At 67.9% G+C, this 57,671-nt stretch carries 45 protein-coding genes (1 of these 45 running past the window's edge); 21 read left to right on the plus strand and 24 right to left on the minus strand.

Going from position 1 to position 57,671, the window contains the following annotated elements; translation table 11 throughout:
* Window positions 1-205: 205 nt before the first annotated feature.
* From BRO63_RS17315 to BRO63_RS17325, 3 genes are all read right to left on the minus strand, one after another.
* Window positions 206-1,525: a DUF445 domain-containing protein gene (locus tag BRO63_RS17315; protein WP_088140963.1), complete on the minus strand. Its 1,320-nt coding sequence runs from the start codon at window positions 1,523-1,525 to the stop codon at window positions 206-208.
* A gap of 52 nt (window positions 1,526-1,577) precedes the next feature.
* A complete protein-coding gene (locus BRO63_RS17320) occupies window positions 1,578-2,966 on the minus strand; it encodes a GntP family permease (protein ID WP_088140964.1) in 1,389 nt (462 codons plus the stop codon).
* 137 nt (window positions 2,967-3,103) lie between these two features.
* Window positions 3,104-4,033 (minus strand): LysR family transcriptional regulator, encoded by a 930-nt coding sequence (locus BRO63_RS17325; protein ID WP_088140965.1) that lies wholly within the window; start codon window positions 4,031-4,033, stop codon window positions 3,104-3,106.
* Window positions 4,034-4,237: 204 nt separating this feature from the next.
* On the opposite strand from BRO63_RS17325, the gene BRO63_RS17330 reads away from it, so the two are divergent.
* From BRO63_RS17330 to BRO63_RS17355, 6 genes are read left to right on the plus strand one after another with little or no spacing between them, the layout of a single operon-like run.
* A complete protein-coding gene (locus BRO63_RS17330; RefSeq protein ID WP_088140966.1) occupies window positions 4,238-6,358 on the plus strand; it encodes a 3-hydroxyacyl-CoA dehydrogenase NAD-binding domain-containing protein in 2,121 nt (706 codons plus the stop codon).
* 25 nt (window positions 6,359-6,383) lie between these two features.
* Window positions 6,384-7,565: an acetyl-CoA C-acyltransferase gene (locus BRO63_RS17335; RefSeq protein ID WP_088140967.1), complete on the plus strand. Its 1,182-nt coding sequence runs from the start codon at window positions 6,384-6,386 to the stop codon at window positions 7,563-7,565.
* 9 nt (window positions 7,566-7,574) lie between these two features.
* Window positions 7,575-8,771, plus strand: coding sequence for an acyl-CoA dehydrogenase family protein (locus tag BRO63_RS17340; protein ID WP_088140968.1), 1,197 nt, complete (start codon window positions 7,575-7,577; stop codon window positions 8,769-8,771).
* 9 nt (window positions 8,772-8,780) lie between these two features.
* Window positions 8,781-9,914, plus strand: a complete 1,134-nt coding sequence (locus BRO63_RS17345; protein ID WP_088140969.1) for an acyl-CoA dehydrogenase family protein — start codon at window positions 8,781-8,783, stop codon at window positions 9,912-9,914.
* Between the two features lie 15 nt (window positions 9,915-9,929).
* A complete protein-coding gene (locus BRO63_RS17350) occupies window positions 9,930-11,861 on the plus strand; it encodes an acyl-CoA synthetase (RefSeq protein WP_088140970.1) in 1,932 nt (643 codons plus the stop codon).
* A gap of 42 nt (window positions 11,862-11,903) precedes the next feature.
* Window positions 11,904-12,890 carry a tripartite tricarboxylate transporter substrate binding protein gene (locus BRO63_RS17355; protein ID WP_088140971.1) on the plus strand — a complete coding sequence of 329 codons (987 nt, stop codon included), beginning with the start codon at window positions 11,904-11,906 and terminating at the stop codon, window positions 12,888-12,890.
* Window positions 12,891-12,959: 69 nt separating this feature from the next.
* On the opposite strand, the gene BRO63_RS17360 is transcribed toward BRO63_RS17355, so the two are convergent.
* Window positions 12,960-13,961 (minus strand): ABC transporter substrate-binding protein, encoded by a 1,002-nt coding sequence (locus BRO63_RS17360; protein ID WP_088140972.1) that lies wholly within the window; start codon window positions 13,959-13,961, stop codon window positions 12,960-12,962.
* Window positions 13,962-14,164: 203 nt separating this feature from the next.
* Window positions 14,165-14,779, minus strand: a complete 615-nt coding sequence (locus BRO63_RS17365) for an ABC transporter ATP-binding protein (protein ID WP_088140973.1) — start codon at window positions 14,777-14,779, stop codon at window positions 14,165-14,167.
* 311 nt (window positions 14,780-15,090) lie between these two features.
* Between BRO63_RS17365 and BRO63_RS17370 the strand changes: the two genes are divergently transcribed.
* Window positions 15,091-22,671 (plus strand): autotransporter-associated beta strand repeat-containing protein, encoded by a 7,581-nt coding sequence (locus BRO63_RS17370; protein WP_088140974.1) that lies wholly within the window; start codon window positions 15,091-15,093, stop codon window positions 22,669-22,671.
* A gap of 129 nt (window positions 22,672-22,800) precedes the next feature.
* Here the strand turns inward: BRO63_RS17370 and BRO63_RS17375 are convergent, their stop codons facing one another.
* The gene (locus BRO63_RS17375; protein ID WP_088140975.1) at window positions 22,801-23,397 is read right to left on the minus strand and encodes a short chain dehydrogenase; all 597 of its coding nucleotides are present in this window, start codon (window positions 23,395-23,397) and stop codon (window positions 22,801-22,803) included.
* A 133-nt stretch (window positions 23,398-23,530) separates the two neighbouring features.
* Between BRO63_RS17375 and BRO63_RS17380 the strand changes: the two genes are divergently transcribed.
* Window positions 23,531-24,421 (plus strand): LysR family transcriptional regulator, encoded by an 891-nt coding sequence (locus BRO63_RS17380; RefSeq protein ID WP_088140976.1) that lies wholly within the window; start codon window positions 23,531-23,533, stop codon window positions 24,419-24,421.
* 12 nt (window positions 24,422-24,433) lie between these two features.
* Here BRO63_RS17380 and gcvA read toward each other — a convergent pair whose 3' ends face one another.
* Entirely contained in the window at window positions 24,434-25,384 is a 951-nt protein-coding gene (gene gcvA / locus BRO63_RS17385) for a transcriptional regulator GcvA (protein ID WP_088140977.1), read from the minus strand.
* Complete coding sequence (locus BRO63_RS34220) at window positions 25,381-25,536, minus strand: hypothetical protein (protein WP_179215135.1); 156 nt, start codon at window positions 25,534-25,536, stop codon at window positions 25,381-25,383. Before BRO63_RS34220 ends, gcvA begins: the two co-directional genes overlap by 4 nt.
* On the opposite strand from BRO63_RS34220, the gene BRO63_RS17390 reads away from it, so the two are divergent.
* The 6 genes from BRO63_RS17390 to BRO63_RS17415 all read left to right on the plus strand — a co-directional run bounded on the left by BRO63_RS17390 (window position 25,535) and on the right by BRO63_RS17415 (window position 31,497).
* On the plus strand, window positions 25,535-26,209 hold the full coding sequence (locus tag BRO63_RS17390; protein ID WP_088140978.1) for a cupin domain-containing protein: 675 nt from the start codon (window positions 25,535-25,537) through the stop codon (window positions 26,207-26,209). The genes BRO63_RS34220 and BRO63_RS17390 overlap by 2 nt on opposite strands.
* Window positions 26,206-27,318: a flavin monoamine oxidase family protein gene (locus BRO63_RS17395; protein WP_088140979.1), complete on the plus strand. Its 1,113-nt coding sequence runs from the start codon at window positions 26,206-26,208 to the stop codon at window positions 27,316-27,318. Before BRO63_RS17390 ends, BRO63_RS17395 begins: the two co-directional genes overlap by 4 nt.
* Window positions 27,318-28,385: an alcohol dehydrogenase catalytic domain-containing protein gene (locus tag BRO63_RS17400; RefSeq protein ID WP_444978604.1), complete on the plus strand. Its 1,068-nt coding sequence runs from the start codon at window positions 27,318-27,320 to the stop codon at window positions 28,383-28,385. Before BRO63_RS17395 ends, BRO63_RS17400 begins: the two co-directional genes overlap by 1 nt.
* 25 nt (window positions 28,386-28,410) lie before the next feature.
* Window positions 28,411-29,634 (plus strand): MFS transporter, encoded by a 1,224-nt coding sequence (locus BRO63_RS17405; protein WP_088140981.1) that lies wholly within the window; start codon window positions 28,411-28,413, stop codon window positions 29,632-29,634.
* 57 nt (window positions 29,635-29,691) lie between these two features.
* The gene (locus tag BRO63_RS17410; protein WP_088141109.1) at window positions 29,692-30,720 is read left to right on the plus strand and encodes a MerR family transcriptional regulator; all 1,029 of its coding nucleotides are present in this window, start codon (window positions 29,692-29,694) and stop codon (window positions 30,718-30,720) included.
* Between the two features lie 90 nt (window positions 30,721-30,810).
* Window positions 30,811-31,497, plus strand: a complete 687-nt coding sequence (locus tag BRO63_RS17415) for a GntR family transcriptional regulator (RefSeq protein ID WP_088140982.1) — start codon at window positions 30,811-30,813, stop codon at window positions 31,495-31,497.
* A 17-nt stretch (window positions 31,498-31,514) separates the two neighbouring features.
* Here BRO63_RS17415 and BRO63_RS17420 read toward each other — a convergent pair whose 3' ends face one another.
* Window positions 31,515-32,399: a LysR family transcriptional regulator gene (locus tag BRO63_RS17420; RefSeq protein WP_088140983.1), complete on the minus strand. Its 885-nt coding sequence runs from the start codon at window positions 32,397-32,399 to the stop codon at window positions 31,515-31,517.
* A gap of 153 nt (window positions 32,400-32,552) precedes the next feature.
* On the opposite strand from BRO63_RS17420, the gene BRO63_RS17425 reads away from it, so the two are divergent.
* Window positions 32,553-34,064, plus strand: coding sequence for an MFS transporter (locus BRO63_RS17425; protein ID WP_088140984.1), 1,512 nt, complete (start codon window positions 32,553-32,555; stop codon window positions 34,062-34,064).
* Between the two features lie 26 nt (window positions 34,065-34,090).
* On the opposite strand, the gene BRO63_RS17430 is transcribed toward BRO63_RS17425, so the two are convergent.
* Complete coding sequence (locus BRO63_RS17430; protein ID WP_088140985.1) at window positions 34,091-35,374, minus strand: cystathionine gamma-synthase family protein; 1,284 nt, start codon at window positions 35,372-35,374, stop codon at window positions 34,091-34,093.
* Window positions 35,375-35,563: 189 nt separating this feature from the next.
* Between BRO63_RS17430 and BRO63_RS17435 the strand changes: the two genes are divergently transcribed.
* Window positions 35,564-36,043: an Lrp/AsnC family transcriptional regulator gene (locus tag BRO63_RS17435; protein ID WP_088141110.1), complete on the plus strand. Its 480-nt coding sequence runs from the start codon at window positions 35,564-35,566 to the stop codon at window positions 36,041-36,043.
* A 16-nt stretch (window positions 36,044-36,059) separates the two neighbouring features.
* Here BRO63_RS17435 and BRO63_RS17440 read toward each other — a convergent pair whose 3' ends face one another.
* The 8 genes from BRO63_RS17440 to BRO63_RS17475 all read right to left on the minus strand — a co-directional run bounded on the left by BRO63_RS17440 (window position 36,060) and on the right by BRO63_RS17475 (window position 46,157).
* Window positions 36,060-37,073 (minus strand): response regulator, encoded by a 1,014-nt coding sequence (locus BRO63_RS17440; RefSeq protein ID WP_088140986.1) that lies wholly within the window; start codon window positions 37,071-37,073, stop codon window positions 36,060-36,062.
* A gap of 34 nt (window positions 37,074-37,107) precedes the next feature.
* Entirely contained in the window at window positions 37,108-38,118 is a 1,011-nt protein-coding gene (locus tag BRO63_RS17445; protein WP_088140987.1) for a chemotaxis response regulator protein-glutamate methylesterase, read from the minus strand.
* Complete coding sequence (locus tag BRO63_RS17450) at window positions 38,115-40,364, minus strand: hybrid sensor histidine kinase/response regulator (RefSeq protein WP_088140988.1); 2,250 nt, start codon at window positions 40,362-40,364, stop codon at window positions 38,115-38,117. The genes BRO63_RS17445 and BRO63_RS17450 overlap by 4 nt, the downstream gene beginning before the upstream one ends.
* On the minus strand, window positions 40,361-41,014 hold the full coding sequence (locus tag BRO63_RS17455; protein ID WP_088140989.1) for a chemotaxis protein CheW: 654 nt from the start codon (window positions 41,012-41,014) through the stop codon (window positions 40,361-40,363). The genes BRO63_RS17450 and BRO63_RS17455 overlap by 4 nt, the downstream gene beginning before the upstream one ends.
* A gap of 4 nt (window positions 41,015-41,018) precedes the next feature.
* On the minus strand, window positions 41,019-42,281 hold the full coding sequence (locus tag BRO63_RS17460) for a CheR family methyltransferase (RefSeq protein ID WP_088140990.1): 1,263 nt from the start codon (window positions 42,279-42,281) through the stop codon (window positions 41,019-41,021).
* Window positions 42,278-42,808, minus strand: coding sequence for a chemotaxis protein CheW (locus BRO63_RS17465; protein WP_088140991.1), 531 nt, complete (start codon window positions 42,806-42,808; stop codon window positions 42,278-42,280). The genes BRO63_RS17460 and BRO63_RS17465 overlap by 4 nt, the downstream gene beginning before the upstream one ends.
* On the minus strand, window positions 42,808-44,427 hold the full coding sequence (locus BRO63_RS17470; protein ID WP_088140992.1) for a methyl-accepting chemotaxis protein: 1,620 nt from the start codon (window positions 44,425-44,427) through the stop codon (window positions 42,808-42,810). Before BRO63_RS17470 ends, BRO63_RS17465 begins: the two co-directional genes overlap by 1 nt.
* A 248-nt stretch (window positions 44,428-44,675) precedes the next feature.
* Window positions 44,676-46,157: an amidase gene (locus tag BRO63_RS17475; protein WP_088140993.1), complete on the minus strand. Its 1,482-nt coding sequence runs from the start codon at window positions 46,155-46,157 to the stop codon at window positions 44,676-44,678.
* Between the two features lie 219 nt (window positions 46,158-46,376).
* Between BRO63_RS17475 and BRO63_RS17480 the strand changes: the two genes are divergently transcribed.
* On the plus strand, window positions 46,377-46,784 hold the full coding sequence (locus tag BRO63_RS17480; RefSeq protein WP_088140994.1) for a group III truncated hemoglobin: 408 nt from the start codon (window positions 46,377-46,379) through the stop codon (window positions 46,782-46,784).
* On the opposite strand, the gene BRO63_RS17485 is transcribed toward BRO63_RS17480, so the two are convergent.
* The 6 genes from BRO63_RS17485 to BRO63_RS17510 all read right to left on the minus strand — a co-directional run bounded on the left by BRO63_RS17485 (window position 46,785) and on the right by BRO63_RS17510 (window position 55,356).
* Complete coding sequence (locus BRO63_RS17485) at window positions 46,785-49,055, minus strand: ATP-dependent DNA helicase (protein ID WP_088140995.1); 2,271 nt, start codon at window positions 49,053-49,055, stop codon at window positions 46,785-46,787.
* Window positions 49,052-50,695, minus strand: a complete 1,644-nt coding sequence (locus BRO63_RS17490) for a VRR-NUC domain-containing protein (RefSeq protein ID WP_088140996.1) — start codon at window positions 50,693-50,695, stop codon at window positions 49,052-49,054. The genes BRO63_RS17485 and BRO63_RS17490 overlap by 4 nt, the downstream gene beginning before the upstream one ends.
* A 69-nt stretch (window positions 50,696-50,764) precedes the next feature.
* Complete coding sequence (locus BRO63_RS17495) at window positions 50,765-51,277, minus strand: AAA family ATPase (protein WP_088140997.1); 513 nt, start codon at window positions 51,275-51,277, stop codon at window positions 50,765-50,767.
* Between the two features lie 260 nt (window positions 51,278-51,537).
* Window positions 51,538-52,851 (minus strand): cytochrome c, encoded by a 1,314-nt coding sequence (locus BRO63_RS17500; protein ID WP_088140998.1) that lies wholly within the window; start codon window positions 52,849-52,851, stop codon window positions 51,538-51,540.
* A 12-nt stretch (window positions 52,852-52,863) separates the two neighbouring features.
* The gene (locus tag BRO63_RS17505; protein WP_088140999.1) at window positions 52,864-54,639 is read right to left on the minus strand and encodes a GMC family oxidoreductase; all 1,776 of its coding nucleotides are present in this window, start codon (window positions 54,637-54,639) and stop codon (window positions 52,864-52,866) included.
* Between the two features lie 3 nt (window positions 54,640-54,642).
* The gene (locus tag BRO63_RS17510) at window positions 54,643-55,356 is read right to left on the minus strand and encodes a gluconate 2-dehydrogenase subunit 3 family protein (RefSeq protein WP_088141000.1); all 714 of its coding nucleotides are present in this window, start codon (window positions 55,354-55,356) and stop codon (window positions 54,643-54,645) included.
* A gap of 279 nt (window positions 55,357-55,635) precedes the next feature.
* On the opposite strand from BRO63_RS17510, the gene BRO63_RS17515 reads away from it, so the two are divergent.
* From BRO63_RS17515 to BRO63_RS17530, 4 genes are all read left to right on the plus strand, one after another.
* Window positions 55,636-56,202, plus strand: a complete 567-nt coding sequence (locus BRO63_RS17515; RefSeq protein ID WP_088141001.1) for a hypothetical protein — start codon at window positions 55,636-55,638, stop codon at window positions 56,200-56,202.
* Window positions 56,203-56,371: 169 nt separating this feature from the next.
* Entirely contained in the window at window positions 56,372-56,968 is a 597-nt protein-coding gene (locus BRO63_RS17520) for a hypothetical protein (protein WP_088141002.1), read from the plus strand.
* Window positions 56,965-57,546: a hypothetical protein gene (locus BRO63_RS17525; protein ID WP_088141003.1), complete on the plus strand. Its 582-nt coding sequence runs from the start codon at window positions 56,965-56,967 to the stop codon at window positions 57,544-57,546. The genes BRO63_RS17520 and BRO63_RS17525 overlap by 4 nt, the downstream gene beginning before the upstream one ends.
* Window positions 57,543-57,671 carry the 5' end (the start) of a hypothetical protein gene (locus BRO63_RS17530; RefSeq protein ID WP_088141004.1) on the plus strand. Its footprint extends 438 nt past the window's final position, so 129 of the gene's 567 nt are visible here — the first part of the coding sequence; the start codon lies at window positions 57,543-57,545; the stop codon falls past the right edge of the window. The genes BRO63_RS17525 and BRO63_RS17530 overlap by 4 nt, the downstream gene beginning before the upstream one ends.

The following is a 57,671-nucleotide window of genomic DNA, read 5'->3' on the forward strand; positions in this document are numbered from 1 at the left end:
GTGGCGAGCAACCTCGATGCGCCCGACGGAATCCGAAGGCAGCCGCCGTAGGCGGCCACGAGGATGAGGCAGGGGCAGTCCGGAGCGAAGGCTCCGGACCGCAATCGTGGGCGCTCGCCACCCAGCCGTCCGCGCCGACGGGCGGCCTACGAAGCACTGGAAACAACAGCCAGATCCTCAGCAGCCATCCGACACGGCAATCGCATCACTCTCGAACAAGCAACACCACCGCATGCAGCACCACCCCTATCAACCCGCCCACCAAGGTGCCATTGAACCGGATGTACTGCAGATCCTTCCCCACGCTCAGTTCAAGCTCATCCACCAGATGCCGCTCATCCCAATTCTTCACCGTGCGCGAAATATGCTCCGTGACCCCGCTACGCAAGCGCCCCGTCAACCTCCGCGCCCCGCCCAGCACGTGACTGTTGATCGCCTCCCGCAACCCCGGATCCTCTCCCAGCTTGCGCCCCAAGGCCAGCAAGGCGCTCTCCAGATGCCGCGCCAGCGCCGAATCCTCCGATGACAGATCCCGCCGCAACGCCGCATGGATATCGTCCCACAGCCCCTGCACATACTCCTGCACCTTTGGATGATCGATCGCCCGCTGCTTCAGCGCCTCCACCTGCGCCGACAAGGCCGGATCATCCTTCAGCCGTTGGATGTAATCCTGCACCCAGGCCTCATAGTCCCGCCGCACCGGATGCCCCGGCTCGGACAGCACGTCCCGCAGTTCCTCCACCAGCGCCCGCGCCAGCCGGTCCGCCAGGTTGTCCGCAATCCCGTCCACCGACTTGACCACGTCCACCGCCGCGATGATGCGCGGCCATTCCTTCTTCGCGAACTTCACCAGCAGGCTCGAGGCCCGCGCCTTCACGTCCTCGTCGCCCAGATAGCCGCCCAGCCGCTCCAGCGCCGCGTCCAGCAGCTCCTGATGGCGCCCGTCACGCGTCAACAAGCCCAGCACCTCGCCCGCCGTATCCGCCGCATCCCAGCGCCGCAGATTCTTCACCACGAACTCCTGGATCACGCCGCGCACCGCCCGGTCGTCCAGCAGGTCCAGCGTCTGCAAGGCCACATTGCGCGCACCCTCGCTCAAGGCCCGCGCCTGCCGCGGACGCGCCAGCCAGCGGCTCAGGCGCGCCGCAGGATCGAACACCCGCAGCTTCTCCATCAGCGTGTCCGGGTCCAGAAAATGGTCGCGCACGAACACCGCCAGGTTGTCCCCGATGCGGTCCTTGTTGCTGGGAATGATGGCCGTGTGCGGGATCGGCAGCCCCATCGGCCGGCGGAACAGCGCCACCACCGCGAACCAGTCGGCCAGCGCGCCCACCGTGGCCGCCTCGCAGAACGCCCGCACCCAAGCCCACGCGCCCTGCCCGCCCATGACGTGGCTGGTGATGAAACCGCAGACCATCGCCACCAGCAGCGCCAGCGCGGCGATCTTCATGCGCCGCAATTGCGCGCGGCGCGCTTCGGAAGCCAGCGCGGAATGCGTGGCGGCGGAACGGGGCATCTCTGTCATGGGGTCTCCGGAAACGACAGACCCAGCATAACAATTGCGGCCCGCAGGCGCGTCAGCCCAGCGGCGGCAGCAGATTGAACAGCAGCACCATGACCAGCCCCACCACCGACACGATGGACTGCACCACCGAAATCGTCTTGGTCGCTTCGCCCATGGTCATGCCGAAGGACTCCTTCACCATCCAGAAGCCCGCGTGATTGGCGTAGTTGAAGAACAGCGAACCGCAACCGATCGCCAGCGCCAGCAGCGGCAGGTTCAGGCTGGGGTCGGCGCCCGCCAGCGGCGCCAGCAGGCCCGCCGCGCCCACGATGCCGACCGTGGCCGACCCGGTGGACACCGACAGCAGCATGGCGATCAGCCAGCCCAGCACCAGAGGCGGCAAGGAGAACTGATGCGTCAGTTGAACGATGGCATCGCCCACCTTGGCGCTGGTCAGCACCTGCTGGAACGCGCCGCCGCCCGCGATGATCAGCATGATCCCGGCGATGGGCTTGAGGCTCTTGCCCATGGCGTCGCGCAGTTTTTCCGCATCGCCGCCGCGCATCAGCACCAGGGTGAAGGCGGCGAACAGCACGCCCAGCAGCATCGCGACCATCGGGTCGCCCAGGAACGCCGCCACGTGCATGGCGCGGGAATTCTTGGGCAGCAGCATCTCCGCGCCCGCGTGCACCAGCATCAGCAAGGCAGGCAGCAAGGCCGCCAGCACCCCCAGGCCCACGCCGGGCGCGTTGCGGCCGTCGGCCTTCTGGCGCGTCGTGGTGAACTGTTCCAGCAGCGCCTCGTCCGGACGCGTCGTCATGCGCGGCGAGATGAAGGCGCCATACAAGGGGCCACCGAAGATCATGGCCGGCAGCGCCGCGATGAAGCCGTAGATCATGGTCGGCCCCACCGTGGTCTTGAGCGTGGCGATCGCCGTCAGCGGGCCCGGGTGCGGCGGCACCATGCCGTGCATCGCCGCCAGTGCCGATATCACCGGCACGCCCACGTACACATAGGCCGAGCCCTTGAAGCGCTGCTGGCTTTCCAGCTTGCGCGCCACGCTGAAGATCAGCGGCAGCATCACCACCAGGCCGACTTCGAAGAACATCGGTATGCCGATGACGAAGGCCACCAGGGTCATGGCCCAGGGAATCATGCGAGGCGAGGCATGGGCCAGGATGGCATTGGCCAGGCGTTCAGTGGTGCCCGAATCCGCCAGGATCTTGCCCAGCATCGCGCCCAGCGCGATCACCACGCCCACCGCGCCCAGCGTCTTGCCGGCGCCATTGCTCAGGTTCTTGACGATGGCCACGGGCTCCATGCCGGTGGCGAACCCCACGCCGATAGAGACAATCAGTAGCGCCAGCAGCGGATGCATGCGGATGCGCGACACGATCAGCGCAACCAGCACCAGCACGCTAGCCAGCGCGGTAAGAAGCAATTGGACGTCGGAAGAGGACATGGACGGGCCTGAAGAAATTTGGGCGCGGCCCTGCGGCCGTTTGCCGTAAAGAACAGGAATTTTATGCCTGCCAAGCTGAACGCCCAGTCAGGAAAACGGCGTCGCCCGGCCCTCTACACCCAAGCGGGCCGGGCCCGCTAGCCCGCCGCCTCCAGCAATCCCGGCCTGCCTTCGTGCGCGGCCTGGGCGCGCTCCAGAATGAATTCGATGATCATCGCGATCGCGCGCGGATGGTGGCGGTTGGGCATGTACAGCATGTACATGCCGCGCCCGAAGATGCTCAAGCGCCACTGCGGCAGCGCGGCCACCAGGTCGCCGCGCGCAATGTCGTCGTGCACCACGTAGTCCGGCACCACGCCCACGCCCAGCCCCGCCAGGGTCGCATCGCGCAGGAACGCGTAGTTACGCGAGATCACCGTCGGCTCCAGCACCACGTGCTGCCGCGGCTGGCCGCCGTAGTAAGCCGACAGCCGCAAGGGCCGGCCGATGACCGCCGCACTGATGATGGGCGTGCGCGCGAGTTCTTCCGGATGCTGCGGCAGGCCCCGGGCGGCGGCATAGGCCCGCGAGGCGCAGGCCACGTAGCGGACCTGGCCCAGCTCGCGCGCCACCAGGTTCTGCGGCGGCTCGGACATGATGCGCACCGCGATGTCGACCTCGTCGCGCAGCAGGTCGTCCACGCTGTTCTCGAACAACACGTCCAGCACGATGTCCGGATAGGTCCGCTTGAATTCCAGCAGCCAGGGCGTCATCACGAACTGCCCGTAGCCGCTGGGCACGCTCAGCCTGACCTTGCCCTGCGGCGTCTTGCCCAGGGTCTCGACGGATTCACGCGCCGCCGCGAGTTCGTCCTGGATGCTGCGGCCGTGGTGATACAGCTTCAGTCCGATTTCTGTTGGCTCCACGTGCCTCGTGGTGCGGCGCACCAGCTGCATGCCCACCGAGCGTTCCAGTTGATTCAGGTGGTAGCTGACATTGGCGCGCGTCATCTTCAAGCGGCGCGCGGCCTCGCTGAGATTGCCCGCGTCCAGGATTTCCACCAGCAATGTCAGGGATTTGGTGTCCATTCCGGGCCTCCTCGCCGCATCAATTCATCTCTGCATTGTCAAATTTTTTTGACTTCAATGTCAATTATCGATGCCATTGTCAAGACTTCTTTACTGCGAAAGAATGAGGCCATAAAAGACGGGCCATTCCTGGTCCGCCAGGCCGAGTCCTAGCGGCCGCCCCAAGCGGCGTCGCAGCGGCAGGCCTCATCGGAGACACTGTCCATGACAGACAGCGCAAGCACCGGCGCGGCCAGCGCGCGCCGCTATGACGACATTCTCGTCGTCACCATCGACCATCCCCCCGTCAATGCCCTGAGCGCCGCCGTGCGCGGCGATCTGGCCGCGGCCGTGCGCGACGCCCAGGCCGACCCGCAGGTACGCGCCATCCTGCTGATGGGCGCGGGCAAGAACTTCATCGCCGGCGCCGACATCCGCGAATTCGGCAAGCCGCCGCAGCCGCCCATCCTGCCCGAGGTCTGCAACCTGATCGAAGCCAGCGCGAAGCCAATCGTGGCCGTGCTGCATGGCGCGGCGCTGGGCGGCGGACTGGAAGTGGCGCTGGCCGCGCATTACCGCGTCGCATTGGCGGGCACCAAGCTCGGCCTGCCCGAAGTGAACCTGGGCTTGCTGCCCGGCGCCGGCGGCACCCAGCGCGCCCCGCGCCTGATGGGCGCGCAGGCCGCGCTGGACCTGATGCTGACCGGCAAGCACCTCTCCGCCGGCGCCGCCCTGGAAGCCGGATTGGTGGACGCGCTATCCAGCGAAACCGATCCCCTGGACGCGGGCCTGGCCTACACCCGGCAATTGCTGGCGATCGGCGCCGGCCCTCGCCGCACCCGCGACGCCGGCGCGCTCGCCGACCGGGCCGCCGCGCTGGCCCAGGTCGAGGCAGCGGCCGAGCGCGTGGCCCGGACCACCCGCGGCCTGTACTCGCCCGGCAAGATCGTCGAAGCCGTGCGCGCCGCCATCGAGCAGCCCTTCGAGGACGGCCTGCGCACCGAACGCGCGCTGTTCCTGCAATGCCTGGACAGTCCGCAGCGCGCGGGCCTGGTGCATGCCTTCTTCGCCGAGCGCGACACGGCCAAGATGCCGGGCCAGCAGCCCGCCCGGCCGCGGCGCCTGGAACGCATCGGCATCGTCGGCGGCGGCACCATGGGCGCGGGCATCGCCGTGTCGGCGCTGGACGCCGGCTTTCCCGTGACCATGGTCGAACAGGACGAAGCCGCCCTCGAACGGGGCCGCGGCCGCGTCGCGCAGGTCTACGAGCTGCTGGTCAAGAAAGGCCGGATCAGCGCCGACGAGCGCGATGCCCGCATGGGGCGCTACACCGGTTCGACCCGCTACGAGGCGCTCGCCGACGCCGATCTCATCATCGAGGCCGTGTTCGAAGACATGACGGTCAAGCAGGCCGTGTTCGCGCAGCTGGACCGCGTGGCCAAGCCCGGCGCGGTGCTGGCCACCAATACCTCGTATCTGGACGTCAACCTCATCGCCGCCGCCACGCGCGGCCCCGCCGACGTGCTGGGCCTGCACTTCTTTTCGCCCGCCAACATCATGAAGCTGCTGGAAGTCGTGGTGGGCGAGCACACCGCGCCCGACACCGTGGCCACCGGCTTCGAGCTGGCGCGGCGCCTGCGCAAGATCCCGGTGCGCGCCGGCGTGTGCGATGGCTTCATCGGCAACCGCATCCTGGCCGTGCACCGCCAAGCGGCGGACATGATGATGGAAGACGGCGCTACGCCCTACGAGATCGACGCCGCCGTGCGCGCCTTCGGCTATCCCATGGGTCCCTACCAGATGGCGGACCTGGCCGGCGGCGACATAGGCTGGGCCACGCGCAAGCGCCGCGCGCCCACGCGCGACCCCGCGCTGCGCTATGTGCAGATTCCCGACCGGCTGTGCGAACGCGGCTGGTTCGGCCAGAAGACGGGCCGCGGCTTCTACCTGTACCCCGACGGCGCGCGCCAAGGCGAACAAGACCCCGAAGTCCTGGCCATCATCGACGCCGAACGCACGCGCGCCGGCGTCACGCCGCGCGCCTATACGCAAGAGGACATCCAGCGCCGCTACCTGGCCGCCATGATCAACGAAGCCGCCAACGTGCTGCACCAGGGCATCGCGCAGCGCCCGTCCGACATCGACGTGGTGTTCCTGTCCGGCTACGGCTTTCCGCGTTATCGCGGCGGTCCCATGCACTACGCCGACAGTGTGGGGCTGGACCGCGTGCTGGCCGATATCCGCGGCTACGCCCAGGAAGACCCCGCCTTCTGGAAGCCTTCGCCGCTGCTCGTGCAACTGGCCGAATCCGGCCGCAATTTCGCCAGCCTGAACCAGGCCGCCTGACCCGGACACCTTACAGGAATACGCCATGCGCGAAGCCGTCATCGTCTCCACCGCCCGCACCCCCATCACCAAGGCGGGGCGCGGCGAATTCAACCTCATCGCCGGCCCCACGCTGGCCGCGCACGCGGTGCGCGCCGCCGTCGACCGGGCCGGCATCGACCCCGCCCTGATCGAAGACGCCTTCATCGGCTGCGGCTACCCGGAAGGCGCCACCGGCCGCAACATAGGGCGCCAGGCCGTGATCCGCGCCGGCTTGCCGGTCAGCGTGGGCGGCGCCACCGTCAACCGCTATTGCGCCTCCGGCCTGCAGGCCATCGCCTCGGCCGCCAGCCGCATCGTCATGGACGGCGCCCCCGCCATGATCGCGGGCGGCGTCGAACTGGTATCGCAGATCCGCACCCGCGACGACGGCGTGAGCGGCATGGATCCGTGGATCGTGGCCAATAAGCCCGAGCTCTACCTGCCCATGATCGAAACCGCCGACATCGTCGCGGCCCGCTACGGCATCAGCCGCGAAGCCCAGGACCATTTCGCCGCGCAAAGCCAGGCGCGCACCGAAGCCGCGCAGGCCGCGGGACGGTATCTGGAAGAGATCATCCCCGTCACTACCACCATGTCCGTCACCGACCGCGCCACCGGCGCCGTCAGCGAACGCGAAGTGACCGTGGACCGCGACACCTGCAACCGCCCCGGCACCACCTACGACGCCCTGGCCTCGCTGGCCCCGGTGCGCGGCGCAGGCCAGTTCGTCACGGCAGGCAACGCCTCGCAACTGTCGGACGGCGCCGCCGCCTGCGTGCTGATGGAAGCCGCAGAAGCCCAACGCGCCGGCATCCAGCCGCTGGGCGCGTTCCGCGGGCTGGCGATCGCCGGCTGCGAACCCGACGAGATGGGAATAGGCCCGGTCTACGCCGTGCCCAAGCTGCTGGCGCGCCACGGTCTGAAGGTGCAGGACATCGACCTGTGGGAACTGAACGAGGCCTTTGCCTCGCAAGCCCTGTACTGCCAGCAAAAGCTCGGCATCCCGATGGACCGCCTGAACGTGGACGGCGGCGCCATCGCCCTGGGCCACCCCTTCGGCGTCACCGGCGCGCGCCTGGCCGGCCACGTGCTGATCGAGGGCCGCCGCCGCGGCGCCCGCTATGCCGTCGTCACCATGTGCGTGGGCGGCGGCATGGGCGCGGCCGGCCTGTTTGAAATCTACTGAGGATCCCCCATGGACCTGGAATTCACCTCCGAAGAAAACGCCTTCCGCGATAAAGTGCGGGCCTTTCTCGCCGGCAACCTGCCCGGGCGCCTGTCCGCCAAGGTCGCGCAGGGCAAGCTGCTGTCGCGCGCCGACATGGTCGAATGGCACGCCATCCTCAACCGCCAAGGCTGGCTCGCCAGCCACTGGCCGATGGAGTACGGCGGCACCGGCTGGAGCGCCGTGCAGAAGTACATCTTCGAAAACGAATGCGCGCTGGCCGCCGCGCCGCGCATCGTGCCCTTCGGCCTGAGCATGCTGGGCCCGGTGCTGATCAAGTACGGCAGCGAGGCGCAGCGGCGCCACTGGCTGCCGCGCATCCTGGACGGTTCCGACTGGTGGTGCCAGGGCTATTCCGAACCCGGCGCGGGCTCGGACCTGGCTTCCGTCAAGACCACCGCGGTGCGCGACGGCGACAGCTACGTCGTCAATGGCCAGAAGACCTGGACTACGCTGGGCCAGTACGCCAACATGATCTTCTGCCTGGTGCGCACCTCTCAGGCAGGCCGGCGCCAGGAAGGCATCAGCTTCCTGCTGATCGACATGGCAAGTCCCGGCGTGGAAGTGCGCCCCATCATCACGCTGGACGGCGAGCACGAAGTCAACGAGGTGTTCTTCTCCGACGTGCGGGTGCCTGCCGCCAACCTGGTGGGCGAGGAAAACCGGGGCTGGACCTGCGCCAAGTACCTGCTGACCTACGAACGCACCAACATCGCCGGAGTCGGCCAATCCACGGCAGCGCTGGAACGCCTGAAGACGGTGGCCGCAAGCCAACGCAAGAACGGACGTCCGCTATCCGAGGACCCGGACTTCGCCGCCCGGCTGGCGCGCGTCGAGATCGAACTGGCCAATATGCGCACCACCAATCTGCGCGTGGTCGCGGCGGTGGCCGGCGGCGGCGCGCCCGGCGCCGAAAGCTCGATGCTGAAGATACGCGGCACCCAGATCCGCCAGGAGATCAGCGCGCTGAACCGCCGCGCCATGGGGCCTTACGCCCGCCCCTTCGTGCCCGAGGCGCTGCACGACGGCTACGACGCGCCGCCCCTCGGCCCGCAAGGCGCCGAGAGTGCCGCCGCGCAGTACTTCAACAACCGCAAGCTGTCGATCTTCGGCGGCTCCAATGAAATCCAGAAGAACATCATCTCCAAGATGATCCTCGGACTGTAAGGGCCGGCCATGAATTTTGAACACACCGAAGACCGGCGCATGCTCTCCGACATGCTGCGCCGCTTTGTCGCCGAACAGAGCGACTTCGCCACCCGCGACCGCAACGCCCGCTCGGAGCGGGGCTACAGCCTGGAGCTGTGGCAGCGCTACGCCGAACTCGGCGCCATCGGCGCGCTGTTTGCCGAAGCGGATGGCGGACTGGGCGGCAGCGGCTTCGACATTTCCGTCGTGTTCGAGGCGCTGGGCCGAGGCCTGGCCGTCGAACCGCTGCTGGACGCGCTCATGGTCGGCAGCGCCATCGCCGCCGCCGGCACGCCGGCCCAACGCGAAGCCCTCGCAGGCCTGATCGCGGGCAGCATCACCGCCGCGCTGGCCCACGCCGAGCCCGGCTCCGGCTATGAACTGGCGCATGTCGAAACCCGGGCCGAACGCAACGCGGACGGCTGGGTGCTCAACGGCGCCAAGGCCGTGGTCACGGCCGGCGAACACGCTGACCTGTTCCTGATCCCGGCCCGCAGCGCGGGCGGCCCGGACGACGAGGCCGGCATCAGCCTGTTCCTGGTCAGCGCCGGCACGCCCGGCCTGAAGGTGCGCGGCTATGGCCTGATCGACGGCGGCCGCGCGGCAGAGCTCGTGCTCGACGGCGTGCAGCTTGCTCCAGAGGCCCTGCTGGGCGAGGCCGGCGCAGGCTACCCGCTGCTGGAACGCGCCGCCGGCCGCGGCATCTTGGCGCTGTGCGCCGAAGCGGTGGGCGCGATGGACTGCGCCCGCGACGCCACCCTGGAATACCTGCGCACGCGCCGCCAGTTCGGCGCCCCCATTGGCAGCTTCCAGGCGCTGCAGCATCGCATGGCGGACGTGCTGCTGGAGATCGAACAGGCGCGCTCTGCCGTGATCAACGCCGCGGCCGCCCTGGACCACTCGGACCGCGCCACCCGCGAACGCACGCTGTCCGCCGCCAAGTACACCATCGGCCGCATCGGCACCCTGGTGGCCGAGGAAAGCATCCAGCTGCACGGCGGCATCGGCATGACCTGGGAACTGCCGCTGGCGCATTACGCCAAGCGCCTGGTCATGATCGACCACCAGCTGGGCGACGAAGACCATCACCTGCGGCGCTACATCGCGCTGGGGCAGGCCTGAGCGGAAGACCATGCCATGACCCAGGTCCATGCCGCCCCGCCCCTCTCGCCGCCTTTCGCCGCCCCGTTCCCCGTGCGCAGCGCGGCGGACGTGCAGCGGCTGCAAGCCCGGCCGCTGACCGAAACGCTCACGGTGCGCAGCACCTACGAGATCTTCCGCAACTCGGCCGCGGCCTTCGGCGACAAGACCGCGCTGACCTTTCTGCGCAGCGCCGACCCCGGCGACACGCCGGTGCGCTGGAGCTACCGCGAACTGCTGGCCGGCATCCACCAGACCGCCAATCTGCTGCATGAACTGGGCGTCGGGCCGCAGGACGCGGTGGCCGTGCTGCTGCCCGGCTGCCTGGAGTACCACCTGGCGCTATGGGGCGGCGAGGCCGCCGGCGTCGTGCAGCCGCTGAACCCCTTGCTGACCGACGACAAGCTGGCGTCGCTCATGACCACGGCGCGCGCCAAGGTGCTGATCGCCTATGGCTCCGACGTGGAATGCGGCTCCTGGTCCAAGGCGCTACGGCTGCTCGAACGCGTGCCCACGCTGCATACCCTGCTGCGCGTGGCGCCGCTGGACGAGCCGCTGGCGGCCCGCCCGGCCTTGCCCGACCAAGCGCTGGACTTCAACGCGGCGCGCGCGGCGCAGCCGGCCGACCGCCTGCTCAGCGGCCGCGACATCCAGGGCGGCGACGTGGCCGCGTACTTCCACACCGGCGGCACCACGGGCGCGCCCAAGCTCGCCATCCACACGCATGCCAACCAGGTCTTCAGCGCCTGGGCCGCGGTGCAACTGCAGAACGCGGGCCCGGACGACGTGGTCATCAACGGCTATCCGCTGTTCCATGTGGCAGGCGTGCTGCCGGCGTCGCTGGCCGCCCTGTCGGCGGGGGTGGAAACCGTCATCCCCACCACCCTGCTGCTGCGCAACCGCGACGTGCTGCGCAACTACTGGCGCCTGGTCGAACACCACCGCGCCACCTCGCTGCAAGGCGTGCCCACCATCCTCGCGGCGCTGGCCGAAGTGCCGCTGGCCGGGGCCGACATCTCGTCGCTGCGCTACTGCCGCACCGGCGCCGCGCCGCTGCCCGCCGAACTGGCGGCGCGCTTCAAGCGCCTGTTCGGACTGCACGTCAATGAAAGCCTGGGCATGACCGAGATGGCCGGCATCTCGACCATCTCGCCGCCCGGCTGCCAGTTTCCCGTGGGCTGCGTCGGCTTTCCGCTGCCCTACGTGCAGGTCCGCATCGTCGCGCTGGACCTGCCCGCGGGCCAGCCGGCGCGCGACCTGCATGCCGGCTCGCCCGGCATGGTGCTGTTCAAGGCGCCCAACGTCATTCCCGGTTTTCTTGACCCCGAAGACACGGCGCGCGCCTTCACCGAGGACGGCTGGCTGATCAGCGGCGACGTCGGCTATCTGGACGAGGCCGGCCGCCTGCATCTGCAGGGCCGCGCCAAGGACCTGATCATCCGCAGCGGCCACAACATCGATCCCAAGACCATCGAGGACGCGCTCGCCGCCCACCCGGCGGTGCAGCTCTGCGCCGCAGTCGGCGCGCCCGACGCCTACGCCGGCGAGCTGCCCATCGCCTTCGTCACACTGGCTGAAGGCGTCCAGATCGAGGAAGCCGAACTGCTGGCCTACGCGGCCGAGCACGTGGACGAGAGCCCGGCGCGGCCCAAGCGCGTGATCGTGCTGGACAGCATGCCCATGACCAATGTGGGCAAGATCTACAAACCCGATTTGCGCCGCCTGGCCACCGCCGTATCGGTCCAGGCCGTGGTGGCGCGCACCCTGCAGGAAGCCGGCCTGACCGACGACGGCACGCTGTTCCGCGTCCAGGCCGACACGCAGCCCGAGGTCGCCGTACAGGCCGACGTCCGCGCACCCGAGGCGCTGAAGGCGAGCCTGCGCGACGCGCTGGCCCGCTTGCCCGTCAAGGTCGTCCTGCGCGACTGAGCATTGCCCCACAGACACAACAACACCACAGGAGACAAACCCATGGACCACCAGCCCCTGCGGCGCGCCTGCCTCGGCGCCCTGCTGATCTCTCTGGGCGCCGCCGCCCTGCCATTCTCGGCCCACGCGCAAGGCGCCTTCCCCTCCAAGCCCGTCACGGTCATCGTGCCCTTCCCGGCCGGCGGCTCCACCGACCGCCATATGCGCACCGTGGCGCAGGACGCGTCCAAGTACCTGGGCCAGCCGGTCATCGTCGAGAACCGGCCCGGCGCCGGCGGCACGCTCGGTCCCGCCACGATGTCCAAGACCGCCAAGCCCGATGGCTACACCATCGCCCTGTACACCCTGGCCATGCTGCGCATGCCCTACATGCAGAAGGTCAACTGGGATCCGATCAACGATTTCAGCTTCATCCTGGGCTTGTCCGGCTACACCTTCGGCTTCACCGTCCGCGCGGATTCCCCATACAAAACCTTCAACGAATACCTGGACGCGGCACGCAAGGCGCCAGGCACCATCGACTACGGCTCAACCGGAGTAGGCTCGTCGCCGCACCTGCTGATCGAGGAAGTCGCCATCAACGCCAAGGTGAAGCTGAACCACGTGCCCTACAAGGGCAACGCCGACATGCAGCAGGCCCTGCTGGGTGGCCACGTCATGGCGCAAAGCGACGCCACCGGCTGGGACCAGTTCGTGGACTCCGGCAAGATGCGGCTGCTGGTCACCTTCGGCGAAAAGCGCACCACGCGCTGGCCCGACGTGCCCACCGCCCAGGAACTGGGCTACAAGGTCGTCTCCACCTCGCCCTACGGCCTGGCCGGTCCCAAGGGCATGGACCCCGCGGTGGTGCAGACGCTGCACGACGCCTTCAAGAAGGCGCTGTTCGACCCTGCCAGCATGGACGTCATGAAACAACTGAACCAGGAACCCGCCTACCGCAACAGCCAGGACTACAAGGCATGGGCCCAGGCCACCTACATCAAGGAAAAAGGCCTGATCGAGTACCTGGGATTGATGGCGAAGAATTGAGCGCCAAAGCGCCAAGCCGCCCTTCGCACAGGCGGCTCGGCGCAGGCGGCACGGACCTGGACACGAACATCAATCAATCACCCGGTCCGCCCTCGCCAGCATGGCCTGCGGCACCGTCAGCCCCAGCTGGCGGGCAACCTTCAGGTCGACGGTGAACTCCCGCCGCGTGATGACTTCCACGGCCATGTCGGCGGGCTTGGCACCCTTCAGGATCCGGTCGACGAACCCCGGAACGCTACGCCAGGTATCCGCGACGTTGGTGCCGTAACTCATCAGCCCGCCCGCGTCGGCCGAACCGGCCGAAAACTCCGCGGGCAGGTTCTGGCTGGCGGCGAGTTGGGCGATGCGCTTGCGGTGAGCCAGCGTGACCGGCACCTCCAGGACCAGCAGCGCCTCGGACTTCTCGTCGGCCATGGCCTTGAAGGCGGCATCCAAATCGGGCGCGGGACCGCGCAGCTTCAGCACCTGGGGTTCCATGCCCTGCGCCTTGGCCGCGGCGGCATAGGTCCGCTCGATGGGCGCCAGGCCGCTGGCATCGGCGCCGGGTATGTCCTGGTCGCTCAGGAGCGTGACGCGCGCCAGCTTCGGCATGACTTCGCGCAGCAATTCAAGCTGGCGCCGGGCCTGCTCCGGATCGTTGCTGGTGATGCCGGTCGCATTCCCGCCCGGACGCTCCAGGGTCGCGGCAAAGCCCACGGCCACGGGATCGGCCACGATGGCGAACACGACGGGAATCGTCTTGGTGGCCCGGACCGCCGCGCTGGACGCCGGCCCGCCGAAGGCGGCAATCACGTCGGCATTCAGCGCAACCAGCTCCGCCGCCAGCGCCGGCAGGCGGTCGAGCTTGCCCTCCGCGTAGCGGCCTTCAAGGATGAGGTTCTTGCCCTCGGCGTAGCCGAGTTCCGCCAACCCTGCCCGCACCGCGCCGACGGCGGGATTGTTGGCGGCGGCGCCGTTGACCAGCAGGCCGATGACTGGCGGCCCGCCCGGCTGCCGCGCGGCGCCGGACTTGTGCGTCAGCGAGCCCGCCAAGGCTGCGATCGACGCAAACAGCATGCTCCTGCGATTCATGATCCACCCTCCATGAGTTGTACACGGTTACTCGGTCAGCAATGTGATGAGCAACAGCGATCACGCCGGATGAAATCGGGGGTCGATGAATGAGGGGTGCAGGCTGCGGATCAGGCCTGGAATGCGCAGTCTGGCGCCCCATCCGATCCATGGGGCAACGCAAGTTGCAGACTGCTTAATTTCGCACCAAAGCGCCCGCGCCGCTAGCGCAAGGCGGCAATCTCGACGCTGCGGGCGCCGCAGGCCTCTACCAGCTCGGGATCGTGGCTGGCGAACAGCACCACCCGATCCTGCGCCCAGGTCTTGAACTGTTCGGCCAGCACGCCGCGCGCCTGCGCATCCAGGCCGTTGCTGGCCCCGTCCGCGATGATCACGGCCGGATCCCCCAGGGCGGCGGCAGTCAGATAGACCTTGCGCCGCGTGCCGGTCGACATCTGCTCGAAGCGCTTGTCCAGATGCGGCTCCAGCCCCAGCCGGAACGCCAGGTCCAGCACGCTGTCGCCCAGCGGCACATTCTTCTCCGCCGCGACCTGCTGCAACAATCCGCGCCCCGTCTGCGCGGGCAGCGCCATGCAATTGTCAGGCACATAGGCCAGGCGGGACCGGGCTTGCGCCGGCGCCTGGCTCAGCGCATGTCCGTCGATCCAGACCTCCCCGGCATCCGGCGCGATCACACCCGCGATGATGCCCAGCAGCGTGGACTTGCCGGTGCTGTCTTCTTCGCACAGCGCCACGCATCCGGGCGCGAACGTGTGGGTCAGGCCCTGGAAGACGAGATGGTCGCCGTAGCGCTTGCCGAGATTGTCGATTCGTAGCATGGCCGGGAGTGTACGCAGGAACGCGGCAACCGACCATAGCCGCCCTGGCGTGGCGCCAGCGCAGCAAATGTGAACTCAATTCAAATATTTCCGCATTGACGGTGTGGGAATCCGCATTTTTGCCGTACATTACGCGACGTAAAGAAATGTTAATTTTCAGCAAAATATTTCGAATTCTGTAACGGTTGCCCCGCCAGTTCACGCTGTCTTTCCGCTGAGCGACCTACCACAAAGACGCATTTAGTTTCATTTAAATCAATACAACGTCCAATTTTGCCGGCCCACCATCGGCGTCGGCATAGAAGAGATCAATGAATCACGTCTATCGAGTAGTCTTCAACGCCGCCGCCGGCGTGTGGCAGGCCGTCAGTGAAATCGCCCGCGGTCCGGCCAAGAGCAGCAGCCCTGCCCGGCGCCTGCGCCGCAACGGCGCGCAGCTGGCGGGCGCGCTGGGCATTGCGCTGGCCGCCACGGGCGCGCATGCGGTTCCCGTCGTCAGCCCGCAACTGTATTGGGACGGCAGTCACTCCGTGGCGAATGGCTCGGTGGATGGGGCCGCCGGCATCTGGGACGCCACCAACACCAACTGGACCTCCGCCGACGGGACCGTGAATCAATCCTGGACCGGCGGCAACGCGGTGTTCTCGGGTGCGGCCGGAACGGTGGCGGTCGGCGGACAGCGCCAGATCACAGGCCTGGAGTTCCAAAGCGACGGCTATACGCTGGTGGGCGGAGCCAATGGTCAGTTGAATACCAGCGGCGTTGCCACGATTCAAGTCAATCCCAACGTGACCGCGACCTTGGGGGTCTCCATACTCGGCAGCAGCGTCCTGAACAAGCAGGGCAGCGGCACGCTGGTACTCAACGGGAACAACACCTATCTCGGCGGCACGACGCTCGCCGCAGGCCGCCTGGTTGTCGGCAGCAATGCGGCTCTGGGCAGCGGCAGCCTGACCGCGCTCAACAACACGGTGCTCGACGCCAATAACAAGGTGGTCCTGAACAACGACGTGAATCTGCTGGGCGCCATGGGAATAGGCGGAAGCGCCGACCTGACGCTGAACGGCGCTGTTTCCGGCCCAGCAGGCTCGCTGATCAAGAACGGCGCGGCCAACCTTACCTTGAACGGCGCAAATATCTACCTGTCAGGCACCACGCTGAATGCCGGCACCTTGACGGTGGGCAACAACCAGGCCTTGGGCGGCGGCGGCCTGACGGTTGGCGGTAGTTCGACCCTGACCGCAAGCAGCCCGGTAGCGCTGGCCAACGCCATCGCGCTGCAGGCGAACCTGACGGTCGCTGGCGACAATGACCTGAGCCTGAATGGCGCGATCTCGGGCACCGGCATCTTGGCCAAGACAGGCACCGGCACGCTCAGCCTCAACGGCAACAACTTCGGCCACATCGGCGGCATCGCCCTCAGTGGCGGCACCTTGGTGGTCGGCAACGCCAATGCCCTGGGGGTTGGCCCGCTGGTCACCAGCGGCACGGCCACCCTGAAGAACGCCCAACTCGCGCCCCTGTCAAATGGCATCAGCGTCAATGGCGACCTGACCGTTGATACTCCGGTTGGGCTGCATCTGTTCGGCGGGTTGAGCGGCAGCGGCAAACTGACCAAGACCGGCGCGGACGAGTTGCTTCTGCTTGGTGCCGGTAGCTACTCCGGCAGCTACGACGTGCGCGAAGGTTCCGTCACCATCGCCCACGGCACCTCCCTGGGAAATCCCGTCAGCGTCCAGCTGGCCGCAAACACCGTGCTGAATGTCAACGGCCCCACCAAGATCGGGGCCCTGAGCGGCAGCGGCATGACCAATCTCGGCATGAGCAGCGTGCTGGAAGTGGGCGGCAGCAACGCCAACAGCGTGTACGCCGGCGAGTTCCTCGGCGGCGGCGCGCTGCACAAGACCGGCGCCGGCACGCTGGAACTTGCGGGCACCAGCAACCTCTTCAACAACGTCGAGGTCAAAAGCGGGACCTTGAAAGTCAGCGGCGCCTTGAACAACAGCAACGTCGCGGTTCGTTCGGGCGGCACCCTGAGCGGCAGCGGCACGCTCGGCGGCCCCGTGACTGTCTACGACGGCGGCCATTTGGCCGGGACCAGCGGCAACACGCTGAACCTCGGCGGACTCACCCTGTCACAGAACGCAAACATCGACGTGGCGCTGGGCTCGCCGGTCATCGGCAACGTCCCGCTCTTCAGGGTCGCCGGCCCCCTGGTCTTGGACGGCAAGTTGAACATCACCGATGCCGGAAATTTCGGCGACGGCGTATACCGCCTGTTCGACTACGGCAGCATCGTCAACAACATCGTCGATTTCGGCAACCTGAACGGGTTGGCCAATCCAGCGAATCTGATAATACAGACCGGTATCAATGGTCAGGTCAACCTGCAGGTCGCATCGAATTTGCGGGTGCAATCCTGGGACGGTTCCGCCTTGGTTGCCAACGGCTCCGTCGAGGGCGGCAACGGTACATGGAATGCCACCGGCACCAATTGGACCAACGCCAACGGCACTATCAACGACAGCTGGGACGGCAAGTTCGCCGTCTTCATGGGATCCAGTGGCACCATTACCGTCGACGGTTCGCACACGATCGGCGGCATGCAGTTCATGACCGACGGCTATCACCTCGTCGCGGGCGCTGGCGCGGAGCTGAAGGCAAACAATGGCACCAAGGGCCGATTCGCCTTGCGGGTCGACCCTAACGTCACTGCAACCATCGACGTACCCATCTCCGGCCTCAACACCTTGCGCAAGCTGGACCTCGGCACGCTGGTGCTGAACGGCGCCAACAGCCACAACGGCACCCTGCTGGAGGGCGGCACCCTGGTACTCGGCAACGATGCTGCGTTGGGCCAAGGTCCGCTGGCCGTGTACGACGGCACCACGCTGGACAACAACAAGGCGCTTGCGCTGACCAACTACATCATTGCCGAAGGCCCTTTGAACCTGGCCGGCAGCAATGACCTGGCCCTGAACGGCAATATCGTCGGCGGCGGCGTGATCAAGAATGGCGGCGCCACCTTGACCTTGGGCGGCGGCAACTACTTTACCGGCACGATGGCGCTGAACGGCGGAAGGCTGGTGCTGGCCTCCAGCAATCCGCTAGGCAGCAGCTCCCTCAACGCCGCCAACGGCACGCAGCTGGACAACAGCCTGGCGCTGAGCCTGCCCAACACGGTCAACCTGGCAGGCGATCTGAACCTTCTCGGCAACCAAGACCTCACCTTGAACGGCCCGGTCAACGGCGCAGGCGGCCTGACCAAGCGCGGCACTGGCAAGCTCACGCTCAATGGCAACAACGCCTTCCAGGGCGGCGTCACCCTGATGGGCGGCAACCTGGGCGTGGGCTACGACACCGCGCTCGGCGAGGGCACGCTGACCGTGCGCAACGCGGGGATCCTGGAAGCCAGCCGCGCGGTGACCCTGGCCAACAAGGTGCAGCTGAGCGCCTCCCTGACCCTGGACGGCAGCAATGACATCACCCTGAACGGCGTGATCGACGGCTATCAGGAACTGGTCAAGAACGGCGCCGGCAAGCTTACCCTCAATGGCGAAAACCGCCACAGCGGGGGCACCACGGTCAATGCCGGCGACTTGAATCTGGGCAACGCCGCAGCGCTGGGCACCGGCATGCTGAACGTCGCAGGCGACTCGCGGCTGGATACCGCCGGTCCGATGCGCCTGGGCAATACCGTCAATGTCGACGGCACGCTCACGGTGGCGGGCAACAACAGCCTGATCCTGGACGGCCTGGTAAGCGGTAACGGCACGCTGCGCAAGACCGGAGCGGATAGCCTTTTGCTCACCGGCAACGCCAACACCTTCAGCGGCACGATCGATCTGCAAAGCGGCAGCCTGACTACCGTGGGCACCAATGCGCTGGGCCAGAACGCCACCGCGAACGTGGCGGCGGGCGCCAATCTGTTCGTGACCAATCTGGTTCGCCTTGATCGCCTGAACGGCGCAGGCGCCGTGACCGTATCGCAGGGAAACATCCTGAGCGTCGGCGCCAACGGCGGCAACAGCAGCTTCAGCGGCCAAATCAACGGCAAGGGCAGGCTGACCAAGACTGGCGCGGGGTCGATGGTGCTTTCGGGCGCCAACACCCTTGCCGGCTCGACCTCCGTCACTGCAGGCAGCCTGTGGGTTGACGGCTCGCTGGCCAGCAGCGACGTGGTGGTCTACAGCGGCGCCACCCTGGGCGGCGCCGGCAGCATTGCCGGCAACGTGGAGGTCCTGGACAACGCCACCCTGAAACTGATGGCCGGCCACACCCTGTCGGTCGGCAGCCTGGCGCTCGACGCCAACTCGATCGTGAATGCCAGCCTGGGCGCCCCCGCCCTGGGTGGCGGCGCGGCCTTGGTGAACGTGGCCGGCGACCTGACCCTGGGCGGCACGCTCAATATCAGCGACGCGGGAGGCTTCGGCACCGGTGTGTACCGGCTGATGAACTATGGCGGCAGCCTGACCGACAACGGCATGCGTTTCGGCAACCTGCCCGGCAACGTGCAATCGGCGGACCTGACCTTGCAGACCGCCGTCGACAAGCAGATCAACCTGCTGGTGGCCGCACCCAACGTCGCCGTGCAGTTCTGGGACGGTACGCAAACCACCGGCAACGGCGTGATCGAAGGCGGCAGCGGCACCTGGGACGGCGCCAACGCCAACTGGACCGGCGTCGACGGCAACGGGAACCGTTCCTGGGCCGGCAAGTTCGCTGTTTTCCTGGGAGCGGCAGGGACGGTCACCGTCGCCGGCGCGCAAAGCACCACGGGCATGCAGTTCATGACCAACGGCTATATCCTGGAGCGCGGCTCGCTGGGATCGCTCAACCTGGTCAACGGCGACCAGGGCCATGCCGCGGTGCGCGTCGATTCCGGCGTGACCGCGACCGTCAACGCCCCGCTCGTTGGCAGCGGCACGCTGGCCAAGCTCGACGCCGGCACCCTGGTGCTCAACGCGTCCAACGGCTATACCGGCGGCACGGCGCTCAACGGCGGCACGCTGGTGCTGGGCAACGACAAGGCCCTGGGCAGCGGCCTGCTGACCGCTGCCAACGGCACCACGCTGGACAGCAACAAGGCAGTCATCGTGCGCAACAAGATCGCGCTGCACGGCGCGCTGACGATCGCCGGTTCCAGTGCCATGGACCTGAACGGCACCGTCGGCGGCGCCGGCGGCCTGATCAAGAACGGCGCGGCCAACCTGACCCTCAGCGGCGTCAACATCTACGAGGGCGGCACACTACTGAACGCGGGCGGCCTGATCGTCGGCAACGGCGCCGCGCTCGGCTCCGGCACACTGACGGTGGGCGGCGACTCCACGCTGGACAACACTCAGGCGCTGGCGCTGGCGAACAACATCGCCCTGAACGCCGGCCTGACCGTGCAAGGCAGCCAGGACCTGACGCTCAATGGCAACATCGCGGGCGCGGGCAGCCTGACCAAGAACGGCGCCAGCACGCTGACGCTCAACGGGTCCAACACCTATTCTGGCGGCACCTACGTCAACAGCGGCACGCTGGCGCTGGGCGCGGCCGCCAGCCTCGCGGCCACCGGTACAGTGACCGTCGCCAGCGGCGCCACCTTCGACCTGTCGGCAGGCCAAGGCGCCCAGGTGTTCGGCACCCTGGCGGGCGCCGGCAACATCAAGATGGGCAGCAATTCCCTGTTGGCAGGCGGTTCGGCCGACGGCATCTTCAGCGGCTCGGTCAGCGGCACGGGCACCCTGGTCAAGCAAGGCACGGGCACGCAGACCCTGACCGGCGCCAACAGCTATACCGGCGGCACGCTGGTCGCGGACGGCACGCTGCGCGCGGGCTCCACCACGGCACTGGTCCAAGGCACCGGCTATCAGGTGCAATCGGGCGCCACGCTGGACCTCAACGGCAATACGCTCCAAGCCAGCAGCCTGAGCGGCGCTGGCACCGTGGCGCTGGGCGCTGGAACCTTGACCGTCAATTCCGCGGCTGGCAGTACGTCCTACTACTCGGGCATCGTCGTGGGCAGCGGCGGCCTGGTCAAGACCGGCGCCGGCGCGCTGGCGCTGACCGGCGGCAGCGCCTTCTCGGGCGGCGTGCAGCTCAAGCAGGGCAGCATCGGCCTGGGCCATTCCCTGGGCCTGGGCACGGGCATGCTGTCGATGGACGACGGCACTGTCATCAACCTGATTGCCAACGGCCTGACCATCGTCAACAACCTGCACATGACGGGCACCAACGACCCGGTGATCGACACCGGCGCCAACACGGCCACCTGGGCTGGCGCCATCACGGGCGGCGGCTTCCTTACCAAGCAAGGCAGCGGCGTCCTGACCCTGACCAGCGCGGGCAACAACTACACCGGCGCGACCGATGTCGCGCAGGGCACGCTCAAGGCCGGCGCCGCGAACACGTTCAGCAGCGCCTCGGCCCACAGCGTGGCCAGCGGCGCGGTGCTGGACCTGGCGGGCTACAGCCAGACCGTGGCCAGCCTGAACAACAGCGGCACGGTCAATCTCAGCGGCAGCACGCCGGGCGCCGTGCTCAAGGTCACCGGCCCCTACGTCGGCAACAACGGCAAGCTGGGCGTGTCCACCGTGCTGGGCGCCGACGGCAGCGCCACCGACAAGCTGCTGTTGAGCGGCGCTGGCGCCATCGCCAGCGGCAGCACCAGCGTGCAAATCACCAATGCCGGCGGCCTGGGCGCGCAGACCGGCAGCCAGGGCATCCAAGTTATCGCCACCGAAAACGGCGCCAGCCTGCAGCCCGGCAGCTTCACCCTGGCGGGCAACCATGTCGATGCGGGCGCCTACGAGTACCGCCTGACCCAGACAGCGCAAGGCGCCGCGCTGCACTCGACCAACACGCAGGTAGACCCCGGTCCGGGAACCGATCCTGGTCCCGGCACCAATCCCGGTCCTGGGCCCGGCACCACGCCGGCCCCCGCCTACCGCGAAGAAGTGCCGCTGCTGTCCGCCCTGCCCGCGCAACTGCGCCAGGCCGACATGGCGATGCTGGGCGACATGCGCAAGCGCATGGGCGACGAAGCCGCACAAGGCGCCATCGACCTGGACCCCAGCCATCGCGCCTGGGCCCGCGTGTTGCGCACGGCTCCCACCATCACCCAGCAAGGCACGGTCAACCCCGAGAGCAGCGGCCACCTGAACGGCTTCCAGGCCGGCGTGGACGTGTACGCCAGCCGCAACCTCAGGGCCGGCCTGTACGTCGGCCAGCTGGACGGCGACATGGGCGTGCGCGGCTTCTCCAGCGGCATGGAACGCAAGTACGCGGGCTACAACAACCTGCGCGGCCGCTACGTGGGCCTGTACGGCACCTGGCAGCACGACTCCGGCCTGTACGCCGACGCCGTGATCCAGGGCGCCGACTACCGCAGCAGCCTGCGCACGGCCGACACCGGCGCCGGCGCCACCACCAAGGGCCATGGCTGGCTGGCCTCGCTGGAAGTGGGCAAGCCCATCGCCCTGGGCAACAGCTGGCAGCTGGAGCCCCAGGCGCAGATCATCTACCGCAAGCTCAACCTGGACGACACCACGCTGAGCCTGGCCAAGGTGAAGAACGACGCGGACGACGACTGGACCTTGCGTCTGGGCGCCCGCGTCAAGGGCAGCTACAGCATCGGCGGCACCGTGCTGCAGCCCTTTGCCCGCGTCAATCTCTACAAGGCCAGCAACACCACCGACGTGGCCAGCTTCAGCGCGCCGGCCGGCACCACCGACATCCGCGCCAGGGGCGGCTACACGTCGACCGAACTGGCGGTGGGCGCCATGGTGCAGCTGACCAAGAGCACCAGCCTCTACGGCGACGTGGGCAAGCTCTGGGCCAACAGCGGCGACAGCCGCGTCAAGACCGGCGCGCAGGGTTCCATCGGCTTGAAGGTGCTCTGGTAAGCCTCGTGGCATGGGCCGGGTAACCGGCAGCTAGCCTGACCAAGCCCGCAGCGGACAGACCGCTGCGGGTTTTCTTTTGACAGGGTCCCACGCTTGCGACCCGCCGCCGCATCGGGAACGCCCGAGGACTCACCACACCCGCAACACCCGCCCCGTCTGCACGCCCTCCACGCTGCGGCTGTAGGCCAGCGCAACGCGGCTGGCCGGCGCGGATTCGAAGCCCTGGAAGTACGGGCCGTAGGCATCCAGCGATTCCGTCAGGACCGTGGGGCTGACCGAGTTGATGCGGATGCCGCGCAGTTCCACCGCGGCGCCGCGCACGAAACCGTCGATGGCCGCATTCACCGCGGACGCGTTGGCGCCGTAGCGGATGGGCTCATCGGTCAGGATGCCGCTGGTGAGCGTGATGGAGCCGCCTTCGTTGACGTAGTGCTGGCCGATCAGCGCCAGGTCCACCTGCCCCAGCAACTTGTCGTGCAGGCCGATCTTGAACTGCTCGGCCGTCATTTCCGCCAGCGGGCCGAAATGCAGGCTGCCCGTGGTTGAGACGATGGCGTCGACCTTGCCCACGTGCTCGAACAGGGCGCGGATGCTGTCGCTGCGGGTCACGTCGACCTGATGCTCGCCGCGGGTCTTGCCCACGGCGATGATGTCGTGGCGCTGGCCCAGTTCTTGGGCGACCGCGCGGCCGATGGTGCCGGTGGCGCCGATCAGGATGATTTTCATGGGGAACTCCGATTCGTATGGGTTGTGGGGTGCGCCCGCGATACCGCCAGCGCCTGCATGCATTCTGGCCGAGGGCGCATCCAGGAAAAATCCTAGAATGGTGGGTTCACTTCACACTCAGGGTGCGTAATCCATGGACCGCTTGCTCAGCATGGAAGTCTTCGTGGCGGTCGTCGAACTGGGCAGCCTGACCGCCGCGGCGGCCCGCCACGAGATGTCGCCCGCCATGGCGGCCAAGCACATCAAGGGCTTGGAAGCGCGGCTGGGCCTGAGGCTGCTGAACCGCACCACGCGCCGCCAGAGCCTGACGGAAGCCGGCCAGGCCTATTTCGCGCGCTGCAAGGTAATCCTGTCGGACATCCGCGACGCCGAGCAAGGCGCCGAAGCCATGCGCTCGGCGCCTCGCGGCCATCTGCGCATCACTTCCACCGTGACCTTCGGCTCGTTCGCGCTGGCGCCCGCCATCGCCGACTACCTGTCCGAGTATCCCGACGTCAGCGTGGACCTGGCCTTGAGCGATGCCGTCGAGGACGTGGTGGCCTCGCGCTACGACCTGGCGGTGCGCATCGGCGAACCCGCCGATTCCAGCCTGGTCGCGCGCAAGATCGGGCGCTATCAGATGATCATCTGCGCGGCGCCGGCCTATCTGCAACGCCATGGCACGCCTGAGACCGCGACCGACCTGGCGCGCCATCAATGCCTGGATTTCTCCTACTGGAACCGCCGCACCGGCTGGCGCCTGAACGCGGAGGATGGCGGCGCGGCCTACCCCGCCGGCCGCTTCGTGTCGAACAACGGCCAGGCGCTCAGGCAGGCGGCGCTGGCCGGATTCGGCATCGTGCTGCAGCCGGAGCTGCTGCTGGCCGAAGACGTGCGCGCAGGCCGGCTGGTTCCTATCCTGGAATCCGCCTGGCCCGTCGCCCGGCCGATCACGCTGCTGTATCCCAAGGACCGCAAGGCGCTGCCCAAGCTCACGACCTTCGTGGAATTCATGGTGAAGAGATTCACCCGCGCCGCGAAGTAAACGGGACAGACGTCAAGCAAGCTCGCCGCTGGACGGCGGACCCGAGAGCCTGCAGGCGGCGGCCTCCTCGAACAACCAGTCGCGAAACGCCGCCAGCCGCGGCAGATCCCGGGCCTGGGGCCGGTAGATGACGTAGTAGGCCAAGGCGGAGGAAACCGCCAGTCGCGGGAAGAGGCGCACCAGGCGGCCGGCCGCCAGATCGTCATGCGCCATCACGCTGCGGGCCAGCGCCACGCCATGGCCGTCGATTGCCGCCTGCAACACCGCGGCGGAGTTGTTGATCTTCATGCCCCGGGCCGTGGACACGCCTTCCACGCCGACTTTATCCAACCACATGGCCCAGGTCGGAAACCCCATCTGCGCGTCCATCGAAAGATCATGGATCAGCGTCTCGCCCGCCAGGTCGGCCGGCCGTTTCAGCGCCTTGCGCCGCCGCAGCAGTTCGGGGGAGCAGACCGGGTAGACCTCTTCGTCCATCAGCTTTTCGGCCGTCAAGCCGGGCCAGACGCCAGCGCCATAACGCACGCCGATATCGATCTGCTGGGCCACGAAATCCACGGGCTTGAGGTTGGTGTCCAGGCGCACGTCGGTATCGGGCCACGCATGCTGGAAGCGCTCGATCCTCGGCAACAGCCATTTGGCGGCGAAGGCCGGGCTGACCGCCACGGTCAGCATGCCGCTCAGCGAGCCTTCCTTGAGACGCTCCAGGCCCAGCGCCAGCTTGCCCAGCCCTGCCTGTATGTCCGGCAGCGCGCGTTCGGCCGCCGCCGTGGGGACCAGTCGCGCCTTGCCGCTGGTGCCGCGCTGGAACAACGGCGTACCCAGCCATTGCTCTAACGTGCGCACGAGCTGGCCGACTGCCGCAGGCGTCACGTGCAGCTCAACCGCGGCTGCCGAAAAGCTCTGGTGGCGCGCGCTGGCTTCGAAGGCGCGCAGCGCGTTGAGGTGAGCAGGAAATTTCATATCGATAAAGTTTTTCTTTCAGTACTAGGTAGTTTATCTGGTTTGCCCATCGCTACCAGCTGGCCAAGAATATGCCATTCGCGCGTCCATTTCCCTGCAAGAGCAGCCAGGGGTGCGGCGCCACTCTGAAATAGTTTTTCTACCAATTTCATGCTTATCAACGCCGATTACTCGCGCAATGTCACCGTGACACCGGATCAGTACCAATGGATACCGTCGCCCCAGCAGGGCGTGGAACGCATGATGCTGGACCGTGCGGGCGCCGAGCAGGCGCGCGCCACCAGCGTCGTGCGCTACGCGCCGGGTAGCCGCTTTCCACGACACGCGCATCCGGGCGGCGAAGAGATCCTGGTGCTTTCGGGCACTTTTTCCGACGCCAGCGGCGACTATCCGGAAGGCTGGTATCTGCGCAACCCGCCCGGGTCCAGCCACGCGCCATCCAGCAATGACGGCGCCACCCTCTTCGTCAAATTGCGGCAGATGCCTGCCGATGAACCCGCCACGGTGCGCGTCGACACGCGCGATCCTGCCGCCTGGAAGCGCGAGCTTGGCATCGAGGTCTGCCCGCTCTTCTCCTCGTCCTACGAGCAGACCCGTCTGCTGCGTCTGCCTGCCGCCGCAGCGCTGCCGCCGACCTCGTCCATCGGCTCGGAAATTCTGGTGCTGGCCGGATCGATCACCGATGGACAAGCCTGGTGCCCGCAAGGCAGCTGGCTGCGCCTTGCGCGTGGCGCCCAGGTCACACTCTCGGCCGACGCTGACGGCGCCACCGTCTATCTGAAGACCAGCCATCTACCGGCCTCGCACAGCGAGAACCTGTCATGACGGCGCAAGCAGACACCGTCATCGTCGGCTCGGGCCTCAGCGGCCTGTATGCCGCCTTGCTGCTTGAGCGGCACGGCGCCGGCAACTACCTATTGCTGGACGGCCGCGACAGGCCGGGCGGCCGCATCCTCGGCGCGGGCGCCTACGATCTGGGCCCCACGTGGTTCTGGCCCGCGATCCAGCCCGAACTTGGCGCTCTCGTCCGTGACCTGGGTTTGTCTGTCGTCCCGCAGTACGAGGCAGGCTCCGTGATGGTCGAACGTTCCGGAACGCCCATGCGTATGCACGGGTATCCCAGCTACCCGGCGTCCATGCGGCTGGCGGCCGGCATGAGCAGCCTCATCGATGCCCTGCACATTCGCCTGGACCCGGCGCGCATCAAGCCGGGCCAGAGTGTGACCCGGCTGCGTGCAGCCGGCCGCGCCGTCGAGGTGCATACGCGCGACAGCAAGGGACAGACCAACATCTTTCAGGCCTCGCGCGTGCTACTGGCGGTTCCTCCGCGCCTGGCGCAATCCCGCATCGCTTTCGATCCGCCGCTACCGGCCGCACTGGCTGCGCAGTGGCGTGAAACGCCGACCTGGATGGCGCCCCATGCCAAGTACCTCGCCGTCTACGATTCGCCCTTCTGGCGCGAGCAAGGCATGTCGGGCGCAGCCCGCAGCAGCCGTGGACCGCTCACCGAGGTCCATGACGCCAGCACCGAGCAAGGTCCCGCCCTGTTCGGGTTCGTGGGCGTACCCGCTGCAGCGCGCCGCCTGGCCGGCCAGGAAACACTGATGGCTCATTGCCGCGCTCACTTGGCGCGCCTGTTCGGCCCCCGGGCGCTCAAGCCCGAACAGGAGCACTACAAGGACTGGGCGCAAGATACCGACACCGCTACGGAAAGAGACGGCATGGAAGGCGGCGCGCACCCCACCGCACCTGCAATGACAGCGGGTACAGGTGCATGGGAGGACCGCCTTGCCGGGATTGCCAGCGAATGGTCGGCCGCCTTCCCCGGCTATCTGGCCGGCGCCATCGATGCCGGGAACGCTGGCGTAAGGTGGCTGCTCGACCGCTCCGCCCCTTCCTCCAATGCCGTCCCGCCTGGAGACTCCGCCCGATGATGCCCCTCTCTTCCACCTATCGCGCCATTCGGACCTCGGCGCCCGGCCTGCTCGAACTCGTCGAACTGCCCACGTCCGGCCCCGGCCCCGGAGAAGTACTGCTGCGCGTCGAAGCTTGCGGCGTCTGCGGCGCCGACGCAGCCGATATCGACAATCCGGCGCTGCAACGACCGCGCGTCCCCGGGCATGAAGTCGTCGGACGCATCGCGGCGCTCGGCGCAGGCGTCGACGCCCACTGGACGATCGGCCAACGCGTCGGCGTGGGGCGGCTGGGCGGCCATTGCGGCACCTGCGCGCAATGCCGCCAGGGTCTCTTCAATCTGTGCTCGAATCAGCCGGTGGTCGGCGTCACCCGGGACGGCGGCTATGCCGAGATGATGCTGGCCCGGGCGAGCGGACTGGTCTCCATACCCGACGAACTCGACGCAACGCACGCCGCACCGATACTCTGCGCCGGCATCGCCACCTTCAACGCGCTGCGGAAGTCCGGAGCGCAGGCCGGCGATCTCGTCGCCGTGCTGGGCATAGGCGGCCTGGGCCACATGGCGCTGCAATACGCCCGCCGCATGGGCTTTAAGGTTGCAGCCATCGGCCGGGGCCGCGACATCGCCGCTGACGCCTTGCGCCTGGGCGCGCATGTCTACATCGACACCGACCAGGAAGACGCCGCGCAACGGCTGCTAGGCATGGGCGGCGCACAGGCGCTGGTCGCCACCATGACCGACACGCCAGCCGTCTCTGCGGCCATGCGCGGACTGGCTCCGCAAGGCCGGACGATGTTGCTGGGCGTGGGTAGCGTCCCGTTGTCGGTGCTGCCGGGCTTGCTGGTCGGCGGCGAGCGGACCGTTGCCGGGTCCTTGACCGGCACGCCCCGGGAAACTGAAAAAGCGCTGAATTTCAGCGTGCTTGCAGAGGCGCTGCCCATGGTCGAGACTCTACCCCTGGAGCGCGCAGCCTACGCGTTGCTGCGCCTGAAGTCCGGTGATGCGAAGTTCCGCGTGGTCCTGTCCATGGACGCCGCGCGAGAACCGCAGCGCGCTCAGCAACTCAGCACCCATATCAACTAAAAACGCAACTCTCGAGGAGACCCACTTGTCCGCATCAACCCCGGCGCCATCGGCCGCGCCCAGCGCTGAACTCACGCCGCAGGCGCAGCGCGGCAACATCGCCAGGCTGACGATCGCGCAGGCGCTGGCGGGCGCCAACGCCGTCGTGGTCTACGCCACCGGCGCGATCGTCGGCGACATGCTGGCGCCGGACAAGACGCTGGCGACCCTGCCGATTTCCATCTTCGTGGTCGGCATGGCCGCCTGCATCCTCCCCATGGGCGCCATTGCCAGGCGCCATGGCCGGCGCGCGGCGTTTCTCGCGGGCACCGCCTGCGGCGTGCTGGTGGGCCTGCTGGCCGCCGCCGCCATCGTGCTGAGCTCATTCTGGCTGTTCTGCCTGGGCACCTTCTTTGGCGGCGCGTACGCGGCCGTCGTGCTGTCGTTCCGCTTCGCGGCGGCCGACGGCGTGTCCCCTGCAAGGCGCGCCCGCGCCCTGTCCTTCGTGATGGGCGGCGGCGTGCTGGCGGGCGTGGTCGGCCCGCAGCTGGTCACCTACACGATGTATCTGTGGCCCGTCCACATGTTCGCGGCGACCTATCTGGTGCAGGCAGCGGTCGCGGCGATCTCGGCCCTGGTCCTGCTGGGCGTGCACCTGCCCATGCCCAGCGCGGCCGAGGTCGCGGGCGGACGGCCGCTGGGCTTGATCGCGCGCCAGCCGCAGTTCATCACGGCGGTGGTCTGCGGCGCCGTTTCCTACTTGCTGATGAACTTCCTGATGACCGCCGCGCCGCTGGCCATGCATCTTTGCGGCCATTCCCAGGAAAGCGCCAACCTCGGCCTGCAATGGCACGTCATCGCCATGTACGGCCCCAGCTTCTTCACGGGACGCCTCATCACGCGTTTCGGCGCCGGACGCATCGTCACGGCGGGCCTGGCGCTCACCGGCCTGTCCGCGGCCATCGGCCTCACCGGCATCGACGTGGCCCATTTCTGGGTCACATTGATCCTGCTGGGCCTGGGCTGGAACTTCGGCTTCGTCGGCGCGTCGGCGCTGGTGCTGGAATGCCATCGTCCCGAGGAGAAGACCCGGGTGCAGTCGCTCAATGACTTCATCATCTTCGGCACCATGGCGGTCGGCTCCTTCGCCTCCGGCGGCCTGCTGGCCGCCTACGATTGGGCGACCGTGCTGTGGGTGTCGTTCATCCCCCTGGCCATCGCGGCGGTCGCGCTGCTGGCCGGGTCCGCCAGGAGCCGCGAACAGGCTTGACCCTCACGCAACGTCATGTCCCAGAGTTCGTTCCGCGCCATCAACAGGAGGAATGCCGTGCAACTGAAAGTAGGAGAGCTGGCCAGGCGGAGCGGACTGACGGTCCGCACGCTGCACCACTATCACGCGATCGGGCTGCTCACGCCTTCGGCGCGCGCCGACAACGGCTATCGGCTATATGGCCGCGACGACATCGCCCGGCTGCATCAGATCCAGGCGCTGCGCCGCTTTGGATTGCCGCTGGCCGAAATCGGCGCTTATCTGGACCAGCCCGACACTCCCATGGACGAGATCATCGCCAAGCAGATCGCGATGCTCGATCGCCAGATCCAACAGGCCTCCCGGCTGCGCGAGCGTCTCGCCCAGCTGCAGGGGCAGTTGGCGCAAGGCAGGGAACCGGAACTGGCCGATTGGCTCACCACTCTGGAACTCATGACCATGTACGACAAATACTTTTCCCCCGATGAACTGGCCCGCCTGCCCATGTACCGCAGCAGCCAGAATGGCGACGCCGACTGGATCGCGCTGATCAAGGAGGTGCAGGCGCAGATCGATGCAGGCGTCGCGCCCGAAGCGGCGCGGCCGCGCGAACTGGCTCTGCGCTGGATGACCTTGCTGCTGCGCGACACCAATCGCGACCCGCGCCTGCTGGTCAAGCTGAACCGGATGCACGAACAGGAGCCCGCGATGCAGGCGCACATCGGCGTCTCGCGGGCCTTGCGCGACTACGTGCTGCAGGCCTTCTCGGAAAGCAAGCTGCGGATCTACGAGAAGTACCTCACTCCGGACGAAGCCCGCTACATGCGGGAGCACTACGGCGACCGCATCGGCGAATGGCCCGAACTAATGGCCGAGGTGCGCGACGCGCTCGACGCAGGCGCGGCGCCGGACTCCCCCACCGCGCTGGCGCTGGCCCGGCGCTGGCTGGACCTGTTCCGCAGCTATGCCGGCAACGATCCCGCCACCCAGGCGAAGTTCCGCCATGCGCTGATGACCGAGCCCGAACTCACCGCCGGCACCTGGACCGATGACGCCAGCCTGTCGTTCATGCGGCAGGCGATGGGCGTATTGGCGGCGGCGCGCTAGGCGCAGTCGGCCAGGCCATGGGCAGGTCCCGTCCCCACCGGGCCTGCCCTTTTGCTAGACTGACCGGCCCTATCCCTCTCCTTCCCCAACATGCCCCAGGAAGTCCGCCCCGACCCCAGCGCCGACGATATCGCCAAGGAAATCTCGGCGGCCATCGTCGCGCACAAGCTGCCGCCGGGCACGCGGCTGCGCGAGGAGGCGCTGGCGGGGGTGTACCAGGTCAGCCGGACCAAGATCCGCGCCGCGCTGCTGATGCTGTCCAAGGACAAGCTGATCAACATCGTGCCGGACAAGGGCGCGTTCGTGAGCAAGCCGGACGCGAACGAGGCGCGCGAGGTCTATGCGGTGCGGCGCATCCTGGAAGCGGCGCTGGCGCGCGAATTCGTGGCACGGGCAACGGCGGCCGACTACCGCCGCATCGACGCGCATCTGGCCGCGGAGCGCCGCGCGCTGGAAGGCGGCGACGTGCAGGAGCGCAACCGGCTGCTCGGGCACTTCCACATCCTGCTGGCCGAGACCGTGGGCAATTCCGTGCTGACGGGGATGCTGCGCGAACTCTCGGCCCGCAGCGCCGTCATCACCGTGCTGTATCAAAGTTCGCACGATGCCAGTTGTTCGTCGCAGGAGCACCACGCCTTCATCGAGGCCGCCCGCGCCGGCGATGCCGACCGTGCCTGCGCGCTGATGGACGCGCATCTGGAGCACGTGCAGACGGCGCTGAACTTCAAGGACGGCGGCCGCCGCGGCGCCGACCTCGTCAGCGCGCTGCTCAGCTGAGACCGGGCAGGCCCGCGCTACGGTTGGGCCTGCGTCCCCGCCAGCAGCTGGCCCATGCGCAGCTGCAGCCAGAGTTCCGTCTCGCTCAGGCTGCCGCCCCGCAGCCATAGCGTGCGCACGGACAGCATGGGCAGGAACAGGTCCGCGCAGCGCACCCTGACGAGTTCGTTGCTGAAACCCTGGTATTCGCCGATGTTCAGCGGCAGGATGGCCCAGCCCACGCCATTGGCCGCCATGGCGGCGATGTTGTAGCTGCTGTCGGCCCGCCAGACCGACGGGCTCAGCACCACCTGGTCGACGCCGTCCATCTGCATGAGCAACTGGCGGTGCCGCGCCAGATCGTTGCGCCCGACCTCGGGCAGCGCGGCCAGCGGATGGCCCTGCGCCACGAAGATGCCTTGCGCCACATTGCCCAGATGGCGATGGGCGTAGGCGCTGCCGGGATCGCCGCGATCGAACTGAAAAGCCAGGCTGGCGCGGCCTTGTTCCACATAGTCGGCGACCTCCGTCGCGGTGCCGTTGAGCTGGGTCAGCTCCAGCGCCGGATAGCGTTCGGCCAGTTCCTTGAGCAACTGATCGGCCACCAGATAAGGCAGGCCTTCGTCCAGCGCGATGGCCAGGCGCGCTTCGCGCCCGGCGGCAAAGGACAAGGCGCGCTGCTCCAGCGCGCCCGCCTGCCGCAGCAGTTCCAGCGCCTCCTGCAGCATGACCTCGCCGGCGGCGGTCAGGGTGGCGTTGCGCCGCGACCGGTCGAACAGCTCCACGCCCAGGTCCGCTTCCAGCAGGCCCACCGAGGTACTGACCGCCGACTGCGCCCGGCCCAGGCGCCGCGCGGCCGCCGAGAACGATCCGGATTCGGCCGCGGCGGCGAAATGGCGCAGCTGTTCCAGCGTCCATTGCATGTTTCACCTCCGATCGATCCATCTATTTTATAGATGAATCCCAACTTTTTTATGCAAATTACAAGATGGATAATGGCGGCCTCTGAGACCCGGCCATCCCGGCCCCGCCCGCATCCGCGGCGCGGCAGGCGTTTCAGTTTCAGGAGTAGAACCATGCAGCGGACTGAACCGAACGCTGTCGCCACGGCCGCGCCCGGCCGCTGGCTGGTGCTGGCCATCGTGTCCAGCGCCTTGCTGTTGATCGTGGTCGACATGACCGTCCTCTACACCGCCCTGCCGCGGCTGACGCACGAATTGCATGTCAACGCGTCGGAAAAGCTGTGGATCGTGAACATCTATGCGCTGGTCGTGTCCGGCCTGCTGCTGGGCATGGGCACGCTGGGAGACCGCCTGGGACACAAGCGCCTGTTCATGGCGGGGCTGGTCGTGTTCGGCATCGCCTCGCTGGCCGCGGCCTACTCGCCCGGCGCTGCCACGCTGATCGCGGCGCGCGCGCTGCTGGCCGTGGGCGCGGCCATGATGATGCCGGCCACCCTGTCCATCCTGCGCCTGACCTTCGCCGACGAGCGCGAGCGCGCCGTCGCCATCGGCGTATGGGCCTCGGTGGCCTCGGGCGGCGCCGCGGTCGGCCCGGTGGTCGGCGGCGTGTTGCTGGAGCATTTCTGGTGGGGCTCCGTGTTCCTCATCAACGTGCCCATCGTGCTGCTGGCCCTGCCGCTGGCCTGGCGCCTGATCCCGGCCAGCCGCCCGGACGCCGCGCGGCCCTGGGACCTGTTGGGCTCGCTGCAGGTGATGGCCGGCCTGATCCTGTGCGCCTACGCGCTGAAGGAACTGGGCAAGACCGATCCGTCCTGGCGCGATGCCGGCCTGGCCTGCGCGGCGGGCGCGGCCATGCTCGCCGTGTTCGTGCGGCGCCAGCGTGCGCGGCCCTATCCGCTGATCGACTTCGCCATCTTCCGCAACCTCAGCTTCAGCTCGGCGGTGGCGGCCGCGCTGTTCGCCGCCGCCGCCCTGCTGGGCATGGAACTGGTGTTCAGCCAGCGGCTGCAGCTGGTCATGGGCATGTCGCCGCTGCAAGCCGCGCTCTTCATCCTGCCGCTGTCGCTGGCCGCCTTCATCGCCGGCCCGCTGGCGGGCTGGCTGCTGGGCCGCGTCAACAGCGCCACCATGCTGTCCCTGTCGCTGCTGGTCTCGGGCCTGGGCATGACGGGCTATCTGCTGAGCTACGACGCGGCGCTGCTGCCGCAAATGGTCAGCCTGTGCGTGCTGGGCGCGGGCATAGGCGCCACCATGACGGCGGCGTCCAGCACCATCATGCAGAGCGCCACGCCCGAGCGCGCCGGCATGGCGGCCTCGATCGAAGAGGTCTCTTACGAACTGGGCGGAGCCTTGGGCGTCACCTTGATGGGCTCCATCCTGTCCGGCGTCTACGCCCGCACGCTGTCGGTGCCGGCAGGCCTGCCCCAGTCCGCCCTGGCGCGCGACAGCCTGGACCAGGCGCTGATCGTCGCCGACGGCCTGTCGTCCGACCTGGGCCTGGCGTTGACGCGCCTGGCCAAGACGGCATTCGACACCGGCTATGCCGCCGTCATCGCCACCGCGGCGGCGATGCTGCTGGTCACGGCGGGATTCGTGCTGTTCAACCGCAGGCGCATGGCGGCCTGAGACAGGCCGGCCATGCCGGCCCCGGCTCAGCAGGTGCGGAAGGCGTGGTCCATGTCCGCGATCAGGTCTTCTTCGTGCTCCAGCCCGATGGACACGCGCACCAGCCCCTCGGACACGCCGGCTGCATCCCGCTCGTCGGCGGGCACGCCGGAGTGCGTGGTGGAGGCCGGATGGCAGATCAGCGACTCGGTACCCCCCAGGCTGACGGCCGATTTGAACAGGTGCAGGGCGTTGATGAAGCGGAACGCCTTGGCGCGCCCGCCTTCCAGCACGAAGGCGAAGGTGGAGCCCGGGCCGGTGCACTGGCGCTTGTAGACTTCCTGGTAGGCCCGATCGGCAATCATTTCCGGATGGAAGATCCGCACCTTTTCATGCGGGTTGCCGGACAGCCACTGGGCCACCTTGGTCGCCGTGCGCGCCGCCTGCTTCATGCGCAGCACCACGGTTTCCATCGAGCGCGTGATCATCCAGCAGGAATGCGGGTCCAGCTGCGAGCCGAACGCGCTGCGGATGGCGCGCACCTTCTTGACCAGCGCCTTGCTGCCGGTGACGGCGCCCGCAACCAGATCGCTGTGGCCGCCCACGTACTTGGTCAGCGAATACACGCACAGGTCCACGCCATGCTCGGCCGGCTTCTGGAAGATCGGCCCCAACAGCGTGTTGTCGCACACCGACACGGGGCGGTAGCCGTGACGCGTTTCGAAGGCGTCCAGCTCATTCTTCATGGCCTCGAAATCGATCAGCGCATTGGTCGGATTGGCGGGCGTTTCAACAAAAAACAGGCGCACCGGGCCCTGGGCCGCCGCAGCCTCCAGCGCCGCGCGCATGCTCTTGGCCGACAGGCCGTCCTCGACGGCATGCGAGCCTATGCCCCATTCCGGAAAGATCTTGGAGATCAGGGTCTCGGTGCCGCCATACAGCGGCACCGACTGCACCAATTGATCGCCCGGCCGCAGAAAGGCCAGGAACACCGCACTGATCGCCGACATGCCGCTGGACGTCACCGCGGCATCTTCCGAGCCATCCAGCAGCGCCAGGCGGTCTTCGACGATTTCCAGGTTGGGATGGTTGAAGCGGCTGTACACCAGCCCCGCCGACTCGCCCTGCGGCAGGGGCTTGCGGCCCGAGACCAGGTCGAAGAACGCCGCGCCGTCCTCGGCCGAGCGGAACGCGAAGGTGGACGTCAGGAACACCGGCGGCTTGACCGCGCCCTCCGACAGAAAAGGGTCGAAGCCGTAGGACATCATCTGCGTTTCCGCGTGCAGCGGGCGGCCGAAGATGTCCTTCTTGTGATAGCTGGAGTAACTCATGGTGTGCCTCTCTGTCTGGTTTCCGGGGCCCGGACGAGCCGCCGGGCAGGCGCGTCACGCATGCGAAAACGATAGCGCCGCGCGCCCCGGGCTGCTTGGAAGTATGGCGGCAGGCGGCGGCAAGTTTCTTTCCATTTGCGTCGCCATACAGAGATAATGGGAAAGATCATTCCCCATGAGCCGCACTTCATGAAAGACACTGCCTTGTTACATCAACTTGACGCGATCGATTGGAAAATCATGAAAATCCTTCAAGAAGATGGCCGGCTCAGCAACGCCGAACTGGCCGAGCGCGTCGCGCTGTCGGCCTCGCCCTGCTGGAAGCGCTTGAAGCGCCTGGAATCGTCCGGGGTCATCCGCGGCTACCAGGCCGTGCTGGACCGCCGCGCGCTGGGGATCGGGGTGGTGGCCTTCGTCAGCATCTCGCTGGAGAACCACACGGAGAAGACCTGCCAGGCCTTCGAGGCCAGCGTGCTCGCCATGCCCGAGGTCCTGGCCTGCCACAACACCACCGGGCAGCACGATTATCTGCTGCACATCGTGGCGCGGGATTTCGACGCCTATTCGGAATTCGTGCGTAGCCGCCTGCGCACCCTGCCCGGCGTCAAGGAACTGCTGAGCACGCTGTCGATGCACGAGGTCAAGTCGTCCACCCGGCTGCACCTGTAAGACGGCGGCAGCACGCCTACATCACGCCGGGAACGACGCGGTTGCGGCCCTGCCGCTTGGCTTGATAGAGGCCGCGGTCGGCCACCTGGATCAGATCGGTGCAGGGCTGGTCGCCCTGGGGCACTGCCGTGGCCGTGCCGATGCTGACCGTCAGCCAGGGGCCGTCGCCGCTGTCCTTCTGCGGAATCTGCAAGGCTTCCACCGCGCGGCGCAGCTTCTCGGCGGCCAGCCGCGCGCTGCCGGCCGGCGTGCCCGGCAACACCAACGCGAACTCCTCGCCGCCAAAGCGCGCCGCCAGGTCGGTGGAGCGATCGCAGCTGGCGAAGATGGTGTTGGCCACGCGCTTGAGCGCCTCGTCGCCGGCGATGTGGCCGTAGGTGTCGTTGTAGGCCTTGAAGTGGTCCACGTCGATCATGAGCATGCTGATTTCACGCCCGTCGCGGCGCGCGCGCTGCCACTCGGCGTTGAGGTATTCGTCGAAGTAGCGGCGGTTGCCCAGCCCGGTGAGGCCGTCGGAATTGGTCAGCCGGCGCAGCTCCATATTGCTTTCCAGCAACTGCTGCTGGCTCTGGCGCAGGGCCTGATAGGCCTCGTCGCGCTGCACCAGCGCCAGATAGGAGCGCGAGTGGTAGCGGATGCGCGCCACCAGTTCGATGGAGTCGGGCAGCTTCACCAGGTAGTCGTTGGCGCCGGCCGCAAAGGCCGCGCTCTTGATCGCCGGGTCCTCCTTGGTGGACAGCACGATGATGGGTATGTCGCGCGTCACCGGATGGCCGCGGTATTCCTGCACCAGGCTCAACCCGTCCACGCCCGGCAGCACCAGGTCCTGCAGGATGACGGTGGGCCGGGTCTGGATCGCCACGGCAAGCGCCTTTTCGGGATCCGAACAATAGTGGAAGTCGATATTGCCTTCCGTGGCCAAGGCCCGCCTGATGGCCTCGCCGACCATCACCTGGTCGTCGACGAGCAAGACCATGGCCGCATGCGAATTCAGGTTCGCCGAAGCCGAGCTGTCAATGGGAGGTTGCATAGTAAGTCCTTGAATTCTTTCGAGGTCCGCGTGCTCAGGCAAAGGCCTGGATGACGCGGGGAGCGATTTGGTCCAATGGGCTGATTTCCACGGCCGCCTGCATGGCCGCCGCGGCCTTGGGCATGCCGTAGACGGCGCTGCTGGCCTGGTCCTGCGCGATTGTCAGGTAGCCGCGCTCGCGCAGCGCCTTCAGCCCGCGCGCGCCGTCCTGGCCCATGCCCGTCAGCAGCACGCCGACGGCCGAGCCGCGCCAGTGCTGCGCCACGCTATGGAAAAAAACATCGATGGAAGGCCGGTACAGGCTTTCCTTGGGGGTTTCGGTGTAGCGCAGCGTGCCGTCGGCCAGCATGTGCAGGTGGTCGCCCGTGCCGGCCAGCAGTATCTGGCCGGGCTCGGGCCATTCGCCCTCGCGCACCAGTCTTACGGGCAGCGGCGCCTGTTCATTGAGCCAGTCCGCCATGCCCGCGGCAAACGAGGCGTCGACGTGCTGCACCAGCACGATGCCGGCGGGGAATCCCGGCGGTATGCCCTTCAGCAGTTGCGCCAGGGCCGGCGGGCCGCCGGCCGAGGCGCCGATGACCAGGAGGCGCTTGGCGTCGGCCTGCTGCATGGGCCGGGCCACCGGCGTAAGCGCGGGCCGCTTGCCGTAGCGGCCGATCAGCCAGCCGACGTTGCGTATCTTGCGCAGCAATGGCGCCGCCGCCGCCCGCATGTCCGCGCCGCCGATCACCGGCGTATCGGCCGCGTCCAGCGCCCCGTGGCCCATGGCGTCGAACACGCGCGAGGTGTGGCGCGCCACATCCGACGTGACCACCACGATCGCGCAAGGCGTTTCCGCCATGATGCGGCGCGTGGCTTCGACCCCGTCCATGACCGGCATGATCAGGTCCATCAGCACCACGTCCGGTCGGTCGCGGGCGCACTGGTCCACGGCCTCCTGGCCGTTGGCCGCGGTCCAGGCCAACTCCAGCCCCGGCTCCAGCGCGATCGCGCGCCGCAGCACTTCCACCGCCATCGGCATGTCGTTGACGATTCCGACTCTCACGTGCGCGCCTTTCCGATCAGGTCTTCCACGGCGTCGAGCAGCGCATCATCATGGAAGCTGCCCTTGGCCAGATAATAGTCGGCGCCGGCGTCCAGCCCGCGCCTGCGGTCTTCTTCCCTATCCTTGTACGACACCACCATCACCGGCAGGCCCTGCAGCTTGGGATCGGCCTTGATGCGCGACACCAGCTCGATGCCGTCCATGCGCGGCATGTCCACATCGGTCACGACCAGGTCGAAAGCCTCGCTGCGCAACATGTTCCAGCCGTCCATGCCGTCCACCGCCACGGCCACGTCGAAACCGCGGTTCAACAGCAGCTTGCGCTCCAGCTCGCGCACCGTGAGCGAGTCGTCCACCACCAGCACGCGCTTGCGGCGGCGGGCCTGTTCGGCCGCGCCCGCGCCGTCCACCCGCGTCAGTTGGCCGCCTTGCACGAGCTTCTGCACCGACACCAGCATGTCTTCCACGTCCAGGATCAATAGCGGCGTGCCGTCGTCCATCAAGGCGCCCGCCATCACGTCCTGCACCTTGCCCAGCCGCGGGTCCAGCGGCTGCACCACCAGCGTGCGCTCGCCCACGTAACGGTCCACGGCGATGCCGTAGAGCCGGTCGTGGTCGCCCACCAGCACCACGCACACCGTCTCGGCCGCGGGCGCGGCGCCGCCCGCGCGCAGGATCTGGCGCGCGGAAACGAGCCCGATCTGACGGTCCATGAAGCGGAAATGCTGGTGCCCTTCGAGCTGCTCGATGTCCTCGGCGCGCACTTGCAGCGCATGGTTGACGTAGGCCAGCGGAAACGCGTAGATCTCCTCCTGCACCTCGACCAGCAGGCTGCGCACCACCGACAGCGACAAGGGCATTTCCAGCATGAAACGGGTGCCCTGCCCCGTCTGCTGCTGGATGCGCACCGCGCCGCGCAACTGACGCACCATGGTCTGCACCACGTCCAGCCCCACGCCGCGCCCCGAGATCTCGGTAACCTCGCCGCGCGTGCTGAAGCCCGACAGGAACAGGAACTCCAGCAGCTCGGCCTCGGTCAGCCGGGCCGCCGTTTCCGCGCTGGCCAGCTTGCGCTGCACCACTTCCACGCGCAGCCGGTCCAGCGATATGCCGGCGCCGTCGTCCGTGAGTTCGATCAGCAGCATGCCGGCCGCATGGCGCGCCGACAGCCGGATACGGCCTTCAGCCGGCTTGCCGGCCGCCAGACGGTCCTGCGGCATCTCGATGCCATGGTCCACCGCGTTGCGCAGCAGATGCATCAGCGGCGCATCCAGCTTTTCCAGGATGTCGCGATCCACCTGAGTGGACTCGCCCTCGATCTCCAACCGTACCTGCTTGCCCAAGGCGCGGCCGACGTCGCGCACCATGCGCGCCATGCCGCCCACGCCGTCGCCGAAGGGCCGCATGCGGCAGGCCAGCGCGGTGTCGTACAGGCGCTGGGCCAGATGGCCCATGCGCCAGCCGAATTCGTCGACCTCGCTGGTGCGTTGCGCCAGTTCCTGCTGGCATTGCTCGACGATGCGCAGGGCGTCGTCCAGCGCGGCCTGCGCCTGAGCGTCCAGCGCCTGGCCGGCCAGGGCCGCGCGCACGCCGTCCAGCGCCTGGAGCGCGCCCGCCTGCGTGCGCTTCAGGCGCAGCATGGATGCGCCGAAGGGCCCGATCCAGTGGGACTCCACCAACGTCTCGCTGGACAGGCCCAGCAATTTGTTGAGCGTGTCGGCCGTCACGCGCAGCACGCGCTCGCCCTCGCCCAGCCCGGCGTCCGAGCTGCGCCGCTGCGGCGCGGGGGCCGGCGCCTCGTCCATGACGGGCATCGGCGGCAGGAAATCGGCGGGCTTGGCGGCGGGCTTGGCGGCCGGCGGCGCATGCGGCGCATTGCTCAGCCGCGCCACCAGCTCGTCGATCTCGCCGCCCAGCTCCGCGCCCGGCGTCGCCACGCGCTGCAACAGGTCGGCGCCCATCAGCAAGGCGTCGATGTCCGCCGCCTGCAGCCGCAGCCGCCCTTCGCGCGCTTCGACCAGGCAATCTTCCATGGCATGCGCGATGCGCACCGCGGGATGCAGGTCGACGATGCGGGCCGCGCCCTTGAGCGAATGCGCCGCCCGCATGCAGGCCTCGAGCTGGGGCGCGGACGTGGGATCGTGCTCCAACGCCAGCAGGCCCTTGTTCAGCACCTCCACCTGGGTGCGGGTCTCGAGCTGGAACAATTCCAGAAGCGAAGCGTCGCGCATCTGTTCCGGATTCACGCCAGGCTCCGTTCCAAGGCTTGCATCAGCAAGGTTTCATCCAATACGCCCACCGCGCGGCCGCCGCAGCGGGCCACGCCGCGCGAATACTTGAGGCTGGCGCCCTCCACGGTCGCGGGCAGGGACTCCAGCCTGTCCAGGTCCACGGCGTGTATGCCTTCGACTTCATCCACCGGCACCACCACCGCGCGGCCCGCGCCGCCCACGATCAGCATGCGCGCCGTGGCGGGGCGCTCGCGCGCATCCGCCATGGCAGCCTCCAGGCCGAGCAGGCGCGCCAAGGATACGCACACCGTCAGCGAGCCGCGCACATTGGTCACGCCCAGCATCGCCGGATCGCGGCGGTGCGGCAGGCTCAGGATACTGCGGGTGCCGGCCACTTCGTCCAGGGACCGGGTCGACAGGCCCAGCCATTCACGGTTCACGCGGAACACCAGCAGCGACGACAGGTTGGCGCGATCCTCCGCAGCCGCGCCAGCATCCCCTCGCTCTTCCATTTGCGGCGGCAGACGGTCAAGAATGCGCTTGGCCGCCGCGGCGTACACCGGACAGTTGCGGCAGTGCACGTGATCGGCCAACTGCGCGCAGCTCTTGTCGCCGCGGATGCCGATGCGGTTCCAGCAATCGTCCACGTCGGACAGCGCGCCCATCGCTTCATCCACGTTGCGCCTCCCCGCGCGCCGCGCGCGCCTGCAGGCGGCGGGCCGCTTCGTGATCGCCGTCCGACGCCACCAGCGCGGCGAGGTGCAACAAGGCTTCGCGGTGGGTCGGATCCAGGTACAGCGCCTTGCGGTAGGCGGCCTGCGCCTGCCGCGCATCGCCCGCCGCGTCCTGCAGCAGGCCTTGCAGATACAGCGCCTCGGCGCTGGCGCCGTGGCGGTCGATATGCGCGCGGCACTGCGCCATGGCGTCCTGCACCCGGCCTTGGTCAGCCAGGGCGGCGATATGGCGCAAGGAGACGTCCACGCCGCCCTGCCCGGCCGGCGCCGCGGGCGCGGGGGCATGCGGCAGGGGCAGCCCCGCCGCGGGCGCCTGGGCCAGCGGCCGCCTCGGCGGCGTCCAGCTGTGCACGATGGGCCGCGCCGCCGGCGGCGCGGCCGGCGCGGCAGGCGGCGGCAGCGGCTTGGCCAGGAAGGCGAACGAGCGCGCCATCGGCACCGCGGGCAGCCTGCGGCCGGTCAGCAACGTGGTTTCGGCGGGGCCGACGAAGAGCACGCCGTCCTCGCGGGTGAAGCTGCGCAGCACCTGCACCGCGCGCGCCTGCGTCGCCGCATCGAAGTAGATGAGCAGGTTGCGGCAGAACACGAAGTCATAGGGCGCCACCCCGGCCAGCAGATCGGGATCGAACAGATTGCCCGGCTGGAACCGCACCCGCGCCGCCACGTGGGCGGCCAGTTGATGGCCGTCAGCGCTCTCGGAAAAATAGCGGTCGCGATAGCCCAGGTCATCGCCGCGGAAGGAATTGCGCCCGTACAGCGCGCGCCGGGCAAATTCGACCATGCGCACGCTGATGTCGAAGGCGTCGATCTGGAAGCGTTCGGCGGGCACGCCGGCGTCCAGCAAGGCCATGGCGATGGAGTACGGCTCTTCGCCGCTGGAACATGGCACGCTCAGCACGCGCAGCACGCGGCCTTCCGCGGCCGCGCCATTGAGCCGCTCGCGCGCCAGCGCGGCCATGGCCGCCTGCGATTCGGGGTAACGGAAGAACCAGGTCTCCGGCACGATGACCGCTTCGATCAGCTGCTGCATCTCGGCGGGCGAGGCCTGCACCTGCCACAGATAGTCCTGCTCGTCGGCGACGCCGGCCATGCCCATCCTGCGGCGCACCGCGCGCTCCACGGCGGCCTTGCCGATGGAGCCGCTGTCCAGGCCCATGCGCCGCTTGAGCAGGGCGCTGAACTCGTCGATCAGTATCATGGCCGCGCCTCGCTCGCCGCGCCTGCGGCATCCACCGGAAACAGCAAGGCCCGCACCGGCGCGGGCAACAGGTCATCGACATTGACAGCCTGCACCATGCCGCCGGTATCGCCGAGCACCGCGCCCAGATAACGCGCGCCCGGATTGTCCAGGCCGCCCGACTGGAACGCGGCGGGATCGTAGTGCACGGTTTCGGTGGCCTGCTCCAGGATCAGCCCCAGCAAATGCTCGGGCCGGTCCGGCCCCACCCGGTAGCGCACCAGGGCCAGGCGGGTGCTGGTCACGGCCGCGGCCGCGCCGCCGCCCGCCAGCGCGCACATGTCAATGACGGGGATGGCCACGCCGCGGCGCTCCATCACGCCCGCCACCCAGGCCGGCGCGCCCGGCACCTGCTTGAACTCGCGCAGGCCCAGCACCTCGGCGATGTCTCTTGCGTCCAGCGCATAGCGGTCGCCGCCGATGCGGAACAGCAGATACAGCCGGCGTCCGGCCGCAGCAGAGGAAGCGCGCTCCGCCATGGCAGCCATCACACCTTGAAGCGCGACACGCCGCTGCGCAGGTCGTTGGCCACCAGCGTCAACTCTTCGATCGCCAGCGTGGACTGGCGCAGCGATTCCACGGTCTGCTGGGCGGCGTCGCTCAGCTGCTGCAGGGCCTGGTTGATCTGTTCGGCGCCGGTGGCCTGCGCCTGCATGCCTTCGTTGACCATCTGCACGCGCGGCGCCAGCGTCTGCACCTGCTGGATGATCTGCGACAGCTGGTCGCCCACCTGCTGCATGTCGGCCATGCCTCGCCGCACTTCCTCGGAAAACTTGTCCATGCCCATGACGCCGGCCGACACCGACGACTGGATCTCGCGCACCATCTGCTCGATGTCGTAGGTGGCGACGGCGGTCTGGTCCGCCAGCCGGCGGATCTCGGTGGCCACCACCACGAAGCCGCGGCCGTATTCGCCCGCCTTCTCGGCCTCTATCGCCGCGTTCAACGACAACAGGTTGGTTTGGTCAGCCACCTTCGTGATCGTGGTAACCACCTGTGTGATGTTGCCGGCCTTCTCGTTCAGGATCGCCAGCTTGGCATTGACCGAGCCTGCCGCGCCCACCACGTTGCGCATGGTGTCCTCCATGCGCGCCAGGCCCACCTGGCCGCTGCCCGCCAGCGCCGCGGTCTGCTCCGCCGCGCCGGAAACTTCGGCCATGGTGCGCACCAGCTCGCGCGAGGTGGCGGAAATTTCGCGCGAAGTCACGCCGATCTCGGTCGTGGTGGCGGCGACTTCGGAGGCCGTGGCCTGCTGCTGCTTGGAGGTGGCCGCGATCTCGGTCACGGAAGTCGCCACCTGCACCGCCGAGCGCTGCGTCTTGCCAACCAGACCGGTCAGCTCGTCCACCATGCCATTGAAGCCGGTTTCGATGGCGTTGAATTCGTCCTTGCGCGCCAGCGTCAGGCGTCGCGTCAGATCACCGCCCCCGGTGGCTTCCAGCGTCTTGACGATGGCGCGCATGGGGTTGGCGATGGCGCGCATCAGCAGGATGCCGCAGATGATGGCGGCCACGATCGCCAGGCCCAGCGACAGCAGCATGCGCGTTTCGGCGCTGTTCACCGATTGCTTGATGGCGACAGCCGCTTCGTCGGCCTGCTTCTTGTTTTCCAGCACCATCCTGGCCAGGATGTCGCGGCCCTTGTAGAACGCCGGCCTCAGTTCCGCCTTGATCAGCGCCTGCGCCCGCACCGGGTCCGCCAGCGTGGCGGGCGCAAGAATATTGGCGCGGATGCGCTTGTAGTCCTGCAGTTCCTTTTCGAACTCATTGAACATCTGGCGGTCGTCTTCGCGCGCGATGGTGCGGCGATATTGCTCGGTATGGTCCGCCAACAGCTTGTCGGTCTCGGGCAGTCCCGCCAGGACGCTGCTGCGTTCCTGGTCCGTTTCCATGTTGAAGGCGTCCTGCACCAGCACGAAGCCGGCAAACCAGGAGGCGCGGATCGAGGTGCTGTAGTAGATGCCGGGCACGGCATCGTTGTTGATCAGCTCGACCTCCGACTCGATGACCAGCAGGCGCCGGTAATCCATCACCACCATCAACGCCATGATGGCCAGGATCGCCAGGAAGCTGGCCAGGATGCGCTGGCGTAGTGTCAGATTCTTCATGCCGGGAAACCTCTATGCAAAGTCAACTCGTCGATTGAACCGAAATATTCTGGAACAGAACCGGGGACACAAGGCTGTCCATTTATTACGGGATGTTGTGAGTTGGTTGACAATTATTGCAAAGGCAAACGCCCGGAGCCACGGAAAACGCTGAATTTGCGGGAAATATGGCAGTTTGCGTCGGAAAAAAGCAAAGCCCTCTTACAAGGGCTTGTCTTTTCCCGCAACAATGCGTACCGGACCCGTTTTCAGGCTGTTGCGCCCCAAAGCGCCGCGGGCGGCCGGGATTCCACCCAGTCTTGCGCCTGCCCGTAGGCGTGCGCCAGCTGCAGCACGGCCAGGTCGGCCTGCGGCGGTCCGATCAACTGCATGCCCATGGGCAGCCCGGCGGCGCTAAATCCCACCGGCACGCTGATCACCGGGCAGCCCGCCAGCGTCCAGGGCGTGACGGTTTCCATCCAGCGGTGGTAGGTGTCCATGGGACGCCCGGCGATCTCCTTGGGCCAGTCCAGCGCCGCATCGAACGGAAACACCTGGGCCGACGGCACCGCCAGGTAGTCCACGTCGTCGAACATGCGCTGCACGGTCTGGTACCAGGCGCTGCGCTCTTCGGTGGCCTGATAGACCTGCCGGGCCGTCATGCCTTCCAGGCCCTCGACCTCCCAGATCACCGCCGGCTTCACCAGCTTGCGCGTTTCGGGGTTATGGACCAGGGGATGGAGCTGTCCGCCCACCATCAGATGGCGGTGGGCCAGCCAGATCCGCCAGAGGCGTTCGCCGGCGAATGGCACCTGGTAATCGACCGCCTCGCAGCCGGTCTGCGCCAGGCCGGCCAAGGCCTGCTCGCAGAGTTCCAGGATGCCCGCCTCCATCGGCAGATAGCCGTTCCAGTCGCCCAGCCAGCCTACGCGCTTGCCGCGCAGGTCGGCGTCCAGCGGCTGGGCGAACTGGGCGGGGTCGCCGGTCAGGGACAGCGGCGCGCGCTTGTCCGGGCCAGCCATCACCGACAGCAGCATGGCCACGTCGCGCGGCGTACGGCCCATCGGCCCTTCATAGGCCAGCTGTTTGAGGAACACCTCGGTCGACGGCCCGTAGGGCACGCGGCCGGCGGACGGGCGCATGCCGTAGACGTTGCAGAACGCTGCGGGATTGCGCAACGAACCGCCGAAATCGCTGCCGTCCGCCACCGGCAGCATGCGGGCAGCCAAGGCCGCCGCCGCGCCGCCGCTGCTGCCGCCCGCGGTCCGGGACGGATCGTAGGGGTTGCCGGTGGCGCCATACACCTGGTTGTAGGTGTGCGAGCCCAGGCCGAACTCCGGCACATTGCTGCGGCCGATGAAAATGGCGCCGGACGCGCGCATGCGCTCGATGATGATGGAGTCGTGCGCCGTGACCTGGTCCTTGTAGACCAGCGAGCCCATCGACGTGACCATGCCGCGCACCGCGGTCAGGTCCTTGGGCGCCTGCGGCATGCCATGCAGCCAACCCAGCCACTGGCCCGCCGCCAGTTGGGCGTCGCGCTCGTCGGCCTCGCGCAGCAGCTCGTCGCTGTCGCGCCGGGCGACGATGGCATTGAGCTTGGGATTGACCCGGTCGATGTGCGCCAGATAGGCCGCCATGACCTCGCGGCAGGACACCTGGCGCCGCCGGATCGCCTCGGACAGCGCGTGGGCGGGCATGGCCACGATGTCATTCAATGGGGCGGCGGCGGCCGGGGCGGCAATGGTCATGCGGGTCTCCTTGCGGCGCGCCTTCGGCTCGGGGCGCCTCTGTTCATATTGGTTGCGCGGGCCGGACGCCGGCCGCGCAGGCAGACAATACTACGCAAACCCCGGGCGCCGCGCTCGCGGCCCCGGCTGCCGATGCTGGCTAAAAAGCTTGCGCCAGATCAAACCGCAGACGGACTCGCCCGCCCTAAGATCGCCTTCCGCCCCCCCAAAGAGACGACCTTGACCTCAGACGAAGACATCTGCACGGAAGCCGAAATCCGCGACCTGGTGCACACCTTCTACGGCAAGGCGCGCGCCGACGCGCAGCTGGGCCCGGTCTTCAACAGCCAGGTGCATGACTGGGACGAGCATCTGGCCACCTTGTCCGATTTCTGGTCCGCCGTGCTGTTGGGCACGCGCCGCTTCACCGGCATGCCCATGCCCAAGCATGCCGCCATGCCGCATCTCAGCGCGGAACTGTTCGAGCGCTGGCTGGCGCTGTGGCAGGAGACTACCGACGCCCTGCCCAACCGCGCCCTGGCCGACGCGGCGCAGGAAATGGCCAGGCGCATGGCGCGCAGCCTGTGGTACGGCTACCAGCTCAGCCGCGATCCCAGCCAGCCGCTGACCGAGCTGCGTCCGGCCTGATCACTCCACCCGCCACCAGCCGGGCAGCAGTCCGCGCACCTTGGCGCGTCGGTAGCGGTCGTCGATCAGGTGCACCGTGCCCACGTCGTGCTCGGTGCGGATGACGCGGCCCGCCGCCTGCACCACCTTCTGCATGCCGGGATAGAGATAGGTGTAGTCGTAGCCGTTCTCCACGCCATAGCGCTGGTCCATGGCGCGCTTCATGTTCTCGTTCACGGGATTCACCTGCGGCAGCCCCAGCGTGGCGATGAACGCGCCGATCAGCCGCTTGCCGGGCAGGTCCACGCCTTCGGAAAAAGCGCCGCCCAGCACCGCGAAGCCCACGCCCTGCCCAGCTTCGGTAAAGCGCGCCAGGAACGCGGCCCGGCCGGCCTCGTCCATGCCCGGCGTCTGCAGCCAGATCGGCACCGCGGGATGGCGCTCGCGCATCAGGTCCGACACCTGGCGCAGATAGTCGAAGCTGCTGAGAAAACCCAGGTAGTTGCCTGGCCGCTCGGCGTACTGCCGCGCGATCAGATCGACGATGGGCGACAGCGAACGCTCGCGGTCGCGATAGCGGGTGGACACGTTGCCCACCACCCGCACCGCCAGCTGCTCGGCCTGGAACGGCGCGGCCACGTCCAGCCAGGGCGTGGCCGCGGGCAGGCCCAGCGTGTCGCGGTAGAACTGCTGCGGGCTCAGCGTGCCCGAAAACAGCACCGTGGCGTGCGCGGCCGCGTAGCGCGCCGCCAGGTACGGCGCCGGGATCACGTTGCGCACGCACAGCACCGACGGCGGCGTCTTGGCGCCGGCCGCGCTGGCGTCCGACAGGGTCACGTCGAACAGCGCGTGCGTGCCGAACTGCTCGGCCAGCCGCATGAATTGCAAGGCCTCGAAGTAGAACCCCAGCACGGGATCGTCCTGCGGCAGCGGGGTATCGGCCATGTGCTCCATGATCGCGCCCACCGCCTTCTGCACCGCGGCCAGCACCCCGGCCGCGACCTCGTCATAGGCCTGGTAGCGTTCCGCCTGCTTCTTGTTGAGGGCGTTCCACGAGCGCTGCAGACCATCCAGGGACTTCTTCAACCCCTTGGGCGCGGCGTAGCGCGCCGCCGCCAGCGAGGCCTGGTCGAGTACGCCCGTGTACATGCGGCGGGCGCGGTCGACCAGGTTGTGGGCCTCGTCCACCAGCACCGCCACCTTCCATTGGTACACCTGCGTCATGGCGTACAGCATCGCCGTGGCGTCGTAGTAGTAGTTGTAGTCGCCCACCACCACGTCGCTCCAGCGGATCAGCTCCTGCGACAGGTAGTACGGGCAGACCTGGTGCTCGCGCGCAGCCGCGGCCACCGTGGCGGCATCCAGCCGCGCATGCGCCAGCGCTGCCGCGCGCGCCTGCGGCAAGCGGTCGTAGAAGCCCTGGGCCAACGGGCAGGATTCGCCGTGGCAGGCCAGGTCCGGATGCACGCAGGTCTTGTCGCGCGCCTGCAGGTCCAGCACCCGTAAGCCTGGCGCGGCCGGCTGCGCGTTGACCGTGTCCAGCGCCTCCAGCGCCAGGCCGCGGCCCGGGCTCTTGGCGGCCAGGAAGAAGATCTTGTCCAGGCCCGCGCCCGGACTGGCCTTGAGCAGCGGGAAGATCGTGCCCAGCGTCTTGCCTATGCCGGTGGGCGCCTGCGCCATCAGGCAGCCGCCGTCGCGCGCGGTGCGGTACGCGGCCACGGCGAGCTCGCGCTGCCCCGCGCGGAACTCGCCATGCGGAAACTTCAGCGCCTCCAGCGCCGCGTCGCGCGACTGGCGGTGCGCAAGCTCGGTTGCCGCCCAGGCCAGGAAACGTCCGCATTGCTCGCGGAAGAACGCCGCCAGCGCGGCGGCCTCGTGCGTTTCCACTAGCACCGTCTCTTCCTCGGTGACCACGTTGTAGTACACCAGCGCCACCCGCAGGCTGGCGAGTCCGCGCGCCTGGCACAGCAGATGCCCGTACACCTTGGCCTGCGCCCAATGCACGGCGCGGTGGTTGTCGCGCACACTGTCGAGCTGGCCGCGGTAGGTCTTGATTTCTTCGAGCTGGTTGGCCACGGGGTCGTAGCCATCGGCGCGGCCGCGCACCAGCAGGTTTTCATGCAGACCGGACAGCGCCACCTCGGTCTCGTAATCCGGCCCGCGGCGGGCCGTCACGGCCGCGTGACCCGCCATGCCCTCCAGGCCGGTGGGCGCGGGCGTGAAGCGCAGGTCCAGATCCCCTGCCCGCACCGTGAATTCGCACAGGGCGCGCACCGCCACGGCGTAGCTCATGCATCGTCCTCGCGCCAGCTGACGTGGCACACCCGCACCGGCATGCCGTGCGACACGCAGTACCGCAGCCAGCGGATCTGGTTGTCCTGCAGCTTGTCGCCCGGCCCCTTGACCTCGATCAGTTCATAGCGGCGCTCAGCCGGCCAGAAGCGGATCAGGTCCGGCAGGCCGGAGCGGTTGGTCTTGACGTCGCGCAGCAGGCGTTCGAAGTAGAGCTTCAGGTGCGCGGCGGGCAGGCAGTCCAGCGCCTGCGTCAGCAGGTCCTCGGACAGCGAGCCCCAGAACACGAAGGGCGATTGCAGGCCGGACTTTTCAACGTAGCGTTGCAGGATCAGGTCGCGGTAGCCCGGCGTGTCCAGCTGCGCCAAACACTGCGCAAACAGCGCCGCACGGCGCTGATGGAAGTCCGGCGCGTCCAGGTCCGCCGGACCGCGCTGGAACGGGTGGAAGAATGCGCCCGGCAAGGGCGCGAACACCGCGGGCCAGCACAGCAGCCCGAACAGCGAATTGATCAGCGCGTTTTCCACGTAGTGCACGGGCGCGTCGTCCCGCTGCAGGTGGTCGCGCGTGACGAATTCCACCGAGGCGGGCTCCGCCGGGCGCGCCAGCGTCAGGTCGGTGCGCAGCAAGGCGGGCGCCGGCTCGCGCGCCGGGGCGCCCTGCCCTACGCCGCGATACAGCCGCGGCAGCATGCGCGCCAGGCGCTGGCTTTCCTCTTCGCTTTCGGGCTCGGCCTGCGCCTGCAGCGCCAGGGCCAATGCATCGCCGTGCCGCGCCATGCGTTCATACACCCGGATGCGGCGGTGGCGCGCGCCGGGATACGCGCAGGCCTCGTACACGCGCTGCGCGGTGTCCCAGTCCCGCGACCGCTCGCAGGCCTGTCCGATGCGCAGCAGGACCTTGGCGCGGCGCTTTTCCAGCCAGGGGTTGGCACTGGCGCAGGCCTGCACGGCCTGCATCAGCGCATCGGCATCGCCTCCCTCGTCCAGCGCGACGCGACAGGCGTGCAGCGCCAGGTAGCAGTCCACGTCTTCGCGCATCTGGAAGGCGCGCGACGAGGCGTCGAACGGCACGGTCTCGTACTGGAACACGCCCAGGTCGGCCAGCACGAACTCCGACCAGTCCTGGTGCAGATTGCCAAAGAACATCAGGCGGAAACGCTCGCAGATGTCCGATACGGTGACGCGCCAGACCGGCTCGTCCGCCGCGGGATGCCAGTCCGCATAAGGCCGCGGCTCCGCGCCCGCTACGCGCGCGGCCTCCAGCAGATCGCCCTTGCGCGTAGCGGACTTGACCGCCACGTGCGCAAACATGCGATTCAGCTCCGGTTTGGTGTGCAGGCCGAACAGTTCGTCCAGCGTCATCGGCGCCTGCGCATCCAGCCAGCCCAATTCCAGCAGCGGCCCCGCGGCCGCCTGAGACGCGCCGATCTCCTCGTACGCCAATCGGCTGGCCCGGAACCACGGGCCGCGCCGCATCAGCATGCGCACCATCAGCGCCTGCGAGGCCAGCGGCAAGGCCGGGAACTCCGCCATGAAACGGCGCTCGGCGTCGTCCAGCAGGTCGGCGTAGCGCTCGCCCACCCAGGTCAAGGCGCGCTGGAAGTTGTGCAGATAGTAGTAGCGGTAGGCGGGAAACATCGGCCGGGCCGGATAACTGGATATTTATCCAGCAATCATAGCAGGCGCGCCCGGCCGGCGTCCCTCGCTTCAGTCCTGCCCGTGGCGGATCAGGTCGAATCCTTCGTCCTCGTCCGGCTCGACGAAGTACGCCGTGATCGCGTCGTATTGTTCGTCCGTGGTGGTGTAAGGGTGCGTGCCCGACGCGTTGCGCGCGCGCAGCCTGGCCTTGCAGACCTCGTCGGGCAGATCCAGGTAATGCAGCCGATGGGCGCAGCCTGCCTCTTGCGCCACCTGGCGTAGCCATGCGCGGCTGCGCCGCGTGTTGGCCGGGAAGTCCAGCACCACCGACAAACCGGCCCTGACCAGCGCCGCCACGTGGCTGCCCATGGCATTGCGCAGGCGGCTGGCGCAGCGGGCGTAGTCGGTCAGATCCACGATCTCCCCGGGATACAGCGCCGCCAGCCAGTTGTCCTCGCTGAGCAGGATGGTGCCTGGCCGCGCGGCCAAGGCCTGCGCCAGCGTCGATTTGCCGGCGCCGATCTTGCCGCACAGAAAGTGCAGCATGGGCGTGGCCGTGGTGGAAGGTTCTGTGGACATCATGAAGTGCTCTCCTGGAAGAAACTGCTGCAGGAGGCGGGCCAACAAAAAACCCGCCTCTGGCGGGTTTGTGTAGCGATGTACCGACGCGCGCTAACCCACCATGGACCCAATGGTGGTAATAATCAGCGCGAAGGAAGTTGCGGGACGATGCATGTGGCGTAGCTTGCGCCCGGCATCGGGCGCTTGTCAAATCGCCCCCAATGAAAGACACGGCGCCGGCAGCCGCGAAGGCTTGCCGGCGCCGCGATCACCGCTAGGCGTCAGCGCGCCGGCTGCGGCGCCGCCCCCACGTCCTTGCGCACCTTGGCCACGTCGGCGGCGGTGACGGCCGTCCCCTGGTTGCCCCAGCTGGATCGCACGAACGTCACCACGTCGGCGACTTCCTTGTCGGTCATGCGCCAGTCAAAGCCCGGCATCGCGTAGGCGGTCGGCGCCGCCGTGGTGGCCGGCATCTGCGCGCCCTTGAGCACAATGTGGATCAGGGATGCGGGATCCGCCGAGTTCACCGTCGAGCTCAACGCCAGCTGCGGGAAGGTTTCCGCATAGCCCTTGCCGGTGCTGCGGTGGCAGGCCGCGCAGTTGTTGAGGAAGGCCATGGCGCCGTCGCCCTTGTCGTGACCTGTGCGCAGCGCCTGCGCCACGGACTCGTTGTAGGCCAGCGGCTTGGTAGCGTCCTTGTTCACCGGCGGCAGGCTCTTCAGATAGGCCGCGATGGCATTCAGGTCGGCATCGGACAGATGCTGCGTGCTGTCGCCCACCACCTGCGCCATGCCGCCAAAGGCCGCGGAATGGCCGTTGCGGCCGGACTTCAGGAAGGCCACGATGTCCGCCTGGCTCCAGCTGCCCAGGCCGTCGGTGGTGTCGCCGCGCAGGTTCTTGGCCAGCCAGCCTTCGACCACGCCGCCCGACAGGAAGGCCGAGCCGTCCGCCTCGGTCAGCGCCTTTTCCTGCAAGGCGACGCCGCGCGGCGTGTGGCAGGTGCTGCAATGGCCCAGGCCTTCGACCAGGTACTGGCCGCGCAGGAGCGCGGCGCGGTCGGCGCCCTGGGTGTCGGCGGTCACGGGGGCCGTGGCCACGTCGGGCGCAAACATCCAGCGCCATACGCCCAGCGGCCAGCGCATGGACAAGGGCCAGATGATGTCGGTGTCCTTGTTCTCCTGCTTGACCGGCTCCACGCCGTGCATGAAGTAGGCGTACAGGGCCTTGACGTCCTCGGGCGTGACCTTGGCGTAGGCGGTGTATGGCATCGCCGGATACAGCGAGTGCCCGTCCTTGGCCACGCCGTGGCGCACGGCCCGGTCGAAGTCCTCGTAGGAATAGCCGCCGATGCCGGTGTCCATGTCCGGCGTGATGTTGGTGGAATAGATCATGCCCAGCGGCGAATCGATGCCCAGGCCGCCCGCAAACGGCTTGCCGTCCTTGGCCGTGTGGCAGGCGATGCAGTCGCCGGCGCGCGACAGGTATTCGCCCTGCTTGATCATCTGGGCGTCGGCGGCGGCCGGCGTGCCGTCCGCGGCGAACGCGGCGCCGGCCGCCAGCGCGGAGAGGACCGCAACAATGGTCTGCTTAATCATTGTGCCGTCTCCTTAAGCCTGGACCAGCGGGCCGGGGTTCTTCAGGTACAGGTCGCGGATCGCCTGCGCCGACCAGTAGGCCAGCGCCCCGACCAGGCCGGTGGGGTTGTAGCCCATGTTCTGCGGAAACACGCAGGCCCCCATCACGAACAGGTTGGGCACGTCCCAGCTTTGCAGGTACTTGTTGACCACGCTTTCCTTGGGGTTCGCGCCCATGATGGCGCCGCCGGTGTTGTGCGTGCTCTGGTAGACCCGGGTGTCGTAGCGCGCACCTTTCTTGCGCACCCCCACCGCGTACTTTTCCGGTTTCATGGCCTTGGCCACTTCCTCCATGCGCTTGCCCATGTAGCCCAGCATGTCGAATTCGTTGTCATGCCAGTCGAAGGTCATGCGCAGCAGAGGCTGGCCGAAGCTGTCCTTGTAGGTGGGGTCCAGCGACAGATAGGCGTCGCGGTACGACATCACCGAACCGGAAATGCCTATGGTCATGTGGCGCTGGTAGGCGTCCTGCACCCCGGCCTTCCAGCCCGTGCCCCAGCTGGGCGTGCCCGGCATGGTGGGCGTCTGCTTGATCGGACGGCCGCCGTAGCGCACGTGGCGGATGCTGGCGCCGCCCAGGAAACCCAGGGGACCGTGGTCGAACTGATCGCCGTTCAGGTCGTCCATGCCCACGCCGCCCGCGCCCGTGCCCACGAAGGGGTTGAGCTGGGTGCCCTTGGGCAGCAGCACGCTGACGCCGCCGTTCATCTGGTAGGCGTAGTTCTTGCCCACCACGCCTTCATTGGTCTTGGGATCGTAGGGCTTGCCGATGCCGGACAGAAGCAGCAGCCGCACGTTGTGCATCTGGTAGGCCGACAGGATCACCAGGTCGGCCGGCTGATCCACCTCGCGGCCTTGCGCGTCTATGTAGGTCACGCCCACGGCCTTCTTGCCGCTCGAGTCCAGGTTGACCTTGATCACATGCGATTGCGTGCACAGTTCGAAGTTGGGCTTCTTCAGCAGCACCGGCAGGATGGTGGTCTGCGGCGAGGCCTTCGAATACATGTAGCAGCCGTAGTTCTCGCAGAAACCGCAGAAATTACAGGGTCCCAAGCGCACGCCATAGGGATTGGTGTACGGACCCGAGGCATTGGCCGCGGGCGCCGGATAGGGATGGAAGCCGACCTCGCGCGCCGCCTTGTCGAACAGCTGGGCGCCGTAGGTGGTGGTCAGGGGCGGCAGCGGGAATTCCTTGCTGCGCTTGCCTTCCAGCGGATTGCCGCCTGCCACGATCTGGCCGTTCAGGTTGCCGGCCTTGCCCGAGGTGCCGCACACGTACTCGAACTTGCTGAAGTACGGCTCCAGCTCGTCGTAGGTCACGCCGAAATCCTGGATCGTCATGCCTTCCGGGATGAAGCTCTTGCCGTAGCGCGTTTCGTAGCGGGTACGCAGCTCCAGCTCTTCGGGCAGCACGCGGTAGTGCATGCCATTCCAGTGGAAGCCCGCGCCGCCCACGCCCGTGCCCAGCAGGAACGAACCGTTCTGCCGGTACGGCACGGCCACGTCGTCCACGCCGTGGCGGATGGTCACGGTTTCCTTGGACAGGTCCTGGAACAGCTTGCCGCGCACGGAGTACGCCAGCTCGTCCGCCACCTTGGGGTATTCGGCGTCCTTGGGCGTGTCCTGCATCGCGCCGCGCTCCAGCGCCAGCACGTGCAGCCCGGCCTCGGTCAGTTCCTGGCCGAGGATCGCGCCAGTCCAGCCGAATCCGACCAGCACCGCATCGACTTTGTCTTTTTTGATCGCCATGGCTTAACCCTTCTCCCCAGAGATCGACACGGGGCCGTAGGGATACTTCGCGTTGGGCTGGTCGGCCCAGTCCATGAAATCCGCGCGCGCGCCCGGGAAACCCACCATCTTCCAACCCACCATGTTCTTGTTGCCGCCATACATCGGATCGGCGAAGAAGCCTTCCTTGGTGTTGGAGAGCAGGAAACTGAAGAACGTCCTGGCGGGCACGCTCTCGAATTCGATCTTGCCGCCTTGCAAGTCCTTGAGGATCTGCTCCTGCAGCGCCTTGTCCAGTTCGGCATAGGCCTTGCCGTGCGTCTTCACGCACCAGGCGTCACAGGCCTCGATGCCGTGGCGGTAGACCTCGCGGGGATTCTGGTTCAGCTGGTAGCCCAGTTCCGGCACCTGGTCGGTGTGGAACGGCCCCTGCATGTACCAGAGCTTGCCATGGCCGAACGGAGTTTCCATCTGGCGATCGATGAACTCCGGCACGCCGGCCTCGATGGCGCCGGGACCGTACTGGTCGGCGGGAATCAGATGATCCACCGCGGCCACGATGAAGGCCCATTCGGCCTTGGTGAAGTAGGTGGGTTCGTAGGGCTTGGCCGCGCGCGCCGCGGCGCCGTCCGGCTCGTTGGTACAGCCGGTGGTCATTGCGCCCACCGCCAGCGTCGACGCCGGCACGATGGCCAACGCCTGCAGGAACCGCCTGCGCGGCTTTGCGTCTTCTGTCATAGACATCTCCGTGAATACTCCAAGTTGTCCTAGCCACCGAACATGAACCTGGGAACACGAACCGCCGAGCTAGTGACAACACGCTCTTCGCTTGCAGAAAATCGACCCGCTCCCCACGACATGGAGCTTGGGAAAGGGTGCGCACATTATGCGCTTTTTAGGCCATCTGATACGCTCGATCGACCATATCAGATCGATTTTCTTGACATGAAAATAAGTTTTGCATTAAGGACAAAGTAAGAGGCTTTGCACTAGACCCGCATGTCAACGGACCCACGCATGAACGAAAAAACCAAGACCTGGCGCAGCACCACGACGACGCGCAGCTGGAGCGCCGCGAAGGACCTGACGCCCGAGCAGCGCGCCAACATCGAAGCACTGCTGGACGGCGGGATGGACGGCGCCACGGTCAGCGAAACCTGGAGCTATGCCGGCATCGAAAACGGCGAGTCCTTCAAGGTCGAGATCAAGAATGGCGCGGTCACGGTCAATGGCCGCAAGTACGACAGCCTGGACGCAGTGCCGCGCGCCGAACGCGAGCGCATCGAGGCATTGCGCGCCGGCCAGGGAGACGGCGGCCTGTGGGACATGCTGCGCAATGCCGGCGTGGACGTGGACAATCTCGCGCCGGAATTGAAGCCGCGGGATGCCAAGCCGGAATTCGTGATCGAGACCGATGATCCGGCGCAGGCCCGCGCTTCGGCGGCATCCGTCCAATCGCCCCCGAACGCGGGCCTGCCGCCGGGCGCCGTGCCGGCCAAGGGCGGCGGCCTGCGCAGGACGCTGCTTTTCGGCGTCGCGATCGGCTTGGGCTGGTGGGTGGCGCGGGCGCTGAACCTGTTCTGAAGCGCCAAGGACTGCGCAACGCGCCCGGCGAATTGTTTCAAAACTTGGCCGGCGCACGCGGCAACGCTGTGCGCGACATGCATGGAAACATAAGGACAAAGCCCGCCAGGAGCGGCGCGCCTACGATCTGGGATTCCCGATGCGCGCGGCCTGCGCGCCTGGAGTCCGGATGCGCGTACTGCACTCGCTCAGAGCCCGTGTCGCCGCCAGTCTGGCAGGCATAGGCTCTCTGCTCGCCGCGGCCAGCGTCGCGATTTACGGCGCCTACGGCAAGCTCAACCGCGCGTCCGAACCCGTATATGGCGCCGATGTCTCGATCCAGACCGGCCAGTGGCAGGTGGTGCCGCGCCGCGCCTGGACCGCTTCCGCCCCCAAGGTCTACGGCGTGCCGCTCAAGCCCGGCGCCACGGCGCTGGTGGTCGAGGCCGACCTCACCAACCGCACCGCCGAATCGAGCGCCGACTATCTCGGACTGCTGCGTTGGAATGCGCCGCTGGGAGCGGCTGCAGGCAAACCCATGGCGGTCGGGCTGCGCGACTCGCAGCAAATGCCTTACCTGCAGCCCGGCCTGCCCGAGCGCATGGCCTTTGTCTGGATGCTGCCTCCCGCGGCGGCGGCTCCGGCGCGCACCGCGCTTGCCGTGCAGAGCAAGATCTACAAGCCGGTGGACAATCTGTATGGCGCGCCAGGCTGGTTCAATCCCGCGAACGTGGGTCGGATCGAGTTGCCGATAGCCCCGGACGGCGTACAGGAGTCCGCGCCATGAGCGTGCGGCTGGGTACCCTGCTGCTGGTGCTGGCCGCCGCGCTGGCCCTGTACGCCATGCAGCGCAGCACGCCCCGCTACATGGCGCTGACCGGTCCCATCACGGCAAGCGGCGCCATGGGACAGACAGTAAGCGCCAGGCAATTCGACGTCACCGTGGAGCGCGTGCAGTTCGCTCAGCAACTGAACTACAAGAGCCTGAGCGCTACGCAGACGCGCACGACGGGCGGCGTCTGGGCCATCGTCTGGCTGCGCCTGGCGGCCCGGGACACGTCGGCCACTGTCGGCGAAGCCGCCTGGCTCGGACCCGGCGGCCTGGCCTACCGCCACACGGACCGCCTTGTGCTTGCGCGCAATCAACCGCCCCACGCCTTGGAACCGGGCCTGCCGCGCACCGTGCGGCTGGTGTTCGAGATCCGGCCGGATCAGGCCCGCGATGCCACGCTGCTGCTGTCCGCGCGCTATGACCCGCGCCTGGATTCGCAGGTGCGCATTGCGCTGGACGACGTCCCGCTGGACACCTCCGGCCGGCCCATCGCCGCCGCCAGCTACGATCTGGAACAGGAGGCCGCCCCATGAACGATGCGGCCGCGAGCGAACGGCGCTGGAGCCGCCGCAGCCTGTGGCTGCTGCCCGTGCTGCTGGCGCTGACGCTGTACTGGAGCGGCCGCGACAGCGTGGCCCGCTGGCTCGCAGGCCGCGAA

This window comes from Achromobacter xylosoxidans (assembly GCF_002192695.1).
GTDB lineage: Bacteria > Pseudomonadota > Gammaproteobacteria > Burkholderiales > Burkholderiaceae_B > Achromobacter > Achromobacter xylosoxidans_C.

Excerpts from the sequence above, each read along its gene's own strand:
- BRO63_RS17485 (WP_088140995.1), bottom strand. The coding sequence starts at position 49,055 with ATGAGCTACGCCGTGGCGGTGCGCGCCCTGTGCGAATTCACGGTGCGG.
- BRO63_RS17500 (WP_088140998.1), bottom strand. The coding sequence starts at position 52,851 with ATGATTAAGCAGACCATTGTTGCGGTCCTCTCCGCGCTGGCGGCCGGC.
- BRO63_RS17415 (WP_088140982.1), top strand. The coding sequence starts at position 30,811 with ATGCCCCAGGAAGTCCGCCCCGACCCCAGCGCCGACGATATCGCCAAG.
- BRO63_RS17355 (WP_088140971.1), top strand. The coding sequence starts at position 11,904 with ATGGACCACCAGCCCCTGCGGCGCGCCTGCCTCGGCGCCCTGCTGATC.
- BRO63_RS17360 (WP_088140972.1), bottom strand. The coding sequence starts at position 13,961 with ATGAATCGCAGGAGCATGCTGTTTGCGTCGATCGCAGCCTTGGCGGGC.
- BRO63_RS17325 (WP_088140965.1), bottom strand. The coding sequence starts at position 4,033 with ATGGACACCAAATCCCTGACATTGCTGGTGGAAATCCTGGACGCGGGC.
- BRO63_RS17505 (WP_088140999.1), bottom strand. The coding sequence starts at position 54,639 with ATGGCGATCAAAAAAGACAAAGTCGATGCGGTGCTGGTCGGATTCGGC.
- BRO63_RS17395 (WP_088140979.1), top strand. The coding sequence starts at position 26,206 with ATGACGGCGCAAGCAGACACCGTCATCGTCGGCTCGGGCCTCAGCGGC.
- gcvA (WP_088140977.1), bottom strand. The coding sequence starts at position 25,384 with ATGAAATTTCCTGCTCACCTCAACGCGCTGCGCGCCTTCGAAGCCAGC.
- BRO63_RS17475 (WP_088140993.1), bottom strand. The coding sequence starts at position 46,157 with ATGACCATTGCCGCCCCGGCCGCCGCCGCCCCATTGAATGACATCGTG.
- BRO63_RS17345 (WP_088140969.1), top strand. The coding sequence starts at position 8,781 with ATGAATTTTGAACACACCGAAGACCGGCGCATGCTCTCCGACATGCTG.
- BRO63_RS17365 (WP_088140973.1), bottom strand. The coding sequence starts at position 14,779 with ATGCTACGAATCGACAATCTCGGCAAGCGCTACGGCGACCATCTCGTC.
- BRO63_RS17420 (WP_088140983.1), bottom strand. The coding sequence starts at position 32,399 with ATGCAATGGACGCTGGAACAGCTGCGCCATTTCGCCGCCGCGGCCGAA.
- BRO63_RS17510 (WP_088141000.1), bottom strand. The coding sequence starts at position 55,356 with ATGACAGAAGACGCAAAGCCGCGCAGGCGGTTCCTGCAGGCGTTGGCC.
- BRO63_RS17330 (WP_088140966.1), top strand. The coding sequence starts at position 4,238 with ATGACAGACAGCGCAAGCACCGGCGCGGCCAGCGCGCGCCGCTATGAC.
- BRO63_RS17340 (WP_088140968.1), top strand. The coding sequence starts at position 7,575 with ATGGACCTGGAATTCACCTCCGAAGAAAACGCCTTCCGCGATAAAGTG.
- BRO63_RS17335 (WP_088140967.1), top strand. The coding sequence starts at position 6,384 with ATGCGCGAAGCCGTCATCGTCTCCACCGCCCGCACCCCCATCACCAAG.
- BRO63_RS17490 (WP_088140996.1), bottom strand. The coding sequence starts at position 50,695 with ATGTTTCCCGCCTACCGCTACTACTATCTGCACAACTTCCAGCGCGCC.
- BRO63_RS17520 (WP_088141002.1), top strand. The coding sequence starts at position 56,372 with ATGCGCGTACTGCACTCGCTCAGAGCCCGTGTCGCCGCCAGTCTGGCA.
- BRO63_RS17440 (WP_088140986.1), bottom strand. The coding sequence starts at position 37,073 with ATGCAACCTCCCATTGACAGCTCGGCTTCGGCGAACCTGAATTCGCAT.
- BRO63_RS17350 (WP_088140970.1), top strand. The coding sequence starts at position 9,930 with ATGACCCAGGTCCATGCCGCCCCGCCCCTCTCGCCGCCTTTCGCCGCC.
- BRO63_RS17370 (WP_088140974.1), top strand. The coding sequence starts at position 15,091 with ATGAATCACGTCTATCGAGTAGTCTTCAACGCCGCCGCCGGCGTGTGG.
- BRO63_RS17515 (WP_088141001.1), top strand. The coding sequence starts at position 55,636 with ATGAACGAAAAAACCAAGACCTGGCGCAGCACCACGACGACGCGCAGC.
- BRO63_RS17400 (WP_444978604.1), top strand. The coding sequence starts at position 27,318 with ATGCCCCTCTCTTCCACCTATCGCGCCATTCGGACCTCGGCGCCCGGC.
- BRO63_RS17390 (WP_088140978.1), top strand. The coding sequence starts at position 25,535 with ATGCTTATCAACGCCGATTACTCGCGCAATGTCACCGTGACACCGGAT.
- BRO63_RS34220 (WP_179215135.1), bottom strand. The coding sequence starts at position 25,536 with ATGAAATTGGTAGAAAAACTATTTCAGAGTGGCGCCGCACCCCTGGCT.
- BRO63_RS17460 (WP_088140990.1), bottom strand. The coding sequence starts at position 42,281 with ATGATACTGATCGACGAGTTCAGCGCCCTGCTCAAGCGGCGCATGGGC.
- BRO63_RS17425 (WP_088140984.1), top strand. The coding sequence starts at position 32,553 with ATGCAGCGGACTGAACCGAACGCTGTCGCCACGGCCGCGCCCGGCCGC.
- BRO63_RS17375 (WP_088140975.1), bottom strand. The coding sequence starts at position 23,397 with ATGAAAATCATCCTGATCGGCGCCACCGGCACCATCGGCCGCGCGGTC.
- BRO63_RS17470 (WP_088140992.1), bottom strand. The coding sequence starts at position 44,427 with ATGAAGAATCTGACACTACGCCAGCGCATCCTGGCCAGCTTCCTGGCG.
- BRO63_RS17430 (WP_088140985.1), bottom strand. The coding sequence starts at position 35,374 with ATGAGTTACTCCAGCTATCACAAGAAGGACATCTTCGGCCGCCCGCTG.
- BRO63_RS17465 (WP_088140991.1), bottom strand. The coding sequence starts at position 42,808 with ATGGCTGCCATGGCGGAGCGCGCTTCCTCTGCTGCGGCCGGACGCCGG.
- BRO63_RS17315 (WP_088140963.1), bottom strand. The coding sequence starts at position 1,525 with ATGACAGAGATGCCCCGTTCCGCCGCCACGCATTCCGCGCTGGCTTCC.
- BRO63_RS17525 (WP_088141003.1), top strand. The coding sequence starts at position 56,965 with ATGAGCGTGCGGCTGGGTACCCTGCTGCTGGTGCTGGCCGCCGCGCTG.
- BRO63_RS17455 (WP_088140989.1), bottom strand. The coding sequence starts at position 41,014 with ATGGGCGCGCTGTCCGACGTGGACGATTGCTGGAACCGCATCGGCATC.
- BRO63_RS17320 (WP_088140964.1), bottom strand. The coding sequence starts at position 2,966 with ATGTCCTCTTCCGACGTCCAATTGCTTCTTACCGCGCTGGCTAGCGTG.
- BRO63_RS17495 (WP_088140997.1), bottom strand. The coding sequence starts at position 51,277 with ATGATGTCCACAGAACCTTCCACCACGGCCACGCCCATGCTGCACTTT.
- BRO63_RS17380 (WP_088140976.1), top strand. The coding sequence starts at position 23,531 with ATGGACCGCTTGCTCAGCATGGAAGTCTTCGTGGCGGTCGTCGAACTG.
- BRO63_RS17435 (WP_088141110.1), top strand. The coding sequence starts at position 35,564 with ATGAAAGACACTGCCTTGTTACATCAACTTGACGCGATCGATTGGAAA.